A 56,173-nucleotide genomic window follows, 5' to 3' on the forward strand; every position below is an offset into this window, starting at 1 on the left:
GAATAAGGAATTCTTTATGTAGAAGTTGATTGGAACGAAGGGTGGCGACTCCTGCGGGAAAAGCGGGAAAGTCGAGATCCTGGACTGAGCGAAGCGAGGGAAGCAGCTCGACCCCGCCCGCGGAAAGTGTCCGCCCGTAGTGGAAATCAACGGCTTTACTTTATTTTATTGTAAAAGAAAAAAGACTGTAGGCAAACTCAAAATTCATTGAGTTTGTCTACAGTCTGAAAGGGTGTTAATTAACACCCTTTTTTTAATGAATTAAGTCATTTACCCTAAACAGCAAATACAATAATTCATTTAAAATACACTACTCGGTGTGAGTAGCGTTTACTGAACATTATGGAATGAATATTCTAGAAATAGATCAAATAATTCTTTTCTTAGCTATTATATCTATGATTCTTTCTGCTATTATTTCTGGAATACAAATTCCACTTGATGAATACGTGAGGTTTGTTAAAACAACAATACTAATTTTTTTGCTGTCCGAATATCCTGAAAAGTTATTATACCCACACATATGACCTATATTAATTCTAAGTACTACATTACTGATATTTTTTACACTAAAAAACAAACGTAGTTTTCTTTTACTTTTATCATCTAGAACGTTAGTGTTAAAGATATTAAACAAAAAACGACTAACGTTTGATGCATTTGATACTATTCCTCCAGATGTAAAACTTAAAGTAGGTAGAAAAAGTGGGAATCGGTCTATATTTGCCTTTAAACCTTTTTTCAATAAATATTTATCTAAATCATATCCAGTTGCAATGCTATTAGGTATATTTTCTTGTGCAGAATAAAAGGTTTCGTGTAATTCATACTCATCTAAAAAATATTCCTTTAATATACTTGAAAAAGGTTTATTTGTTACTTTTTCTGCAATTAAACCAAGTAAAACATACCCTGTATTACAATACTTTCTGTCAGCATCTGGAGTAAAAAATGGTTTTTTTTCTTTCACCTTTTTTAAAATCTCATCAGTTGTTGATTTTTTACCTAAAAAATAAAGTTTGAACAAGTGAACTTTATTAAGTAAGGGGTCATATAAACCACTAGTATGATTAAGTAAATGTTTAATGGTTACTTCTTTATGATTTGTGAGTTCCTTTAGATATTTTGAAATAGAATCATCTAAAGAGATTTTATTATCCTGTACCAATTTTAAGATTATTGCTTGCATATAAATCTTTGTAATACTACCAAGATAATAGACTGTATTTAATGTCGCTAACTTCTTCTCCTCAAGACTTGCATACCCTGAAACATAATCAAATTTTCCGTAATCCTTTGATAGTATTGAAACTTGTATACTTGGAACGTCTAATTCTAATCTAAGTTGTTGCACTACATCAATAATTTCCTCTGCTAACCCATCTTCCAAAAATGTGGTATCCATAAAGATATCATTAGGGTAGTTTTTACTGTCTTGTAAATAAGCTAATGGTATCTTTTTATTATCAAAAATTTTACTTTTTACATAAATTAAATTTGACATACAGTAATTAATACTATTCTTAATTTTGATATTATTCATCAATTAGGGCTCCTGTTTAATACAATTAGATTTAAAGTTAACAGATTATAATTGTATCAATAAAAGGTTAAAATAAGGCAAAAAAAATTAGCCTCTAGCATTATTTTTTACACTACAACTTGCGCTTTACTAATCTTTTAACCTTATGGTATATATTTCTTCCAGCAACCCTGTTAACATTAAACAATTATCTTTGACGTTGTCTAATTTTATACTAAATTATCACCTTCTAAAATACCGGAATATGTATTCCCTACCACTCTTTACACCACTCTTTATTCTAACGTATTATTAGTTAAGAATATGGAGGTAGAAAATGAGACAGAAAATAATATATTTCGATTATTTAAGAACTTTTGCAATTATAGGTGTAGTAATTATCCATGTTTCCGCGGGTGTTGTGGGCGATTATGCATCATATTCAACGAATGATTGGCTTGTTAGTAGTTTTTATAATTCATTGTTTAGATGGTGTGTCCCTATTTTTGTTATGATAAGTGGAGCATTATTATTAAATGATTTAAAAACCGATACCTTATTTACTTTTTATAAAAAAAGAGCATTGAAAGTAATTATCCCATTAGTATTCTGGGGTATTGTTTATTACATTTACATAAACCGTTTTCAATTAGAAACAATTACTTTCAAAACATTTTATATTTCATTTTTTAAAGGACCTGTATATTATCCTTTATGGTTCCTATACATGATAATTTTTTTATATTTGATTACTCCATTCATCAAAAAAATTGTAAATAAATTAACCAACAGACAAATTAAATGGTTTTTAATTTTATGGTTTTCAATAATTTCAATTTACAATACAATTTTCTTAATTCTTGATAAGGTTAGTTTTTATACAACAGAAATATCTATATATATAGGTCAATTTGCAGCCGGTTTTCTGTACTTAGGATACTACATACTAGGATATTATCTAACTAAATTTGATATAAAATCCTCTAAGGTGTTTAATATCATTGGTCTTATATCCTTAGCGATAACATTTTTCGGGACATACATTATTTCAGCATCCAACAATCTATTTGGATCATACTTTATGAATTACCTTAATTTTAATACGGTTTTAGTATCTATAATGATATTTTTATATTTCAAAAATGCAAACCTAAAGTCCCATACTATCCTAAAGATGATTAGCACCTATAGTTTCGGTATTTACTTAATTCACGTAATAATAATGGAATATATTTTTAGTATTTTTAAAGTAGATTTCCATTATATGCAGCCAATTATTTTCATTCCAATTTTTACGCTACTTGTTTTAGTGCTCAGTCTATTGTTTTCATTACTGGTTAGTAAAATTCCAATTGTAAAGAGAATAATGCCTTGAACACGCTAATACAAGCGTGTTCTTTTAGTATTAATCAATTGTTGGTTTTTCTCCCCATACTGCAAAAACAGAATTAATTTGCTGGTTTGGTAAATCATTTCTCAAATCAATTCCTCCTTCTACACTGTTCACGTATGATTTTCTGTATGGTTTCCCCAATGGTTGATTTTCATAGTATTTTTGCGACTTAACACTTACTTTAGTAGAAGTTAAATCATCAATAGTATACTCAGTTTTCTTTTATATTCCTCCTTTTTAAATTGAATAAAAACCTGACATGATAAAATCGGTATGGTCTGTAATATCATCTATAATTAATTGATAAGTTCCAGCAGTTAAACAGGTATTACTTTCATAATAGATTCCGATTTTATTTAAAGATCCAACAAAGCAATTTAATTTTTTATTAGGATCATTTAAACCTGCCGCAATGATTTTTATTAAAGCTAAAGTTTCGTTTCCTCCTACATAAGGAATTCCTATTATACTAAGTTTATTTGTTGATGTGCCTTTCATTGTTAATGTAATTCTTGCTTGTATAAAAACTTTATTACCTATTCTTGTGTAGGTTCCCTGTTGAATTGAGTACAAAGTATTTAGTGTATCTAATTTAGGAGTCCAAAAACCCTCTTCATATATCTGTGAAGCAACGCTTCCTAACCTATTTTCTATTTGATGTAATGTGGAATCAATTGTATCCATATTATTATTTTGTACATCCACGTTGTAGAATTCATCTTGAGTTGGTTTTTCTAAGTTATAATTAAGTGTATGAGTAGACATTATGGCATCACTTCCTCTCTTAATTGTTTGTGTGTGAAGGCAACTAATTGTGCATGGGTGTAGCGTCCTAAGGTACTGTGTTGGTTGTATCGTAATTGAACAGTTAAAACCATGTTCTGAGGTGTAATGCGTTCAAGCATGAGAACAACGGCATCGAACATCCCTTTCACAGTCAATTCAATTTTTACACTTAATGTTTTGGCTACCACATCACGTTCTAGTTCATACTGTCCTTCTCCAAGTAAGCTATCTAACAATTGTTTTAGGACTCGATTAGTATACGGTGCTTGTTCTTGATATCGCGTTAAAATGCGAAATCTGCGTGTTTCTATGGTGTCTGTCTCTGGTACATTAAGTTTTAACATCTTTTCATATCGATTTGCACCAGTTTCATTTGTTGTTATGACAAATTGATTATTCAATGTATCTTCTATTTGCTGCCACAGTCCATCTAACACAGGTTTTTCGACATTTGCTATGGCTATAATTTCTTTGATTTCGTGTAGGATTGGCGGTAAATAGCTAATAATATCTACTTCTCTAACCACTTATAACACCTCGTTTTGGTATCGATTCAGGGTCTAGAGCAATATTGGATTGCATACCATTTAGCTTTGTATCAGCAATATCAAGTACACCTGTAACACCTAATAATCGAAATTCGATTTGAGAAACACGAACCACCACACCAGCGTTGTCTTCTTCGAAACTGTTTGCTTTGGACCATTCCTCAGCCAATTCTTTAAAATAATCATCAATAACTTTTTGCACCTGATTCTCTATATCATCCCATGTCCATCCAGCTTGATAGGTGATATTGAACTCTACATTAATAGTTGTCTCATTAACACCAATTACAGTAACAACATGGTCTATAGGGGCTGTTCCAAAACCTTCACCTTGATGTTCAAGTGGATCAACGGCTGTTTGTACATCATCAATAAGTGTTTGCGTTGGTTTTTCGTACTGAGAGTTAATAATGACTAACTTAACAGTGCCTATACCATTCCAAGCCCTGTACACTCGTACACCACCTACCCCTGGTAGTGAGCCAACCTTTTCTTTATAATCTGATGCACGATTACCTCCGAAGGCGGTAGATTCGAAGCTATTAAAATAACGATCCCGAAAAGATTCAGTATCTTCTTCATCGTCACCAGGTACTAAAACATCTGTTAATTCAGCAGTTTGTAATCCATTGATATAGTCGATTGGTATTAACTGACCAGAAAATAAATTCCCTATATTCCCTGCTGTTTCACATTGGAGAATGAGAACACCTTGTGAAATACGTTCAATAACCTCATAATCTAAATCATCCAAACTATAACGACTGCCTATAGGTATAACTATATTAAAAACACCTTTTCGTTTGGCATAGGTAGCTTCATGCAGCTTTAATCCCCGTTCAGCGGCACGAAGAATTAAATACTCTCTTGGTGCAGTATCAGCAAATACCATATCGATGAAGTTCTTTACAGTCATTAGCATCTGAATAGTTTCTACACTATTGGCTGCTGTTGCATTAAATAGCATAGAGGTGCCTTCGCGTTTATCTAATGAGTTATCTATTCCAGCCAATTTCTGTGCCATTAAATCTTCATAGGTTGTATCTAAATTAAATGGTTCAGCCATTAGTATTCCACCTCTTTCTCTGCTGTGATTTCACCATAAATAGTGTGCGCTGTATATTGTACATGTACTTTATTTTTCTTAGTTGTAACGACAAATGAGTCTACTTCATTGATACGATTATCTTGCAACAAAGCTTCATGTATCCTTCGCTTCGCTTCACTAGCAACATAAGATACAGGTTGTCCAAATAAGTCCTTAAACTCAGCTCCAAAGTTCCATGAGTAAATAATATGATCATACCTCTCAACAGATAGCATTAAAAAAATCGCTTGTTTCATAGCTTCTATTTCATCAATGAAACCAACACAGCGATCTTTTTCATGTATTAATTTGTAGTTCTTGGATGGTTCAATTACTTCCTCAAAATCACGTGTCAATCCATCACTATCAACTTGTTGCGGAATCATTCAACCACCTCTTTATCTATAATTAAAAATTGTTGTCCTCCATGAACACGGATCATTGTCACTTTGTCAAGGAACATGTAAAATCATTAATTGTAGCTACAGCTAAGTATATTATTGCGATTAAAGCTATAATAGCTATTACTACCTATACAACAGGATTAGCAGCAAGTGCAGCATTCCAAGCCCAAACAGCGGCTGTCTTTATCAATAGAGCTGTTCGAACTAAGATAATATAACTAGCAAGAATAAGTAGGGCACTTCCCACTCCAAAAATAATAGGAGCGACCCATTGCCAATTATCATAAATGAATGCCCCTAATGAAACAATGGCATTGAAAACATATCCTATAACGTTAGCTATTAAATATAAGGCCTGTGTTGCACTCGCAATAAATTCCTTAAAACGCTCACTATTTGCTACTTCATTTATCTTTTGTAATACTGGACCAAATGCTCGTAATGCTTCGTTTTGAAAATAAGTCCACATTTGCGACCAAGTTACTGGCATACTGTCAAACTTTTTATTAATTTCATCTGTTGCAGCAAACATAGCATTTTTTACGATGTCAGCTGTAATCATTCCGTCAGCAGCTAAGTCACGAATAGCCCATAGGGGTTCACCCATGTAGTCCGCAATAGTTGATATTAAGTTTTGTGCTTGTTCAAAGATTGAGTTAAGCTCATCGCCACGTAAAACACCTGAAGCTAAAGCCTGTGATAACTGAATGGTTGCATTACTTGCTTCAACCGCACTTGCTCCAGCAATACCAAATTGCTTTTGTACTAGCTCTTTAAATGCTACAACTTCACCAAAACTTCCAAATGAACCGCGAGCATTAGTACCAATTCTCGAAACCATGTCAGCGGTATCCTTAAATGGAGAAAATGATCTTTGTGCGGCATCGTGTATAAGTTGTTCATCAAGTTCTATATCGCTCAAATCTCCGAGACCGAAATCGACTTTAGCTAATTAATCAGGAATTACAGGCACTTCCTCAACTAGTAGTTGTACACGTGCCTTGGTATTGGTCAATTCATCAGAAATTTCAATTAATTCACCCAAACCACGCAAAGATAAATAAGCGCCTATTAAAGCCATCACTTTACTGAGTAAACCATTCATCGCATCTGTACCATCACGTATACAATTGTTGAGCCCTCCTTGCGCATTATTAGCTGCATGAATTACTTGTTCAATCTGATTCATTGAGTTAGCTGCATTAGCTAAATTTCTTCGCATCAACTCAATAGAAGAACTATCGAACATATCTCCAGAAGCTACATTCATATATGTTCCATCTGGTTGTTTGTGATGATTAGTATGACAGAATGGACATTTTACTTTATTACCAAACATTTTAAATTTCTTACCGCATTTATGACATTCTGATGATTTTGACCTCTCGACTTTTATTAATGCGAATAAAAACATAATTATCACCAAAATAATTATGAGAGCTAACATCTGTACCCCTTCTCATACACAAATATACATAACACAGAGGGATTTCACTATAGCTAATTAGCATAATTAGCTGATTCCTATTGCTTCTTTCCTTTTCTGGAACCTCGTTTTGCTTCACGCTCTTGCTTTTTATCCTCTTCAATCTTCACCTGTACGGATGCTATGATACATGCTTTATCAGCGATAGGTAAAGACATATATTCGGACGGAAGGCGATGCTGTTTTTGTATCCAACAATGCATGATATTAGCGTCACCATCACCGTCCTCAATTAGTTTTTTACTTCTTCAACCAAATCCTACAAATCGGCTTCATAACCATTAGCTTCTTGTGCCGCAACTGATGCATCTGCAATTTCACCGATTGTTAGCATCTTACCAAGTAGTGCATCTGCACCCATAGCTTTATAAGAATCTTGTAACTCTTTGTCGTTTAGGTTTGGAAATACAATAGAATCAACCGTTAATAAACATTGGTATTTAAAATGGTCAAAGTCCGTGTTAAATTGTCCTTTACGTTTACCTTGAGTAATCATTGAACGCTTTGTACATTCTGACTTTAATTCAGCATCACGCTCTGGCGAAACTGGCGCAAACTCCCATTCAATAGGTTTCCCTTGTTCATCTACGAAACTTTTAGAAAAAGCACGCTTAATATTTCCGTTTTGCTTTTTATTGTGTGCAAAAAATGCAGTTAAGTTTGTCATTTATAATCACCTTATCCTTTTTAATTAGAATTAAAAGAGCTCACATATTGTGAACTCTTTTTTATTGCATTTCTGGTAAAGTTGTAAATTCTTCTGGCATTTCGAAACGTTCAAATGTGAAATCAAATGAATCCTCTATCCATTTAAAATAAAAATATGACTGTATCCCAGTGGATGGATATCTGGTTTGAAGCAAGACAAACTGATTTGGCTATATCAACAAAAACTTTAAATGAGCAGATGATTAGACTTTATATTAAACCAATTTTAGGTCACTATAAAATTTCCAACTTGGATTATTTGACTTATAAAAACCAATTTATTGATGCATTGTTAAAAACCAAAAGCGTTAATACTGTTAAAAGTGCTCACGGAGTATTTAATAATGCTATCAATTTAGCTGTTAGAAATGAAATACTATCCAAAAATCGTTTTACATCTATGAAAATTTCAAAAGAAAAAGAAATAAAGAAAGGTGGCGTTAATGAAGAGGAACAATTAAATTTCCTAAATGAAGATGATTTAAAAAAACTGCTTAATTACCTAAAAAAAGCAGACGATATGACCCATACTGCATTAATTTGGACCATAGCTTTAACAGGAATGAGGAAAGGTGAAGTTGCTACACTTCAATGGAATGACATTTATTTGCAAAAATGCACAATAAATATTTATGCAACTAGAGATTATTTAGGTCACCGTGATGCCAAAACTAAAAATAGTGTCCGTATTGTTGAGGTTGATCCAGAATTATGGAAATTACTTGATTCATATCGAAAGAAAATAATTGCAACCTCCAACGATTATGTGTTCGTAAATTTTGATACTTTGATTCCAATAGGGAAAAATTTAGCTGGGAGAATATTAAATAAGGCATATGAAGATAAAATTATTTCTAAAAAAAATATCGCCTCACGGGCTTCGTCATTCATATGCTACAATCATGTGTGCTCAAGGAGTTCCAATTCCTGTCGTAGCTAAAATGATTGGTAATACGCCAAATACGGTGATGGCCTATTATGCACATTCTATGAAGGACAAAGAAAAGGAAGCTGTTCAAATATTATCAAAGGTCCTCCTTTAAGTAAATTTTGGGAACCTCTTCTTAAAAAAGCTTGAAAGCCCTTATCAATAAGTGCTTTTCCAAGACCCTATGCCTTATACTCAGAACAAAGCCCAGAATAAGTGTATAAATATAACCACCCTTGTGCACTTTATCACCTCCTTTACCACTTTACATTTATAGTAATTATTGTCATATACGATTTACTACGCTAATAAGTTTCAGCTATACTTAAATAGAGGTGATGATGTATGAGTAGACCAGAATTATACGTACATTTAGTAGTCGGTCCTGATTGTGATTTTGAATCCATGGCCATTCGAGCGGCACTGGAATCTTTTGGTGCAGGAGTGACACTCGATTTAATTGGCAGACCAAATGATTTAATTGATATTTTATCTGGAAATGATCTTCCTCACAAAATGGATTATTTGCTATTGAACTTTCATGGTGATGAGGGGCGATTTTGTCTGCCTGAGCTAGGAGAAGAGGTATATGAAGAAAATGAACCAAGGAGTATCTATTTTGAACCTCAAGATGTCTTAACCTATTGTCAGCTACAGGGTGTCAAGGTCATTGCGGCAGGCTGTACATTAGGCTGGCAGCAGCTAGCGACAGCCTTTTTAGAGAGTGGCTGTCATTCCTACCTAGCTCCTGATGATTATATTGAGGGTAATGCCAATCTCATGTTTCTAATTCACTTTTTCTATGAGATAATCACAAATCATAGAAGTCAGCAGGAGGCATTTGAACTCGCTCAAGCGACCGATCTAGAAACAGCCTTATACAAGCTCTATTTAGCAGAAAAAAGATCGTAGCACCTACTACTTGGCTACGATCTTTCTTCTTTAGCGTTGATGTTTATCTAGCATAGCTTCAGTAAAAGCTTGTGACTGTCCTTTAGGAATACTGAGTGTTTGCCAATCAGAGCCCTTTACCTGTTTGGCGATATAAATGATTTGACCGACGTGCTGTGCATAGTGTGCCATTTGTCTTTCAATAGCATCAATGATCGCTAGTCGCTCCCCTCTAATCGTGACATGCCCCTGTAAATCGGATTCTGTCAAACTCGCCAAGGCCTCTAAAAACACCTGCCAACCCTTGTCCCAAGCCGAGATAATTGCTTCTTTGGTGTGAAGACTATCCTCAAACTCATCATCCCGATTTCTCGTTGGCTTTTCTCCATCTGTCGTTAAAAAATCTGTCCAGCGGGAAATCATATTCCCACTTACATGCTTTACAATCACTGCAATACTGTTGGATTCTTCATTGTATGCCCAGTGCAATTGTGCCTCTTCCATTTGAGCAAGCGTTTTATCCCCTAGCTCTTTCACACTTTGAAATCTTTTCTGAACAACTTGTAAATAGGTTTGTGCAATTGTCATAGTCGAACCTCCATCCCTCTTTTCTATCATTCTATTATAGCTCAATTGAAATGTCTCATGACTTATTCGCCAAGAATAAAATCTCTTGCAAGGATCGCCATTTTTTCTTGAACCTCCTGAGGGTTTCCATCAAGTTGATACCCGATATGATAGACATAGCCGTTATAGTAAGAATAAAACTCATTGGCTCTAGTAGTCATTTGAAAGATTCGCTTATCCGTCTCATCGTAATTATAATAAGTATATACATAACCTTGTTCTGGTGACATCTCCCGATAAAACAGGGGATTCATAAAATTTAAGCCTATATTCGAAACTTTCATCCCTAAAGTTTCTTCCATACTTTTCGACTTCACATAGCTCGCTAAGGGATTATACTTTACATTTGTCACGGTAAAATTAATAAATTGTAAATCCACCCCAGTGGAGGATTTTTCTTTATAGCTAAATTGAAATTGCGTTTGTTGGCTACCATCCTCCATTTTTGCTGAAATTGCATAGACCTCCTGAATATTTGGTTGAAATGGTAAATTTTCAGGATCAGTGAGATGAACGACATCCTCCAGTGATGTGGCTACTGATTGCATTGCCTCTAAACCTTGAAGTGGTGCATAATATTGGATATCTTTTGCCTGACTTAAATAATTAGCAAGTGGAAGAAAATTACTGAATGCTGTGTCTTTTCCCTCCACTTCTGTTTGAAATAAATCCGTGAATGTAGGTGTTTCTCCTTCATCCTGTGTCGCCAGCTCATCCATCGGTTTTGCGGCTTGCCAGGCAATGAATAATAAAATAGTGCAGGTAAGCATCATCGTAACGACACGATATGTCCACTTCGGCTTGGACATAACAGGCTCTTGCTGAATTTGTTGTCGAACCTTATGAATAATGGCTTCCTTATGTGCTGAAACATCTTGTAGTATCTGCATTGTATGCTTATCCATGGAAAAGCACCTCCCACTCAATATGTTGTAACTCTACTTTTAATAGCTCCTTTCCTTTCTTTAAACGTGATTTCACAGTACCTTCAGGAATCGCAAGTAACTCCGCAATCTCTTTAATCGTCATCTCCTCCAAGTAAAAATAGACAATTGCTTCTCGTGGCTTAAGTGGTAAGCTTAAAATAGCATCATCTAACAGCGCTTGTTCATCTTGACGAATCAGTTTGTCCTGCAATGTTGATTTTTGTTTGGTAAAAAATTTATGCTGAAATGTTATTTTTCTGTATGCCCAGCTTTTTAAATAATCCTTGCATTTATTGATTGTCATGCGAGCTAAATATGCCTTCATCTCTCCTCGTTCCTCATAGTGTTTTTGATGATAGAACTTAATAAACACATCCTGTACAATATCCTCGGCTATTTGTAAATCCTTTGTATAGTAATAAGCAATTCGAAACAATTGCTCCGTATGTATAGCCATTAACCGCTCGAATTTTTCATGATCAGACACGCCATCACCCTCCTTCTACACTATAAACGACTCCCAACCAGAAAAAGATTATTTTTCCAGATAGAAAAATATAAAAAAACCGCCTCAACCATTTGAGACGGTTTACTGTTACTTTATAAATTTTCATCAATATATGTTTCGATATCAGAAGCTATTGTATCTATCGGTACATCTTCAATGTTTTCAGCATAGCCATTATACATTTTGACGAGGATACCATCTTTATCGACTAAGAAAAATTGATTACCATGAATGACTTGGTCACTGTTAGGGTCGTTTTTCACTAAAATCTTTGTATTTTTCACCGCAAATTGTTCGATATATTTCTGTGAATATCCTGTAAGAAGGTTCCATTTAGATTCATCTGGAACATTGTATTTACTAAGATAATCCGCTAACACATCTGGCTGATCAACGTCTGGATCTACTGAAAAGGCAACAATGTTATAGTCCTCTACGCCTTTTTTCTGGAGCTTTTCTTGGACTTGTGCCATGTTTAATGACATGGGCGGGCAGATGGACACACAGTTTGTGAAAATATACATGCCAATCCAAGGCTTACCTTTTAAGCTTTCAAGCGAAACCGTTTCACCACGTTGATTAACATGTTCGAAATCGGGTATTTCTAGACTATAATCTGCTTTAAATTTTGAGTTTCCACATGCGCCTAGCACAGTTGCACAGGCTAACAGCAGCACTAGCCCTATTAATTTACGTTTCATGTCAACACTCTCCCTAACCTACACTATCCCCATCCTAACGTAGGTTGTAAGCGTTGACAAGAACTTCTAAGTGACAGCTTTCGTACATCTTTGTGAAATCCATTTCATTTTAATGAAACGAGCGCAGCATGTATCGCATCAAGCTTTACTTCGACGCGGTGCAATAAATAAAATGACACTAAAATCGGAAAACCGATATCGGATATCATGTTCAACCACTGTTCCATCCTTCTCCTCCTCTCTTCCGTTAAAAATGGTCTTTGCACTTCTCGTAGCAAAGACCATTGTTGAATTATTCTGTTACTACTTCAAATTCTGTTACTTGACGATCTACAATACGAGCTCCCTTGATGGCTGACAGTGCACCACCTTGCCCAGTAAACACATTTTTAGCCATAATCGTTGCCATAGCCTGTTGAATTTCAGTCACCGTGATATTCGGCTTGGGTGCATCAATCGAAAGGGTTGTCGTTTTCCCATCAGTTGTTACAAATTGTAATTCTAGAACTTGTGTCATTCTGTGATCCCTCCTTAAGATAAATCGTGTGTTTCCTGTTTCGCAATGCCAGCTAGTGACTGTGATGAAAGACTAGCAATGGCATAAGCAACAGCTAACAAATCGTCCGCACTATGTGTATTGTTAATATTTCGATACGATTTCGTTGTGAACGTAGGCTTATTATTCTCATCATAGCCATCCACATATTTGAGACGCATTGTAGCATTTACAAAGTTAACGTTAGCCATGTAGCATCACCTCCCTTCTGCATACTATATAAAGGCGAATTGCTAAAAAAGGGACATTAAGGATGAATTTTTTTTCAGAAGCTTTTATAATAGAGTGAGAGAAGGCAAAGAGGTGAACGATTTGTTACAAGGTTGGTTTTTATGGTTTATTTTATTTTGGGTTGTCGTCCTCATTTCATTGATGGCTATTGGTGGATTCTTCATGTTCCGCAAATTTTTAAAGGCACTCCCAAAGCAGGATGGAAAATCAGATTTAGATTGGCAAGAATATTATTTAGATAAAACCGTTCACTTGTGGGGACAAGCTGAAAAAGAATTACTCTACGAACTCGTAAGCCCTGTACCTGAGCTTTTTAGACAAGTGGCTAAGGAAAAAATTGCAGGGAAAATTGGCGAGCTCGCATTAGAAGAAAAAGCAGCAGCCATTAACAATGACCTCATTATTCGCGGCTATATCCAAGCAACACCAAAACGCGATCACAAATTTTTACGCAAAAAATTAGAGCAAATGCAAATTGACATCTCCCCCTATGAACATCTATTCGAATGAATAAACGCTGCACAAAGATTTGTGCAGCGTTTTTTACTTAGCTATGCGATATTGTCCTGACCTGTGTTTTTAAGAAGCTATCCTGCACTTAGCTAATTTTATCCTCTTCATTTGGACCTCTATCCATGCTTTGCTGCTCTATCCGCTACTTTTGAAGTTCTATCCGCCACTTTTATGAGGCTATCCTGCACTTTGCTAGTTTTATCCTCTTCATTTGGACTCCTATCCGCGCTTTGCTGCTCTATCCGCTACTTTTGAAGTTCTATCCGCCACTTTTACGAATCTATCCTGCACTTTGCTAGTTTTATCCTCTTCATTTGGACTCCTATCCGCGTTTTGCTGCTCTATCCGCTACTTTTGAGGATCTATCCGCTACTTTTATGAAGCTATCCTGCACTTTGCTAGTTTTATCCTCTTCATTTGGACTCCTATCCGCGCTTTGCTGCTCTATCCGCTACTTTTGAGATTTTATCCGCTACTTTTATGAAGCTATCCTGCACTTTGCTTGCTTTATCCTCTTCATTTGGACTCCCATCCGCTCTTTCCTGCTTTATCCGCCACTTTTGAGATTTTATCCGCTCCTTTTATGAGGCTATCCTGCACTTTGCTAGCTTTATCCTCTTCATTTGGACCTCGATCCGCGCTTTCCTGCTTTATCCGCCACTTTTGTGATTTTATCCGCTCCTTCTATGAGGCTATCCTGCACTTTGCTTGCTTTATCCTCTTCATTTGGACCTCTACCCGCGCTTAAAAGCATAAAAAAACTACACCAGCTTCAGTACTAGTGTAGTTTTGGAATTGTTTTTTTGACACGTTTAAACTGGATGAGCATTGCGATACGCCAAGGTACTAACATGGCAAAGGCTAATATCCAGAACATACCTGCTAATTCACCGACATCGATGGAGCTACTTAAAATCATTTTCGCCACCACTCGGAATATTAACAATCCGATTAATATAAAAGCGAATGCTTTTGAACGTTTTAAATAAATATCTCGACCCTTTACTTCAAATTTAGAAGTAGCAATTAATATTGTCGAGAACACCATTCCTACAGCTGCCGCCTCTAAGATTTGCATTGGTGGTACACGGAATTGTTCAAATAAAAACATCAGTGCACCAGAGGACATCGCTATTGGTGGAATAATAATTTTCTTCTCATTTGTCGGCATTTTGGAAGCTCTCATTCGTATGACCATCACAAAGCTCCCCATAAGAATGGCCATAATGGTCGACCCTATAACATAATAGTGAGAAGGGATACTGCTTAACATAAAAAAATCCTCCTCTAATGTCTAATTAACAATTTTGTCCAAGTAATTGATCAGCAACAGCCTTTAATCGTTCTGGCTCGAAAGGCTTTGTAATAAAATCCTTTGCCCCACTCTCAATCGCTTCTACGATTAATTTTTGCTGACCTAATGCTGTTACCATAATGATTTTTGCATCTGGAAATTCTGGGATGATTTTTTTTACGGCTGCAATACCTGTCATAACGGGCATCGTTACATCCATTGTGACTAAATCTGGTTGTAACTCTCGATACATCGCCACAGCTTCCTTACCATTTACTGCCTTACCGACTACCTCATAACCCCATTCTGTAAACATATTACTGATTGCAACACGCATAAATAGCGTATCATCTACTACTAAAACTGTAGGCACATGTTCATCTCCCTCCACGTTAAAGTTCGGTATGCCTCTTTAGTTTAACAAATTAAAACCCTGTAAATCCACCGAAAATAGGCTGTAAAACGCGTGTAATATACGTTAAGCCATCAAAGAATAATAAAATCCCAACGGCAATCATGATGTACCCACCGATTTTTACAATTTTCTGGCTGTGTGTACGAATCCAAGTCATTCGTGAAATGAAGAAAGATAGTACGAAGAATGGAATGGCGAATCCTAAATAATACGCAAACATATAGCTAAAGCCCGCACCTGGGTTTGTACTTGCTAACATGATAATCGATGCAAGGATTGGTCCTGTACATGGTGTCCAACCTGCCGCAAAGGCAATACCAATTAAGACAGACCCAAAATAGCCAGATGGTCTATTTTTAAATTGGAACTTTCGATCCTTCATTAAGAAGTCTATCTGCAATAATCCCACAATCATTAAACCGAATACGACGATTAAAATAGCCCCAACCTGTCGTAATAATGTTTGATAATTCAGGAAGAATTCTGCTGCATATGAAGCACTTAGTCCAATAATGATAAAGATAATGGAAAAGCCTAGTAAAAAGAATAGTGTGTGGAAAATGGCACGTTTTTGTAGCATACCTTTTTCGGATTTTAGCTCATCTAATGTCATACCCGTTATGTACGATAAAAATGCTGGATATAGTGGAAGAGTACATGGTGAAATAAAACTTAAGAACCCTGCACCAAAAGCTAAAAATACGTTAATATCAGATCCCATATTTTTTATTCGCTCCTTACAGTTACTGCATCCATCGTACCAAAAAATAAAATAAAAAGCGCCCTTCTAGTTTGTGAACGTTTCATGGCAAAATGATGAGATTTTTGAGAAGTCCCATCAAGCTCCTTCTGCATTATGCGCTCCTGTTGATTTTCTGTCAACAAAATCCGCCAATCTTCCCCCCTTTTCAAAAAGAGTATAGCTAATTTTTCTACCTTTTTCTTGACAGTGTCGATTGCTTGTCATTAATGTTGAAAGAAGCTTCTGTTTTTCATAGACACTATCACGCTCATGTTATAGTAAAAAAACTATTTATTTTATACTCATCGTTTAAATCATCTGGATATACAGTCATCAGATGACCTTATTATAGGTTTATTATTCTTTCCCCAAATTTCGACAGTCCTCTACTCTACACAAAGTGTTCATGTTAAACCATGAGTAAATGACTTATTTTCATGTATAATAATGAAGTAAAAAGAGGTGTAGCCCTTGGAATTAAGAAAGATTAGACCAAAAAAGATCTATGAAGAAGTATCCGAAATATTGCATGAAAAAATACGAGCTGGTGTCCTAAAGCCAGGTGATCGACTTGACTCAGTTGAGCAGCTTGCCGAGCAATTACAAGTGAGTCGTTCCGCTGTACGGGAGGCATTATCTGCCTTAAAAGCAATGGGATTAATTGAAATCAAACAAGGCTCTGGAACGTTTGTCAAAAGTGTGCCAGCCCATCAGCTTGACTTTCCTTTATCCACAGCTATGTTAACGAATAGACAGGATATCGCTCATTTACTAGAAGTGCGCAAAATTATTGAGGTGGGAGCAGCAGGACGTGCAGCGCTCCAACGTACAGATCAGGATATTCTAGCAATGGTACAAATTTTAGAGGATATGAAGCAGGCACATGGTGATGGTGAGCTTGGGGAAAAAGTAGATTATCAATTTCACGCAGCTATTTCCAATGCCTCTCAAAATCCCCTACTCACTACAATTTTAGATCAAATTTCTGGTTTAATGATCGAAACGATGAAAGAGACACGGCGAATTTGGTTGTACTCACAAAAAACAACGAGCGAACAATTATATGATGAACATATGCAGATTTTCCTCGCGATTAAACAGCAAAATGAAGAGCTAGCCAAACATGCAATGGCATCCCATCTAAGCAACGTTGAAAAAGTGCTATTACAATATTTCGAAACAACAGAATCCAATTCATACTAAAAACTACCTAGTACACGCTAGGTAGTTTTTATTTTCTGAAAATTCATAAAAAACGTTTTCACTTTTTCAAATTTGTTGTAAGATTAAATTATCGATAAGTCATCTGATGACCAGTTGTCTAAAAAGGAGCGATGAATATGAAAGTCACACTATTCGCCACTTGCTTAGTGGATATGTTTCAAGGGGATGTGGGAAAAGCAGTTGTGGAAGTATTAGAAAGACTAGGCTGTGATATCGACTTTCCAGAGGATCAAATTTGCTGTGGGCAGCCTGCTTACAATAGCGGCTATGTCGAAGAATCAAAAAATGCGATGAAAAAAATGATCACAGCCTTTGAGCATGCTGAATATGTAGTCTCTCCCTCTGGTTCCTGCGCTTATATGTTGAAGGAATATCAAGAAGTTTTTAAAGGAGACCCCATATGGGAGCCAAAAGCGCAAGCATTAGCAGCTAAAACCTATGAATTCACAGAGTTTATTGTCAACGTATTAATGATAGAAGATGTAGGAGCGTATCTAGAAGGTAAAGCTACTTATCATACGTCATGCCATATGACAAGATTTCTTGGTGTGAAAGAGGCACCCTTCCAATTATTAAAGAACGTCAAGGGCTTGCATTATGTGGATCTCCCTGGTAAGGATCGATGCTGCGGATTTGGTGGTACATTTTCAGTGAAAATGGGCAATATTTCTGGAGAAATGGTCAATGAAAAAGTACTGAATGTGGAAGAAACAGGCGCTGACATTGTGATAGGAGCTGACGCAGGCTGCTTATTGAATATCGGTGGCCGCATTCAACGTCAGGGTAAGCCAATTAAAGTGATGCATATTGCAGAAGTGTTAAATTGCCGATAAAAGGGGGAAATAAACATGGCCATGAAAACAAGTGATGATCGGTTTCAACAACGTGTCACGAAAGAGCTAGATAATCCGTTTATGCGTCGTGCGGTTTCGAGTGCCCAAGAACGTTTTCAAACACGTCGCCTTCAACAAGCAGAGGAATTAGGACATTGGGAAGAATGGCGTTCTCATGGAGAGGAAATTCGCAAGCATGTTTTAGCAAACCTTGATTATTACCTTTATCAATTAAGTGAAAATGTTGCCAAACGAGGTGGGCATGTGTTCTTTGCGCAAACTGCACAGGAAGCAACCGACTATATTCAAAGCATTGCTATAAAGAAAAATGCGGCAAAAATTGTGAAATCCAAATCAATGGTGACAGAAGAAATTAACTTAAATACAGCTTTAGAAGGGCTTGGTTGTGAAGTGATTGAGACAGACCTAGGTGAATATATTTTGCAGGTGGCAGATCACGAGCCCCCTTCGCATATTGTGGCGCCAGCCTTGCATAAAAATAAGGAGCAAATTCGAGATGTTTTTAAGGAAAAACAAGGCTACAGTCAAACAGAAAAGCCAGAGGAACTTGCCCTTTATGTACGTGAAAAATTACGACAGGAATATTTAACAGCCGATATTGGTATTACAGGCTGTAATTTTGCTATTGCTGAAAGTGGATCCATTACACTCGTTACGAATGAGGGCAATGCTGATTTAGTAACAGCGCTGCCAAAAACACAAATCACAGTTATGGGAATGGAAAGAATAGTTCCTACCTTTGAAGAAATGGAGGTCCTTGTTAGTTTATTAACAAGAAGTGCTGTCGGTCAAAAGCTAACGAGCTATATTACAACGTTAACAGGCGTAAAAGACGAAGAGGATACGGATGGACCCGAGGAATTTCATTTAGTTATTGTCGATAATGGACGCTCGGCTATTTTAGGTAGTGAATTCCAGCCTATTTTACAATGCATTCGCTGTGCTGCCTGTGTCAATGCTTGCCCTGTCTATCGTCATGTTGGTGGGCATACGTATGGCTCTATCTACTCTGGACCTGTAGGTGTTGTACTCTCTCCACTTTTAGGAGGCTACGATGATTTTAAAGAACTGCCCTATGCTTCTACATTGTGCGGTGCTTGTACAGATGCATGCCCTGTTAAAATACCATTACATCAGCTCATTCATCGCCATCGACAGGTCATTGTTGAAAATGAGGGCAAGGCACCTATCTCTGAAAAGCTTTTAATGAAGGCATTTGGTCTAGGGGCTGCCTCCCCTACCCTTTATAAAATGGCGACAAGAATGGCTGCACCTGCCATGTCTCCATTTACCAAAAACAAGACTATTTCTAAAGGACCAGGCCCCCTAAAAGCATGGACCGAGGCAAGGGATTTCCCTGCACCAAGTAAAGACAGCTTTAGAGACTGGATGAAGCATCGTACAAAAGGAGGCGGGCAATAATGACTGGTATGATTCAGCATCGAGAAACCTTTTTAGCAAATATTGCGCAGCAGCTCGGGCGTTCGCCTAAGACAGAACTTCCGAGACCAACTTGGCAGTATCAGCCACAGGATCGTGTGCTCAAAGATGCGACAAAGGATGAATTGGTAGAAATATTAATCAAGCAGTGCACCAACATCCATACCAATATTGTCATTTCTAGCACTGCCACACTTCCAGAGGATTTACAGGATGTTGTTGACAATTATGGAGGTCAGTCCGTTATTACATGGAAGGATAAACGGTTCCAAGACTACGGATTATCCGCACTTATGAACGAGCAATGGCCACGAGCCAATATTCAGCTTTATGAATGGGATTCACAGCAACCTGAGGAAAATATCCGTCAAGCTGAAAAAGCAAATATCGGGATAACCATTAGTGAAATGACGTTAGCAGAATCGGGAACTGCCGTGCTTTTTAGTAGCAAAGATAGAGGGAGAAGCATTAGCTTTTTACCTGAAAAGTCGATCATTATCATTCCTAAAAGTACAATTGTGCCTCGCATGACACAGGCAGCTCGTTGGATTAGTGAAAAAATCCGTCAGGGTGAAAAAATTGCTTCCTGTATCAACTTTGTTACGGGACCAAGTAACTCAGCCGATATCGAAATGATTCTTATCGTTGGTGTCCATGGCCCTATTCAAGCAACCTATATTGTCATTGAGGATCAGTAAAAGAACAGGCATGCATTTCACCGCATGCCTGTTCTTTTAAGTTGTGGTGTTCGCGACCCCTTCTGGGAGAGCTGCTTTTTCATAATACTCTGGATGTGCCTCTTTTAAAATAGATGAGCGCAGCATCACAAGTGAAATGATAATAATAATGACACTCGTTACTGGTAAAATAATAGTTGCTGGTAATGTATCATATAACATGCCATAGACTACCATACCAATCGGCATCATAGACATCGCCATCGTTTCCATTAGCCCAAAAACACGCCCACGATACTCTTCCGCAATGATTTTTTGCATATACACACCGATGGGCATATTTATTCCCATTTCAAAAATTGCGAAAATAAAGTAAATGATGAGATAGAAGATCACGATAGCTATATAAGAAAAATCAGTGACTAATGGGATGACTGCTAAGCCGACACTTCCCGCCAATAGTAATAAGCTGATTTTCGAAAAGCGTAAAGGTACCTTTACTTCAGGTCTTGTTGCGAAATAAAGGGATGCTAAGAGCATACCTAAAGCACCAGATGCTTCAATAAAGCCAAAGTGTGTGGATTCTATTTTTAGCAATTCAATAATGATGTACGTTCCTCCAACAGCGATGGCAGAAAAGAATAGATTGATCCATAATGCTACCCACATAATGGTCTTAATGACGTTTCGTTGCTTGATATAATGAAAACCACTTTTCAGCCCTTCCCACATCTTTTCTTTTTTCGTATCTTCCCCTCTTGTACTATAAAGGTTAAAGTCCATTGTTGCCTCTAAACAAAAGGCAATCGCATAGGCCACCATATTCACCATTAAAAACACATCCATATTAAAAAACCCATACATCATACCACCAACGACTGGTCCTCCAATTGCAGCTACGGACATTGACATTTGGTTAAATGACATCGCACGTTGTAATCGCTCTGGATTGACAAGTGTGGCAATAGCAGATGAAAACGTTACACCAGAAAAGGCCGAGCAAATAGTATTAAAAACAGTAGCTATGTATATAGCATAAACAGACATTCCTACTGTTTCTGTATAAAGCAGTAATCCCCCTACTGTCAAAATGGTTCCTGCCTGTGCTATTAATATTGTGCGTTTTTTTGAAAAATTATCTGCGACATAGCCTGCTAAGGGTGCCACAAGTGCGCGTGGTAATACTGAACAAATCATATTGGTAGCGAAACTTATTGCCGACCCAGTCATCGCTAAAATATACAAGCTAATACCGAATGCCATGACATTTGCTCCCAACATGGCAATCATTTTACTCGCCGTGAACGTCCATAAGTGATAGGTCGCCTTTTTCAATTTTTCCGCTTCATTCATCTAAACCCCTCCATTATTTAACTAAATTAAAAAGTTTAATTAGGTTAAACAAAATATACCATAACTCCCTCTTTTCACGCAAGCAAAAGTTTAATATAATTAAACAAAAGGAGGCGAGGCAGTGGACTCTTTAGGCACACGAATTCGCAAATTAAGGAAAGATCAAAAATTAACATTAGAGGCACTTGCCGGTGATCGTCTAACTAAAGGAATGTTAAGCCAAATAGAAAATGATAAGGCCAAGCCTTCCATGGAAAGCCTTGACTATATTGCTGAACGTTTAGGTGTAAAAGCTAGTGCATTACTGGAAGAAGTAACCCCATCCTCCATTCGCCAGCTATTAGAGCAGGTTGAAAGTTTATTTGCAGAAGTAAAACGTGGTGATGCTGATCATCATCAAGAAATTGTCGATTTAATTAAGCCGTCTGTGGAGAGCCTGCCTCAAAGCTATGAAGCTGGCCGTTTATTGTATATTTACGCAGATGCCCAGTATGAAGCTGGATTAACAACATGGGAAGCCCCGCTTCAGCAAGCCCGCACTATTTTTAAGGAGATTAATTTACTCAGTCATTGGTTCAAAACCTTTATCCTAGAGATGGCTATTTTAGCAGCAAAACGTCAATATACATTAGCTTACGATCGTATCCTACAGGCAAAGGAAATTATCGAACAAGAGGACTATCAGCTCGATTCTCGTGATGCCTTATTAATGACTTATTATACAAGTATTTTCCAACTTGCAATTGGTGAGCATGAGGAAGGGAAAAAACTAATTCAAGAGACGATTGCCAATGCTCATAAAAACCAACTGTTCTATCAGATTGATAATATGTACAGAATTGGTGCCTATTGTGCCATGATTGATCGTGATTTTGAACAAACCAATCATATGTTTATGAAACTGGAGCAATATCAGGCATTTGCTGAACGTGTTGAGGTTGATGCTTTTATCTTTGTATTGAAGGCACATTATTATAATAATTACAGCTATAATTATGAGCAGGCTCTGATCGAAATAGAACGTTTTTATCAGCTTAGACACGATGAGTATTTAGACAAGCTAGATCCAAATTTTTATTATGCTGAAAAAGGAAAATCCTTATATTTACTTGGACAATATGAGGAGGCGAAGGCTGCATTCGAACAATATAAACACAGACCGATCTATATTAGTCATCCATATGATATTTTAAGCTTGAATGAATGCTTTTCCTATAAAGCCCTTTGCTATGCCCATTTTGGTGAGCTAACAACAGCCTATGAAATTGCAAAAATGGCCTATACAGATTCACTGGATTTAGTGGATTTGCCCTATAAACGAAAAATTGAGGAAGTCTATCGAACAATTAAGGCACAGATTGATTCCATAACTTAATTAGTAAAGGGATTGCACGAGGCTGTGCAATCCCTTGTTTTTATTGCTGACGATCACTCTTTATTTGTTTATGGATCTTGCGTAACGCTTTTTTCGAACCACGTTCGATATCATGCTGAAGCTTCCGATCCTGATAGTCTACAAATAATGTCTCTAAATCATATCCTTCAGGGTATAACTCTGTTGCAGGTAATTCAAGGGCAAGCCGCTTTACATTCACCTCTAGTATTTGCCCCTGATAGAATACGCTGACATTATTGTACGGATTCATTTCTTCATATACCAATCCCACATCATCATAGTCCAATAATTTCACACGATCCCCTTTGGCAAATGTATACGCTGCTGCCAAGCTTTTTTTCTCTTCTTTAGGCTTTCGAATTTTACTATCCTGAACGAGCGTCAGCTGATATTCTTTATTATTTATATAATCCTTTGCTCTTTGTAAAACAGTTTCGCGGACATTCATTTTTTTAGAAATCCATAAGGCATTGCTTTCTCCAGAGGTGCCGATGAGTAATTGGTACAAAGGCTCTAATGTTTCTGAATGGAAGCGCATTGCCGCATTCATAAAATCAGGATGCATTTCAGAAAATCGTTTAATCTCACCATAATGTGTAGTTGCCACAGTTATACAGCCCATTTGATAAAATTCCTCTAATATCGCAATGGCTAGTGCAGCTCCTTCATTTGGCTCTGTTCCACTGCCAATTTCATCAAACAGTAAGAGTGTATGATTATTAGCAGCTCTCATAATATCTGAAAGATTTTTCATATGAGAAGAAAACGTACTAAGTGCATTCTCTATACTTTGATTATCGCCAATATCAACAAAGATATGATCAAATACAGCCATTTCCGTTCCTTCATCCGCTACAATATGGAAGCCCGACATCGTAGCTAATGTTAAAAGGCCAATGGTTTTCAACACAACTGTTTTCCCACCAGCGTTTGGACCTGTAATAATTAAGCTACGGTAGTCTTTTGCAATGGAAAATTGAAGGGGTACCGCATTTCCTGGTAGTAATGGATGCTTACCATTGATCAGCTGAATATAACCGTAATCATTTATACGCGGCTCCCTACCACCAATTTGTCTACTGAACTTCGCTTTGGCAAAAACCATATCGTACTGACTGATTAACTCCATGTTAATGGTGATTGCATGAAGATGTTCCATCAGTAGCCCTGATAAAGACGCTAAAATCTGATATTCCTCTACGGCTTCCTCAGCCTTTAAGGTAGCTAATTCTACATTTAATTTAGCGATAACACTTGGCTCCATAAAAACGGTTGCCCCTTTTGAGGAAATTTCAACGACCGTTCCCTGTACATGATTTTTATAGGTCGCCTTAATCGGAATCGTATAGCGATCATCCTTTTGACTAATAAAAAATTCCTGAATATACGGTTTATTGGCACTGTTATTTAAAAATTTCGTTAAACGTTCTTTAATTTTTTCCTCTGTCGTTTCCATATGATGTCGGATGCGTTTTAATTCACGACTAGCAGCCGAATCTACACGATTGGCTTTGATCGCAAAATTAATCTCCTCCTCCACGCTTTTAAATTCAGCCATAGAATGAGCGTAAGAGGAAAGAACAGGCGCAAAAAATGTCTTATCTAACATAAATTTTTTGATGTTGCGGCAGCCCCGTAAAAAATCGGAGATACTCACTAGCTCACTGGGATCTAGAAGCATCCCCTTCTCAAGCTTCGTCATGATATGCTCAATATTTGATACCCCTAAAAACGGAACATGCCCCTCTGCATCCAATATTGCACGAGCTTCTGTTGTTTCATTCAACCGATTTTTTACCACTGCTAAGTTTGAGCTGGGCATTAATTTATCTAAAAGCTGTTTTCCTAACCCGCTGACACAGTAGGATTTAACGATGTCCTTTAATTCATGATATTGTAATTTTTCAAGTGTAGTATTATTCATTTCTTTTTGCTCCTCATTGTTATGTTTTATCATACATGAAGATACCTACCCAATAAATAGATAGCAATGATGGTTTAAACAACATAAAAAAGCTGCGAGGAATCCCCACAGCTCTATCTTTAAAAGGCGCGTTTTCCTGGCATCACAAATAAAACTTCAGCTAATTGAAGTTTCATCCTATATGCCACGCTTAATAAAGTATTGTAGGTATCTACATAGGTTGTTGAAATAGGTCCATGACAAAATAAGGGGTGTTCATAACATGTATCCCCTGCTGTCGTCATCGCCACTATTTCATTCAATTTTTACCTAGTTAGAACCTACCGCACTCACAAAAAGCACCTCTCATTAATTGATCATTGTTATCTAATTATTGACATTTTACTATATGCTAACAGGAAAGTAAAGGTACCTACCTTCAAAAGGTTTCTCCTATTTTTGTCAAATCTATCAAAAAAGACTCTATTGTTAGCCTCATCCTGCTCAGTGCACTTATAATGGCTACCATTATTAATTGGCTATTCTTTAGAAGGCAAAAGCATGAACTGAAAAATTCAGCAGCCATCGTAATCGTTCTCCCATTCGCTCTAGCGATTTTAATAGTTATATTTTTTACCATATTAGTGGATGAATTTTATCGATCTTTAAGATACGATTAAACAAAATAGCAGGCAATTCAGTAGCCCAATCCGATAAGGAATAAAAAAGTTTTGTGCATTACAAAGCGAAGTGGTAAAAGTTACATAAAAAAGACCTGTAGAAAAATCTACAAGTCTTTTACGAAACTGATTTATGATGGGCTTTTCTTGTTTCTATAATTTTCGAACCAGAGAATAAAAGTAAAGCTGCCCAAATAATGCTGAATGCAAGGAGCTCAACTTGACTAAATGGCTCTTTGTAAAGCACGATGCCTAAAATCAAGACAATAGTTGGCGATACATATTGGATAAATCCTAGTAAATATAAAGGAATATTTTGTGCTCCCTTCGCAAATAAAATAAGCGGGACGGCTGTTACTAAACCACTAAAGATCATCAAAATATCTGTTTTAACATCGACATGTAAAAACGAGGCTTGATGTGTAGCGAAAAGATAGACATAATAGCCTAATGCAAAGGGTAAAATCAATAACGTTTCAATGGCTAGCCCTCTTGTAGCATCCAGTGTAATTTTCTTTTTTAGCACACCATAAATAGCGAAAGATAGCGCAATCAATAAAGCTACCCAAGGTACTGAGCCGTAATTGATTGTTAAAATAATCACCGCAATAAATGCAATCCCTGTCGCTACCCATTGTGCACGACTCAGCGATTCTTTAAAGAAAATCACCCCAAAAATTACAGACAAAAGCGGATTAATGTAATAGCCTAAGCTCGTTTCAATGAGATGATTATGCGTCACTGCCCAAATATATAAATACCAGTTCATTGAAATGACAAAGGACGCACCTGCAAGCTGCCAGAAATGCTTTTGATGTGACCATAAATATTTTAAATCTGCTATGAGATCCTGTCGCATTCTAAATACGATCACTGCCAGCACCGTAAAGACAAAGGACCAAATGACACGGGATAATAAAATCTCCATACTTGGTACATGCTCAAGTAATTTCCAATATAGAGGGAATGCTCCCCAAAAGGCATAGGCAAAAAAGGCAGCCAAAACTCCTTTTTTCTCATTTGACATGATATTAACGCTCCTACTCTTACTGAAATCGGTTAACGATTTCCTATAATCTTAAACTAGTTAAAGAATAGACTCATTATAGGACTTTGAGTAGCTGCTGTAAATGCCAAATTTCTAGTTCCTTTTAAAAGCTGTTAACCTTTCTGTTCCGACTCTAGCTCAGAAATATACTTGCGTACAGTACTATAGCTAATCTCTGGATTGATTTGGCGCTTGATGCGAATATGGATTTCTTTAATTCCAACCCCTTGCTCACGCATATCTCGAATCATCGACTTCAAGGGCCCTGTCAATGACTCTCTTGACATCGCTGTATATTTACTTAGTTCAATGAGAAGATCTGTATTTTGTTGACGGAGCACCTTCATCTCCTCCACCACACAATTATATTCAGTGACCTTTTTCTGCAAAACCGTGTTTTGCTGCTTTAACTTTTGTAGATCCTCTGTTAGCTGTGCATTTTGTTTTTTTAGCATTTTTCGTTCTCGTTCTATACCATTTTGCTTGTTATCTAAATCTTTATACATAGCATTATATAACTCTTCCATATGCAAAAGTTCTAGATAGCGATTTTGCGGTACAATCATTAAGCTATCTGTCGTGTATAGAGCTAGCGTTCCATCTTTAAAAGGCTCATACGACAATGTAGAGGGATTTATTTTATTTGCCATTTATTTTTCACTCCTCCACGAATAATTACATGTAATCGAATACCTTTGTGCATCTTTCCGCTTCCTTTTCCACTTGATAATCATTCTCATTTGATATTATCATAATCACTATTTTGCTTTTTGTCAAAGATCATTTCCCTTGTGTGGAAGGAGCCTCTATCTGCCTACCCTTTCCATAAAAAAAGCCTCTTGCAACAATAGCTGCAAGAAGCTTTAGCCTTACATTTTTTTCAGTTTCTCATATTCCAATTGCAAACGCTCAATACGTTTACGACCTTCTTCACGGTTTCTTGCTGTTTCTGCTTGAATTTGCTTCGTTTCTTGAATACCAGCCATAATTGTTTGCCATGTTGTTTCAATGGTTTCAATTTTAATGCTTGGGCTACCAGCTTGACGAGCGATATTCACACTGTTCTTACTAATATTTTCAGCATTACGGACAAGCATTTCATTCGTACGGCGATCTAGTTCCACCATAGAATCAGAAATCAACTTTTGACGCTTCAATGTCACTGCGTGAATTAACCCCTGCTTAAAGATCGGAATCGTTGTGACAAAGGCAGAATTAATCTTGGCAATTAGATGATTGTTCCCTTGCTGCATTAAGCGAATTTGTGGAGCTGATTGGAATGATACTTGTTGCGCCATTTCTAAATCGTAGCGACGTTGCTCTAATAATTCTACAGCGCGAAGCATTGTTTCATATTCCATAGCGGCCAATTGATCACCACTTTGAGCCTTTTGTTCAAGTGCTGGTAAAGACGCACGAACCTCTTCTGTTTTCACTTCAATAGCTGCAACAAATTTACTTAATGATTGGAAGTAGTTTAGGTTTTGGTCATACAAATTTTCCAGGTCAATGGTATTACGCTTCATTTCCCCTTCATATTTTTGGATTTCACGGTAAATGACATCCACTTCTTTATTCATGCTGTCATATTTAGATAAGAACCTTTCCAATTGCTCTTTTCCTTTGTTAAAGAGCTTGGAGATGAAACCGCCCTTTTTCTCTTCCGCAAAGTCCTGTGGATCGAATTTATCCATAATTTTATTCAGGTTATTTAATAACACACTCGATTCTTCCAGCTTACTAGCTTTCATCGTTGCGAGCATTTTATCGGAAAAGGTTGAAATACCACTTGCTGTTTCTTTACCAAGCTCTAGCATGGCAATTTGATCTTTGACATCAATTTTTTGTGCAAGTGTATGAACCTCTGGATCTTGCTTTAACATTAGCTGATTTTGAGCGATTTGTGATAGCTCTTGCTCTGATACAAGTACTGGCTTTTGCTCAGTTGCCTGCTGTAAAAGTGGTTTTGGCTGTAATAAAGGATTTTCTGAAGCGAATGGGTCCTTGGATTTTAAAAGATCATTGTTGAATTCAGACATATGTTTTACCCCCTGCAATTTATCTCTACTAATTACTTACGATTACCATGTAAAAAAGTTTCATTTTCTATAGGATGAAAAAATACGAATCTGCTATACAATAGCCATTCTGGTGTAGCTTATATTGCAAACTATATTGGTTAGGGTGAGCACTATTAATAAAAATTTCCACTTCAGTGCAATAGTGAAGAATTTCTTCTATTTCTTTACTATTAGGGTACAGCTGTTGAAGCTTTTGAAAGAGCTGCACTTTTTCTTCGCTTGTTGCTAAACGCTGATTTGATGATCGGTTCAGGACTGCTTCCACCTCTGATTTAGCTAACATCATCTCATCCCCTTTTATAAATTATAGCTTCTTTCTATCCAAAATTCGACTGATTCCGCAAATTCCTTTACATTGTTTGCTAGCAATGGCACCATGACACCAAAAAAGCAGCTACATTATCCATGTAGCTGCCAATATATTATGTTGTTACCTTTAATACCGTCTTAATTTTTTGAATGACGCCGCCAGAGCTATATGTCAATACACTACGTTTATAGAACGATAAACTAAATAGGTATACGACAACAATCGTTACGATTAAAATTCCTAATGAAAGTAATGGTACAATGCCACCGATATCTGTAGCGCCAATACGCATTGGCATGATCATGCCAGAAGTTAGTGGGATATAAGAGAATATTTTAATAATAATTGTATCTGGATTCCCCATGCCTGTCAGCATAACATAGAAGCCAATGATCGTAATAATCATCGCAGGCATTAATACTTGACCTGCCTCTTCTACTTTCGATACTAAAGAGCCAAATAATGCACCGATGATAAGATAAAGGATAACTGTTAACAGTAGGAATACGATAGCATAGATGACATAGCCAATGGACAATTCCTTGATAATGCTAGCAGCTGCATCCCAAACCATCCCACCTTTGATAAACTTCGCATAGATAAGGAACACGATCGCAATAATGCCCATCTGTGTTAAAGCAAGCAATAAAACTCCAGCAATTTTTGCTTTAAAATGTGTCCCAGGTTTGACACTAACTAAAAGCATTTCCATTGCGCGTGAGCCTTTTTCAGAAGCTATTTCAGTCGTAATCATCGATAAGAATGTAGAAATGAAGAAATAGATTAAAATCCCTACCGCATAGGAAACTACTAGCCCTGATTGCTTTTCTTCTTCACTTTTTCCACCGGCTGATTCCTCATTTAAGTTTTTCGTTGAAATTGTTGTTTGAGCTGCCATAATTTGTGCCGCTTGCTCAGATGAAAGTGATAATTGTTGTACGGCAAAGTGCTGTCCTGCATATTGTAATAAGGATGATAATGTAGATTGATCGTTTAATTTCAGTGGTGTGAACGTAGCAATTTCCGCATGTAATTGACTATTTTGATCGTTAATCGTCACAATCGCATCCAGCTTGCCGTCCTTTACTCTTTTTTCAAGGGTCGATACATCTTGCTCATCCTGAATAAAGTTCATATCTCCATTCGAGACAAATATACCACTTAGATCAGCAGAGGTTTCATTAATAATCGCGATTTGCTGTGCTTCATCATCACCTGTGAATAGTTCCTTAATTTCTGACCAGAAGACAGCCACTGACATGACAAGGACATATAAACAAGTCATTAAGATAAAGGATTTTGATTTAATTTTAGCTTTATATAATTGCTTCATTAATAAACTAAACTTCGACAACATGGCCACCTACCTTATCTTTAAAGATTTCATCTAATGATAAATAATCTAAGCTGAATTTTTCAATATACTTCCCATTGGATAGCTGCTCAAAGATACCTTGAGCAAAGCTTTCGTCTACTAATGTAAGCACTGTTTGCTCCTTCTCTACACGCACATCCTTGACACCCTCAAGTGCCAATAATTGTGTTGTTGACCAATCCGTACGAACTGCAAGCTTTGTTTTACCATATTGTTTCTTTAAATCTAGTAAGCTTCCAGAAAATAAAGAAACACCTCGTTTTAATAAACACAAATGATCACAAAGCTCCTCGACATTATCCATTTGGTGACTGGAGAACAAAATCGTCGTGCCTTGCTCTTTCAATAGTAAAATAGCATCCTTTAGTAAATCTTTGTTGACGGGATCTAGCCCACTGAACGGCTCATCTAAAATTAAAAACGCAGGTTTATGGATAAAACTTGCAATTAGCTGTACCTTTTGCTGATTCCCTTTTGACAATGTTTCTGCCTTATCTTTACGTTTTTCTCCCAATTCAAAACGTTGAATCCAAAAATCTATTTCCTTTTTCAGCTCTGCTCGCTTCATACCTCGTAGCTCACCAAAAAAGTAAAGCTGCTCCTCTACCTTCATTGTTGGGAAGATACCACGCTCCTCTGGTAAATAACCAAGGACATCTCGGTTAATGGCATTAACTGGCTTACCATCCCAAGTAATTGTCCCCGCCGTCGTCTCCTGTAAATCTAAAATCATTCGGAATGTCGTCGTTTTCCCTGCACCATTTTGACCAATTAGACCGAAAATTTCACCCTTTTCAATGGTAAAATTCAAATCATCCACAGCTGTAAAATCCTTATACTTCTTTGTAACATGCTGTAACTGTAACGTCATGTTGTCATCCTCCTTATCCTTCAAATATATGTAAGTCTTGTTTCAAGCCCTTTTTACGATTTCCATTTTTCACTATAGGAATGAATAGCAGTAAGGCTACAATCAAATTTATGCACCCCACGCTTGTGTTCATAGGTCCTGCAGCGAATTCCTGTAAACCTAGCGATAGATTGTAAATACCAATGATTAAATTTAACAGTAACACAAATATAAATATGCGATTCATGGATTTAATATAGTTTATTTTCGAGGAAGCATCTGAAAATATCTCAAAAGGCCCCTCCGATTTTGGTTTTCGATAATAGGCCCACCCACCAAACTTAGACACACACTCGATATTCATTTCATCTAAAAATTCAAAATAATCCTTCGACTTTCTATTAACAAATTCATTTCGATAAATATATTGACCTGGTGTCCCTTTTTCAAAAACAAAGTAGCCTACCACTGTCTTTTTAAGATTCCACCCCCGATCTGCCATGTCATTGACCCATCGTTCTTCCTTTTCGTAATCAATAAAAAAACGATACATTCTTTTTTTCATTTTGCATCACCCCTACTATAAAATCATGCTTCCTTTTTCATTATTTTCTGATTTCCCGGAAAATAATAGACGCTTCGTTAATCTGAAAATACATTTAATTCTCTCTTTAATCGATTGCGCATACGCATAAGCTTATAGAATGGGAGGGCAAATAATGCTACAACCACAAAATTCAGCGTATTTAACGTGAAACCAACCCAGTCTGTTGTTTGCTCCGAAAAATCGCCAATTAAACCGATCAGTCCAATGAACAAATTAAGTAGAATAAGAGAAAGTAAGAGCATCATCTTTTTTGACAGGTTACCAATTTTCGTTTTTTTATCTGTATACAGCTCAAATGGACCTTCCCGTGCTGCTTTTCTAAAAAATACAAAATTACCAGAACGGTCTACTTGCTCAATACCAGAGGTTTTAAGAAATTCGAGATATTCCTCTTCATAGTGCGTACCGAATCGCTCTAATTCCTCATGGCGATAAACATAGTTATTTGGTTCTCCACGCTCAAACGTAAAGCGAATCCATGTAAATTTTTTCAAGTACCAGCCCTGACTAGCCATGTCATTGACCCACTTCTCTATTGCATAGGGATTAATCATCAATCGATATTTATGCATATTATTCAACTCCTCTCGTTATACGGATACCATTGTCAAAAAGTTCCCTTAATCTTAAAATTTCATATTCCACCATTGTTTTTCCAGTTTCGGTAATAACATACTCTTTCTTTCTGCCATCCCCACCAAGTGCCTCTATCCATCCTCTTTCCAACAATGTTTTAATCGCACCATATATGGTTCCTGCCCCTAAGCGCACTCTTCCATTGCTCATTTCTTCGACCAATTGCATAATGCCATAGCCATGCCTCGCCTCATATAATGCTAATAAAATATAATAAACGCCCTCTGTTAATGGCGGATGCTGCTGTGTCATACAAATCCTCCTTTATATCGTCCATCAATATATCGTCAGTCGATATACTAAAATATATCAGCAGTCGATATAATTGTCAACGCTCATTCATAGTGTTGCAGTTCCTCGTACACTATGCTAGGATGTAAGTAATTACTTGCATGGAAGGAAGTATGTTTTTGACAACGAAAGGAACTGCACAACGAATTATCGAAGCTGCTCTACAATTGATTAGTGAAAAAGGCTATACAGCTGCAACTACCAAAACCATTGCAGAATTAGCAGGTGTCAATGAGGTCACTCTTTTCCGTCACTTTGGCAACAAACGTGGTTTATTAAAAGCCATTATTGAGCAATTTTCTTATTATCCGCTTCTACAGCAGGAGATCAATCAAAATGTAACGTGGGAATTAGAAAAGGATTTATTAAATTTCTCATTGAAGCATTTTCATTTTTTAATGTCGATAAAAGATTTTGTCATGATCGGCTTTAAGGAATCTATTCAATTTCCTGAAATTAGTGAGGAAATCGCCAATATCCCTCTCCTCATCAAAAAGGAGCTCATTCACTATTTTCAAGAGATGCATCGTCAGGGGAAAATAAGAGAAGTTGATTTTGAAGCAGCAGCATTATCGCTTATCGCTTTGAATTTTGGTCATTTTATGTCACGTGCTCAACTTGGAACAATCGTGTCTGACTTACCAACGGAAGAACTTTTACAAACTAGTGTTGCTATTTTTTCTAGGGGACTCGTTTCCTAGAAAAAATTTTTCCAATCAATGCAAGTAAGTACTTACTTAATTTTAGGAGGAATAAAAAATGACAGGTTTACAAGCATTTTTACGAGTTCGCGAAACCTATATTGGCATTGTTGCAACCATTGCCTTTCAATTAATCTTCTTTACAATCTGGATGACTGCCTATGATGGTGTCAATGAAAGAGCTGAACAGTTAAGCATTGGCATTGTTGTGGAAGATTCTGTAATGGGGCAACAGGTAGCACATAACATCAAAGGCTCCATCCCCTTTGCAATGGAGGACTATTCTTCGATGAAGAAAGCTGAGAGCGCATTAAACGAACGAAAAATTAATATGATTATGCAGATTCCAGCCGATTTTACAAATCAAATCCAAGCAGGGAAAGAGGCTGAAATTATTTATGCGATTAATCAAGCCAATGCAAGTGTAGCGAAAAATATGATGGAGGGTGTTGCAAAGCAATTAACAGAAGAAATCAATCAAGCCCTTTATCCAATGCAGCAAAATCAAGCGGTTGCAGTCTTTGCTCAACAATTTGCTCAGCTTCCATTCGAGCAAGACACTGCCCAACAAATTACCACTTCTGTCAAAACGACTGTAATGAATGTCAAAGACCATCCCGTCGATGGTACAATTGTAAAAACCAATGATGTAAAGGGATTTGCTGCAAACTTCGTCCCATTTATGGTCATCATTTCCTCCTTTGTGGGAGCGATGGTCATGATTATGCAACACCAAGAAGCAGCACAGCTCGTTCAAGCAAGCCTATCAAAATGGCAATTGTTTCTCGCACGACAGCTACTCAATGTGGGCGTAGCCTTTACATTGCCATTCATAACAATTGGTTTGATGCACCTTTTTAATATCGATAGTCAAGAAAGCCTGTTGTCGATTTATCTCTTCCAATCTGTAATGTATCTTGCTTTCCTTAGCTTGGCCCAAGTATTTGTGATTGCCTTTGGGAATATGGGGATGATATTTAATATTTGTGCTCTCTCACTCCAATTAGTAACATCTGGTGTACTTGTTCCAAAAACCATGCTATCTGAAGGATACAAGCAGGTCGCTGCCATGCTACCTGCCACTTATGGAGCAGATGGCTACTACACGATCATCTTTGGTGGTAGTACCGATAATCTCCTGCAAAACAGTAGCTCCTTAGGCATCATCATCTTCGTGACACTAGCCATTGCTACGCTGATCGTCACATTTAAGCCAACAAATGATTTAATAGAAAAGAAAAGGTCTACAAGTTGATGTAGACCTTCTCTTTGAGGGGTTATCCGCTACTTCTTCTCTTCTATCCTTCAAATTGAGCGTTCTATCCGCTACTTCTTCTCTTCTATCCTTCAAATTCGGGCATTCTATCCGCTACTTCTCTCTATCCTTCAATTCTAACGTTCTATCCACTGCTTCTTACTCTATCCCCCACTTCTCACATTCTTTAAAATAGCTGCTAGCTGTTGATTTAACATGGTCACGCTATCGCTGAAATCGCCGCGATACCATTGAATGATGAGACCGATGATGGCGTTTGCTTGATAGGCGCTATAATAGTCGATCGATATATGATCCTCCATTTGATGTATGTGCTGTGTGGTAATATCTCGTTTTAGCAGAGAATAAATGCCATCAAAAAGCATGTAATAATAGGTCAGCGGGACATTTTTAGAAAAGACGATACGGTAAAACATTTTAAAGCGTTCGATATGATGAAAAATACGGATGGTATTGGGATCTAATTGATTTGTGTTCAATGTCGTGACCGCACGATAGGGTTCTTCATAGGATTGATATAAATCCTCCATTATCTCCTGAAAGTATTCTTCAAAGAGCCCCTCTTTTTGCTCGTAGTGTAAATAGAAGGTTCCTCTATTGACCTTTGCTTCTCTACAAATTTCAGCAATGGAGATTTGCTCTAATGGCTTTTGGCTAAGCAAGGTCAATAAAGCATCGTGGAGAGCTTGCTTGGTTTTAATAATCCGTAAATCTGTTGTACGCAATTTTTTCAGCTCCTTAATAAACAGTTTGTCCAAATGTGTTGATTACTCAACACATCCCGTTTTTTTGCATATTGAAATCGCTTTCATTTTTATTATATGATTTTAATGAACAGATGTTCAATAAGTAAAGAAATTACTATGAGGAGGTCTTTGAGATGAGATTAGAAGGTAAAGTAGCCATTGTGACAGGTGCAGCTTCAGGTATGGGGAAAGCCATTGCAGAAGGATATGCAAAAGAAGGCGCTAAGGTTGCCGTTTCAGACTTAAATTTAGAGGGTGCCCAAGCGGTTGTGGAAGGTATTCAAGCGGCTGGAGGAACAGCATTTGCCATTCAAACCAATGTCGCATCTACAGAAGACTTACAACGCTTATTTGATGAAACAAAAACGAACTATGGTCAATTAGATATATTAGTCAACAATGCAGGTATTATGGATGGTATGGAGCCAGTTGGAGAAATTTCTGATGAACGATGGGAAAAAGTATTTGCAGTGAACACAACAGCTGTTATGCGCTCTATGCGTATGGCTACCGAAATTTTCCTTGCACAAGGTCACGGTGTCTTTGTCAATAATATTTCTGCAGGTGGCTTATATGGTGCACGGGCTGGGGCTGCTTATACAGCTTCAAAACATGCGGTAGTTGGTTTAACAAAAAATACAGCTTTTATGTATGCTGATAAAAATATTCGCTGTAATGGTATTGCGCCAGGAGCAGTGATGACCAATATCGCCTCTTCTATGACAAATATGAGCCAAACAGGAGCTGCACGACAAGCACTAGGACTATCCATCAATCCGCGGGCTGGTCAGCCAGAAGAAATCGCTCAATTAGCGATCTTCCTAGGCTCGGATGAGGCTAGCTTTGTGAATGGACAAGTTATTGCAGTTGATGGTGGCTGGACAGCTTACTAATTCATAAAGAAACACGCACAGAGACATTTTCTGTGCGTGTTTCTTTCATTATATAACTTTTCGAGACGGAATCATGCTTCCAATTACTGCCCCTATTAACGCTGGCAGTATCCATCCTAAGCCAATATCATAAAAAGGTAGCATCGCAGAATAGTATTTCTCTACTGCATCCAATACACCTAACTTCGCATCTGGCACACTTTCTACCAGGGCTTTATAGCCATCAATCAGGCTAATGAAAAATGTAAAAATCATCGCAATGGCATACACTGTTTGCTTATTCTTAAAGAAGGATGAGCTTAGAGCAAGCAAGATTAAGACGATTGCTAATGGATATAAGAACATTAAAACTGGAATAGCATATTTGATAATATTGTTTAAACCAAAATTTGCAATCGTAAAGGATACAGCACACAACAGGAACACAAACCATTTGTAACTGATTTTTGGAAATACCTCATGGAAAAATTCACTACAAGATGTAATTAAGCCGATACTTGTTTTTAAGCAAGCGAGCACAATGATGACCGCCAATAAAATAGCTCCAAATGAGCCGAAATAATGATCGGCCACTGCCGCAAAGATTAAACCACCATTATCAAAAGTCCCGACAGCATTAATACTAGAAGCGCCCATATAGGTTATGAGACCATAAATCAGCGTCATTAAAGCCATTGCAAAAATACCTGATGTCCATGTAGCCTTGGCAATTTCCTTACGATCTGTAATCCCCGCACTTTTAATTGCATTAATGACAACAATCCCGAAGGCTAGTGAGGCAAGGGCGTCCATCGTATTATAGCCCTCTTTAAAGCCTGTCATAAAGGCAGCATCCATATATTCACCGATTGGCTGCTGGAAATGGCCCATTGGCTTTGTAATGCTTGTAATAATTAAAATAAATAAAACAACTAAAAATGCAGGTGTTAAATATTTACCGATATAATCCATTATTTTTGCTGGGTTTAAAGAAAAATAGTAGACAATGGCAAAAAATATAAAGCTAAATACAGCTAGTAGCAGTGTTGCATGTTGTGCTTGAATATATGGCTCAAACCCTACTACAAAAGGTACAGTTGCTGTACGTGGGATGGCAAAGAATGGGCCGATTGTTAAGTACAGTGCTAATGAAAAAATAATACCAAATATAGGATGAACACGATTGGCTAGATCACGTAAACCATTACTACCTGATAAGCCAATTGCCAAAATTCCGAGGAATGGTAAGCCGATAGCAGTCACTAAAAATCCGATTAATCCAAACCAAAAATTAGTCCCAGCAAATTGACCCATTTGAATAGGAAAAATTAGGTTCCCTGCTCCAAAATACAGTCCAAATAACATGGTTCCAATGACTGCGTAAGTTGAAAAAGGTATTTTTTGTTGCATAATTGATGTGCTCCTTAGAAGTTTTAGACTATAGCAAATTATTTTAATCGAATGATTTTTCACTACAATTTCATCATGTTATCAAGCATTTATTATAATTACAATAGTTTTTTCGTTTATCCAGTGAGATTCAACAAAAAAAGAGCTGTCTACTGACAGCCCCTTCTTAGTTTGCAACTGACCATTCAATATGATCTAAAAATTTATAAACATCTTCATACACTTTATCGCGTTCTTTATCCAATGTAATAATGTGGCCAGAGTTTTCATACCAAATGATTTCTTTGTCGTCTGTTTCCACAGTATTTAAAATAAAAGGTGCGCTTTCTTGATATAGGTCATCATCTAATGAGCCTTGTAACACAAGAGTTGGTGCTTTGATCGTTGATAATTCTTCACGCGTTTCTGTTGTTAAACGTGTTACGCCGTCCAATGAATCCTTCGGTGAAATACGTAATTCATGTAATTCTGAAATAATTTGATCTTTTGATTTATTTTCAAAGTGTTTATATAAACGAGCATAATGGTACAAACGTGTAAATAAGCCTTTTGAATTATCACGTGTAATCGGTGCACACATCGCTACACATGCTTTCACTGGGAATGTCTCTGCCACTTTTAATGAAAAGACGCCTCCAAGTGAAATCCCAACAACAGCGATTTCTTCATAGCCTTTCTCTTGTAGGAAGTTATAACCTTCTACTACATCGTTCCACCAATCTTCTGGTTTTGTTTCTAATAATGCTTCTGGTTCTACACCATGCCCACTATAAATTGGTGCATGCACAGTATAACCTCGTTGAGATAAAAATTCTCCTAGCTTTTTCACATCTTTTGTGCTACCTGTGAATCCATGCAGTAATAGTACGGCTTTTTTGCCTCCCTCGATTGTTAGAGGTTGTGGCTTTGTTAACTTCATTTTATGATATCCCCTTCACGGAAATTAATAATTGTGTATTTTATGTGTCTATCTTACCACCCTTTATTCATAATGTACAATTTATAGTTTTTATCAAATCAATGTGTATTATGCATGAATGATGTCAACTTAATGGCTGTACTATCACACTTTCTGCTACTTAACTTTTCCATTCTGCTAAATAATTGCAACGTCCTTTTAAAAATTTTTTGCTACCTATACTTCCCGTCTGTTTCCCGTTATAATGCAGATAACTCAAAATTCACAAGAAAAGAGGTGAAAAAAATGGAGTGGCAACAATTAGAATATTTTGTAACCGTTGCAAAGTTAGAGCATATGACACGGGCTGCCGAAGCATTAGCGATTTCACAGCCAGCACTTAGTCGTTCAATTTCAAAGCTGGAGGAAGAATTAGGTGTACCGCTTTTCGACAGACAAGGGCGCTCGATTATGCTAAACCGATATGGAGAGCTATTTTTATATCGTGTCCAGCGCATGCGTAAGGAATATGAAAAGGCTGTTTTAGAATTACAGGAACTTAATAATCCAGAACTCGGAGATGTATCACTCGGTTTTTTACATACACTTGGAACGAGTATTGTACCCGACTTGATTCGTGCCTTCCGTCAAAAACATCCCCATATACGTTTTCATTTCACACAAAACTACTCCCATTCACAGTTAAAACAATTACTGGCAGGTGAGTTAGACCTGTGCCTACTAGCTGCGATCGATACAGAGCCGCCAGTTTGTTGGAAGGAATTATGGCGAGATGAGCTCTTTATAATGGTCCCAATTGACCATCCATTAGCCCATCGTAAAAGCATCAAAATGAAAGAATTGGAGCATGAAAGTTTTGTCTTAATGAAAAAGGGCTATGCATTACGTCGCTCAGCTGATCGCTTATTAAATGCTGCGGGCATTAAGCCTAAAATTTCTTATGAAGGTGATGAAGTATCGACAATCGCTGGATTTGTTGGTGCGGGGCTTGGCGTTTCCTTACTACCCGATGATGAGGATTTAAACCCAAAAAAAATCGTTAAAATCCATGTTGAGGATATGGTATGTGAACGAATTATCGGCATGGCTTGGATAGAAAATCGTTATTTATCGCCATCTGCACGTCAGTTTAAACAATTTGTTTTCGATTTTTATGACAATAAATAAAAAGAGCGAGTAACAACATCATCTAGATGTCCTTGTTACTCGCTTTATTTTCTAAAAGGCACTGTTTCACCATACTAGGGAGGTAATAATTTGAATTTATTACTTAATACATTAGGTTTCTTTGTATTTTTATTTACCTTGATCGTATTATTCATTTTTGTAATCAAATTAATAAATTTCTTTTTTAAACAGAAAAACTTCCCTAAAAAAACATTAACAGCACTATTGACAGGTTTAGTCCTGTTTTTGGGAATATTTATATATATTCAATATTTTTTTACGTTTAGTACTTTAGATAAAGAAAATACGCAAAAGGTGGCCGAATCTGTGTTATCTCCTACAGGGGAATATATAGCGCACGCTTATTATGAACCATATGGTGGTGCAGGTCCAAGTGGTGGTGTTCATGTATGGATAGAAATTTTAAATAATAAAGCTCACATAAACAAAATCGTCTATTATGCAGAGGCTAAAAGTCAATTCTCGATGAAATGGCTAGACGAGGAAAAATTATCCATTGTTAATAAAGAGCCTAATTATACCAATTCAAATAGAAGTCTAGTATTAAATATTGATAAAGAAATTTATCATGAAAATGGCTTGGCATGTCAAAGTTTGTTGATGAAAGATGAATATGAAAAGTGTTATCAAAATTAAAACGGTTAAGTTACTGTGCTGAATCATTATGTTGAAACGACTGACTTTGAGCACTACTCATACAAGCAGCTTCAAGCATTTGGAACAATAAAAAATCAGGCTTTGCTCGCCTGATTTTTTACTGTTCATTCACTTAAATGAATTAAAGTAATTTAACCTGATAGGAAAAAATATCCGTTGTATCGCCTTTCATGGCAAATACGCCCTGTTCGACGAGGGTCAGTAAGCGATACTCTACAAAATCATTTCCTACATAATGGACAAATGTTTCAAATATCTGTGCCAAAATATGCGTAGGCATTAGCCACTCTTCATTTTGCTGTAAATGCAAATTTTTTGCACTGGCGATAATGTATGCATCCATTGCATCTTCCTTTACATGCAATAGTTCACTTTTCCATAACCGTAATGTACTTGGCTGTTCTTTGATGTTCTCCCATTCCTTAGCGAGTTGCTGACATTCTTGCACAGAGAATCGTTTCGCACTAGGGCGAAGTTTCATGAGCATTTCCGAGGAAAGCTCGCCTGTATGGCGAATGTCTAGATTGGGGTGGATACTCTTTAGATTCTCCGTTGCATCAATACCATACACCATACTGCATTTATGAATTAACTCACTCATCACATAGCGCAGTCCTATTTGTTCATGTGTGTTGTGACTATACCAAATCCACACATCCACATCACAAGGTAAATTAGCGATCTTTTTCCTCCAGTTTTCATACATCTCATCATACAATTGCTGGTCATCATCATCTAAAATATGCGTGGTTAACCAAGTTTTACGTTCTTCAAAGTTTTGAAGAGGTCCAATCGAGAGATCATCATGGACACTTAGAACTGATTCATTTCGCTGCAAACGATGTTGACGGATTGCAAGTTTCATAGAACCCTGTGTTGCTAAGCTAAAGGTAATATGTAAAATAGCCATGTCCATTCCTCCCTACTGTTTGCTGATGGCAATCTGTATCCCGATAAATGTGAAGAGAATACCTTGAACCATATTTAGTCGTTTAGCAATCGCAGGTTTACCAATAATGACTTGTCTAACTTTCCCTGCAAATATACTAAACAATGAAAATAATACAAGTGCTTGTATTAAAAATACAATACCCAAAATAAGCATTTGAAACGCCACATGTCCTTGCGATGGATTAACAAACTGTGGTAACAGCGCTAGGAAAAATAACGATACTTTAGGATTTAAAATATTCATTAATATTCCCTTTTTATATAATTTAATATAAGCTTGCGTATTTTGCTGTTGCAACGTAAAAGGGTCTCCTTTAGCACGAAATGATTGCCAAGCTAGATATAATAAATACGCTGCTCCTGCAAATTTGACGATGGAAAAAATAATGGTCGATTGATAAATTATCGCAGAAATACCCAGTACTGCTGCACTAATATGAACAAGTAGTCCTGTACACAATCCAAGTGATGTGGCAATACCCGCTTTTTTATCTTGTGTAATACTTTGGGCAAGCACAAATAAATTATCGGGCCCTGGCATAATGGTTAAAATCATCGCAGCCCCTAAAAACGCAAATAACGTTGAAATGTCCAAAACTTTCCCTTCCTTCAACTTCTTTTAAAAAACTATTTACATTATACTACATGACGTTGTTCTCACTAGATGTAAGTTTATGACTTTATCCAAAACTTTTTTTCAATTTTGGTTTCACAATTTATGCTCGCTCAAGCGATACTTTTCTTCCCTAATCCATTATAATAGTAGAAACTCATGATAAAATAGATAACTTCCATAAGAGGTGATTGATAATGGCAGTAAGTGATATTGTCAAGCAATATGAGGATGAGCATGGACAGGTCTACTATAAAATGAAATCCCATGACATTGAGGTAAAGGCCACACAAAACGCAGGCTTAGCACCTGTCATCACGTATTGGATGGCTGACAAAGAGATTACGGATTCCATTCGAAATTTACGCTTCAGTCCACGTGCCCCATCTAGCTATATACAAGATTACGAAGAATTTCAAGCAATGCTTTATGCGAAAGAGCAACGAGCCATTAACCAGCTGTATGAACAAATGAGTATTAAACCCAAAAATATGTCTTCAGGGAAACAAGTCATTTGGAGTTTCTTTGTCATTGTGCTGGCTATGCTTCCCCTTTTCATAGCTATTTGGTGGTTTAAATAAATGAATAAGCAGCCTCTTTATCATTTTAACGCATTCCTTTCTTAATTTATCAAAACTTTCAAGTAATTTATCCGTTCAGCTTGACAGACTTATAGAAGTAGTGCATCCTTTAGTCAATAGATAAGAAAACGAACGAAGACCAGTAGTTAGCCACTGCTTGAAAAGAGAGCGATGCCCATCGGCTGGAAGGCATTGTACAAGAAAGACTAATGAAACCTACTTCGTGAAACGTCCTAGCCAAACTAGGCGCAGTCTCGAGCGTTATGAGAAAAGTGGAATGTCGCATGATATTCAATGTAGGTGGTACCACGGAAGGCAAGTCTTTTCGTCCTAATTTTTAGGATGAAAAGGCTTTTTTTATCTTGATTCAGCAATGATGGAGGTAGTGAGATGGAGAGAAAAAGAATTGTTGTTAAGATTGGTAGTAGCTCTTTAACGAATGTGAAGGGTGAAATCGATAAAGTTCGCTTAATGGACCATGTGCAGGCAATCGCCGAGTTGAAGAAATTGGGTCATGAAGTGTTGCTTGTCTCGTCAGGTGCTGTAGCGGCGGGTTTTAAACAACTAGGCTACCCTGCTCGCCCTGTGACAGTGAAAGGAAAGCAGGCAGCTGCTGCTGTAGGACAGAGCCTACTTATTCAAACGTACAGTGCCTTATTTAGTATTTACGATATCATGCCTGCACAGATATTATTGACACGAACAGATTTTTCTAAAAAAGAATGCTATAAAAATGCCTATGCGACTTTCGAGGAATTGTTAGAACGATCCATGCTACCGATTATTAATGAAAACGATACAGTGTCAATTAGTGAATTAACCTTTGGAGATAACGACATGCTTTCAGCACTCGTCAGTGGACTTGTCCACGCAGATCAGCTCATCATTTTAACAGATATCAATGGCCTTTATAATGCCAATCCCAATAAAAACCCTCAGGCAGAGCGCATTGATCGATTAGCGGCTATTACAGATGATTTGCTAAGCTTTGCGGATGGTACAGGATCAAAGGTTGGCACAGGTGGCATGGCCTCTAAGCTTCTGGCTGCCCGAACAGCGCTACGTGCAGGAGTGAAGGTATTTATCGGAACAGGTCATGGTGCACAGAAGCTCGTCGATATTTTAGCAGGGCATGGTGATGGCACTTATGTGGAGCATGACGAGCTTGCTGTATTAACAAATCATAAACAGTGGATTGCACTCACGGAAATTTCTGGTAAAATTTTTATAGATAGTGGTGCTGAACAGGCTTTAATGAATAATGGTAAAAGTCTATTACCTGCTGGCGTCTATCGTGTAGAAGGTGATTTCGTAAATGGTGATGTTGTAGAAGTCTATAGTGAAAAGGACTTACTAGGACGTGGCGAAGTGCTGTACTCTTCTCAAGAGCTTATCTCTGCCATGGGAAAACGGACTGATACATTGCTGAAAAGCCCTATTGAGGTAATTCACAGAGATAAATGGCTGAAAATTCAAACGAATTAAGGAGGAATGACAAATGACAAGTGAAATTCAAGAAAAAGGACAACGCGCAAAAGCCGCAAGCTACATGTTAAATATTAAAACGACCTGCGAGAAAAATGAGGCACTGAAAAAAATTGCAGAACAGCTATTAATCGATCAACATGACATTATGGCTGAAAATGCAAAGGATTTGGCACAGGGTGAGCAGCAAGGTATACCTGCATCTACGTTAGATCGCATCATGCTCAATGAAGAACGGATTGCGGCAATGGCCGATGCCATTCATTTACTCGTCTCCTTAAACGATCCAGTAGGTACAATTGTTGAACGTATTGAAAAAGACAATGGGCTACGCATCGAAAAACGAATTGTCCCACTTGGTGTTATTGGTATGATCTATGAAGCTCGACCAAATGTCACAATCGATGCAGCAACACTCTCTCTAAAAACAGGCAATGCCGTTATTTTGCGCGGAAGCTCTTCCGCCAAGTTTTCTAATATGGCTCTTGTCGCAAGTATTCATCGCGCGCTTGCTAAAACATCCATCCCTATCGATGCTGTTCAATTAATTGAGGATACAAGCCGCGAAACAGCCAAAGAACTATTCCATTTAAAAGAGTACTTAGATGTGCTCATTCCACGCGGTGGCAAAGCCCTGATTGATTTAGTTGTCAATGAAGCGACTGTTCCTGTACTGGAAACAGGTGCAGGCAACTGCCACATTTACGTGGATGAAATGGCGGATTACATAAAAGCAGAAAAAATCTGTCTGAATGCTAAAACACAGCGTCCTTCTGTTTGTAATGCAGCAGAAAGCTTACTCATTCATCCTACTTGGTTTAAAGAACATGGCGTCCAGCTTTTAACGTCTCTTCATCATGCAGGTGTAACCATCATCGCGGATGAGCAAGTATGTCAGCAGTTTGAAGCTGCCCTTCCAGCTACGGCGGATGATTATGCGACAGAGTACCTTGATTTAAAAATAAGCGTTAAATTAGTGGAAAATGTCTATGAAGCGATTGAGCATATTCAATACTTTGGCACAAATCATTCTGAGGCCATCATTACAGAAGATCAATTAACCGCCGAGACGTTCTTAAACAATGTCGATGCAGCAGCAGTGTATCATAATGCCTCCACCCGCTTCACAGACGGCTTTGAATTTGGTTATGGTGCAGAAATTGGTATTAGTACACAAAAGCTACATGCCCGTGGACCAATGGGCTTGCCTGCATTAACATCAACAAAATATGTTATTCATGGCAACGGCCAAATTCGTGAATAGTTCTTATAGTTTAATAAAATAATAGAAGGAAGGTTTCGTATGAACATCTCAGCAATCATTAAACTAACAGTCTCCATGGCACTGTTTGGTTCCATCGGCTTTTTTACCGTTCACACTGGTGTTCCCGCTACAGAGCTTGTCTTTGTTAGATGCATTTGCGCAACCCTCTTTCTAGGTGGTATGTGGCTCATTACGGGTGGACATAAAACAGAGGTATGGGATAAGAAAGAAATTTTTCAAACGCTTATTTGCGGTGTCTTTATTGTGTTAAATTGGGTATTTTTATTTAAAGCCTTTGAGGAAATGTCCATTTCGATTGCCATTTCCATCTATAATTTAGCCCCTATATTTGTGTTAATTTTAGGCGCTATCTTTTTAAAGGAAAAGATGACCATTCAGGCACTTGTTGCAACAATCACTTGCTTTATCGGTAGTATTTTTATCATCGGTCTCAATAATTTTGTATCGTTCTCAGAATTTATGCAATCTGGCTTTATCTGGGCATTACTGTCAGCGGTATTTTATGCCCTTACGATGCTAACAAGTAAAACCATCACGAAGCTTAGCTCGTATGCGTTAACCTATATTCAAACAACAGTTGGAATCGTGATACTACTGCCTTTTATCGACTTCTCGCTGTTCGATGGATTAACGTCAACCAATTGGTTTTATATACTCGGCACAGGCTTTATTCATACAGGATTTGTGTACTATTTATTTTTTGATAGTATTCGTAGCCTGTCTACGATTCTTGTCTCCGTATTGGTTTTTGTCGACCCTGTTGTCGCCATTTTACTGGATATGCTATTGCTTGATTTTATGCCAAGCTTTACGCAAACGATGGGGATCCTTCTCATTTTCGTTGGTATTTTTTATACGATTTATGTTCCAAAGAAAAAGCGTCTACCACAGGAGGTCTCATAATGGGCAAGCTCTTCACAATTGGAGAATTATTAATTGACTTTACACCGACACAGCAGCATGGCTCCCTAGCCAACATTGAGCATTTTACTAAACATGCAGGAGGGGCACCTGCCAATGTAGCCGCAGTCTGTGCAAAGCTAGGACAGCAGGCGGCCCTTCTCACACAAGTAGGTCAGGATGCCTTTGGTGACTTCCTAATCAAAACGTTGCAGCAAGCAGGTGTAGATACCCAGTTTATTCGTCAAACAACGGATGGCGAAACAAGTCTTGCCTTTGTTTCATTAAATGAACATGGCGATCGAGATTTTCAGTTTTATCGCCGACATGCTGCAGATCTCTTATACAAACAGGAATACCTCCCCTCGCAGCTATTAACAGCGCACGATATCGTTCACTTTTGCTCTGTTAATCTTGTAGAGAGTCCTATGAAACAAGCACATCTTGCCCTTATTGAACAGGCACATCAAGCAGGGAGCCTTATATCCTTTGATCCGAATGTGCGCCTTCCTTTATGGCAGGATAAGACGGCGTGTTGTGAAACCATTTTAGCCTTTTTACCAAAAGCCCATATTGTCAAGCTTTCAGAGGAAGAACTGTTGTTTTTAACTACTCTAGAAGACGAACAGGAAGCTGTTCAAACGTTATTCAAGGGATATGTAGAAGTTATCATCATTACACATGGTGCTGCTGGGGCTACCCTATATACGAAAAAGCATCATGTGAAGGCTCCTGCTGACAAGGTAAAAACCGTTGATACAACTGGGGCTGGTGATGCTTTAATTGGCGCGATTTTAAGTCAATTTCTTCATCATCAACTAACAGTAGCTCAAATGGTAGCTCATTGTGAACAGTATGCGATCTCTCTGCTTTCTTTTGCAAACGGATATGCAGGCATTTCAACCACAAAGCATGGGGCGATTCCATCCTATCCTGTACTTTCATTAGATATGAATTTAGGATAAATCGAAACTTTTTGTCCTTATTGTTCGTATGTACTAGTGACAGGTCATTAAAGGAGGGCTTATATGCAATCGATGACAAAAAAACGCACAGCTGCATTTTTAATCGATACAGCTGTTTCAACAGCTGTCACGTTGGGGGTTGAATACTTCCTACGAAAAAAAGTAAAAAACGAGGCTGTTCATGCACTTGTTACGCCAACTGTGGTATTGTGGGCGCTAGAATATGCACAACTCCGTAAAAATGGACAAACGATTGGCTACAAAGCAATGGGATTAACACTCGAAAATGAAGATGGTCGTCCATTATCAGAAGGTCAAATTATTAAACGCATGGCTTATCGAGACACTATCAGTACCTTCGATTATCTAAAAGATCGCCACGCCTTCGAGCAGCAGCAGGGTCAACGTCTTCCTCATGATAGCTTTGCAGGTACGGTTGTAAAGGAAAAATAAATGAAAGCTGCCTTATCGTTTGGGCAGCTTCCTTTAATTGGAGCATTTTGCTAAAGTGTGAATCTTCCTTATCGCCTGAACCATTACAGAAAGTAGCATGGAAATATACTTCAATATAAGCCTCTTTAGAGAAGTACGCTAATCTTTGGAAATAAACTGCTGTATATCATTCGATAAAATCGCGTTTTCTGACGGAAACCAAAAATAAGTAGTACCATCAAATTGTATGCCATATTGAAAAGCAATGGCATCGTCTGTATAAAGGAGTACATCATAACGGTTCGTATCTCCATTCGGCTCAAAGGATGGGGCTAGCTTACTGTTGGTTAAAATCGCCTTTATAGCTTCCATGTCAGACTGGTCTGTATAGCTAGCCGTTTTCCGATCGCCTTCTTCCATAGATGAGTAAAATTCTATTTTCTTCACTTCTTCTAATGGAACCTGATCAAAATTCTGTCGCAGCGGAGCTTCATCTCTTATCATATAAATTCGATAGCCATTAATGACCGACTGATCCTCTACCGCAATAGCATCTTCAAGACCCTTTATCGCATAAAGCTTTGTCCCTTTCTCACGGAAGGCTGCATCGCCATCCTTAAAGCGATAGGAGGTTCTTTTTACATGATCAGCCACTTTAAAATCAACTTCCCCTATTTCCTTTTCAATGAATGAACGATCGGCTAACGCGACTTCATAAACAGCTTCATATTGCTTACCATCCCATTTGATTAAATCAACCCATTCGATTATGACTTGACTACCGCAAGCTGTCAGTAACAAACTCATGATACAAAGGCATATCCATTTCTTCAACAACATCCCCCCTTTAAGCAGTAGACCCAAGCAACGATTAAAAAGTTACAAAGTATGACGCTAAGTCTGGCATGTTCTATAATCGTGTGAATTTCATCTGCTACCAGTATTTCTTCATTAAAATATGAGGGATGCCACAATCCATAAATTCTTCGCCTTCACGCTGATAGCCTAATTTTTCATAAAAGCCTTCTGCATAGGACTGAGCATTTAATTTTGCTTTTGTTAGCCCTTTATCTCGTGCAATTTGCTCTAGGCCCACAATAACTTCCTTACCAAGGCCAAATTTGCGGTATTCTTCTAATATACAAATACGCTCCAATTTGCCATAGCCCTCTACAACTCGTAGTCTACCTGTTCCAACGGGTTGCTCATTGTAATACACCAAAATATGAGCGCATGGAGCATCTAGTGCATCAAATTCATCATATTCTTCTTCCTCAGGGACTTGCTGCTCTTCAATAAAAACGCTTCGTCTAAAATCAAACGCTGTTTGTAATTCTGCTTCAGTTGTTATTTTTTTTATAGTCATTACTTATTCCTCCTAGGTTCTCCTGCCTTATCATCTTCTCGAGGTGCAATTTCACTTTGAAGATGATAGTATTAGTATAGAATGATTTTTATTGCAATTACAACAAAAATCTCAGGAGGATCGCACATGAAAGAAATCTTACGTGAAATAGGTGCCATTGCACGGGCATTAGACTCAATAAGCAATATTGAATTCAAGGAATTAGATTTAACAAAGGGGCAATATTTATATGTCATCCGTATTTGTGAAAATCCAGGTATTATTCAAGAGAAAGTCGCAGAGCTATTGAAGGTAGACCGTACAACGGCTTCACGAGCTATTCAAAAATTGGAGACCAAAGGCTTTATTGAAAAACGAATTGAACAAGGTAATAAGAAAAATAAATTACTTTTTCCTACAGCTAAAAGCATGGACATCTATCCATTTTTAAAACGGGAGGGCGAATATTCCAATGCCCGTGCGCTTGAAGGGTTTTCCAATGAGGAGATGAACAGCATTCACAGACTTCTAACACGTGTGTTGCATAACATCGAGATTGACTGGGAAGAGGTGAAGAAAGGGCATAAACGACAGTATTAAAGGCGATTCCTCGTGTTTTTTGCACATTTGGAATCGCCTCGGGCTAGACATTGGCTGCAAATACTCGTTTTAATACAGCAACCATAAACTCAAAGTCCTCATCTGTACAGCACAGCGGTGGACTTAACGTAATGATATTATTGAAGCCTTCAACTGTATCACCATTTCTTCCAATAATTAAGCCATTTGCTTGACAATCAGCTATGATTTTCGCGATTAGCTCAGGCTTGGCAGGTGTTTGAGATTGTTTATCTTCGACCAGCTCAATGCCGATGAGTAACCCAAGCCCACGAATATCGCCAACGAAAGGCAGCTCTAATAGGTCTTGCAAATCATGTAGGAATTGAATACCCAAATCTCTTGCTCGCTGCACAAGTCCTTCCTCTTCCATGATTTTTATATTTTCTATGGCCACTGCACAAGCTGCTGGATTGCCCCCAAACGTATTGATATGGCGAAAATGACTATAGCCGTCCGTCTCTTTAAATTTTTCATAAATGTCTTTCCGTATAGCTGTAATGGATAGTGGTAGGTAGGCACTCGTTAATCCTTTCGCCATGGTAATGACATCTGGTCGAATATCAAAATGCTGATGACCAAATAGCTTACCTGTCCGTCCGAAGCCACATATGACTTCATCCATGATGAGTAATACCCCATGCTTTCTACAAATGCGCTCGACTTCTTTGACATATGTAGGATGTGGAATAAGCACTCCACCACCCGTGATGAGTGGCTCCATAATGACAGCCGCAATGGTTTCTTTTTGCTCCCAAATAATCTTTTCTTCCATTTCTCGGGCAAGTGCTAGGCTGTATGCCTCAATTGATTGCCCTTTTGGACGACGATAGTGATCAGGTGGAGCAACATGTAAGAAGCCTGGTGTCAGCGGCTCGTACTTAAATTTACGTAAAGCCTGACCTGTAGCTGCTAATGCCCCAAGTGAACTGCCATGATAGCCCCGATAACGAGCAATGATTTTGTAGCGGTTCCCTTCCCCATTTTGTTGATGGTATTGACGTATTAACTTAAACGCTACTTCATTCGCATCTGAGCCACTATTGGAATAAAACATCATATAGTCATCATCAAGTAAGCTGTTAATTTTTTCAGCGAGCCTGATGGCAGGTTCATGGCTTTGTGTTAAAGGAGCATAGCAAAGCTTTTTTAGCTGCTCATACGCAACTCTGGCAAGACGCTCACGCCCATACCCTACATTCACTGCCCATAAGCCTGACATACCATCTAAAAAGCGATTGCCTAAACTATCAGTAATCCATGCCCCTTCTCCCTGTTCAATAATGGGAGGTGCTTTGTCATTATAGATAGACATGTGATGCCAAATGTGTTCATGATCTTTTTGCTGTAAAGTATGTGTAATCTGATCGTTTCGCTCCATATCATGACCTCCAATCGTGTATCATCGGTGTCTTTTTGTCTATCACCATTTTCCCTATTAAGCTAGATAATATTGAAATTTTCTGATTTCTCTAACATAATGAAATAGACATTGTACATTCGAAGGGCAGGTGCTAATTGATGTCGAAACATCCTCTACTCGTACGTGATGTCCTCAAGCGCAAGCATTTTGAATCGGCGAAGCTTATTGCAGGGCAGCATGGTCTTGATCGCCAAGTATTGTGGACACATATATTAGAAATTAAAGATTTTGAAACATTAATCAATGGTGGTGAATTAATATTAACCACGGGTGTCGGTTTACAGCTAGAACGAGAAACACAAATCGCCTACTTACAAAACCTTATTCGTAATGAGGCAGCTGGTCTTTGTATAGAAATTGGCGATTATTTTGACCATGTTCCCGTAGAATTGATTGCCATGGCAAATGCCCATCATTTCCCTATCATCATCTTTGAAGAAATTGTACGATTTATCGATATTACGCAAGATTTGCACACGTACATAATTAATCAACACCAGCAGGCACTTACACAGCTAGATACACTATCCAAAACCTTTATGGAATTATCATTAATGCCAAATGGTATTTTGAAAATATTACAAGTGCTCCATCAAGATACAAATGCTCCCTTTCTATTTGTTTCAGAAGATACAAAAAGCTTTTATTATCCTATGGAGGCTAAAAAATACTTACGTGTCATGGAGGAGCATTGTCAGCAGTTAGAACTACAAGAGCCCTTGCACCTTCTATCCTTGGGAAAAGACCATTTTGTCATTATTCCTGTTAATGGGCTTGGACAAGTGTGGGGCTATTTATGTATGCATTCTGAACTGCCAAAGCAGAGTGATTACACCTTGTTAAATCTTGAACGAGCAACTATGTCGATTGCCCATATTTTAATGCGTAACCGCATGCTTCAGGAGCGACAACAAAGCCGTGAAGATGAATTCATACTAGCCTTAATTCAAGGTCAGCCAGTAGATATTCAATACTATCAAAGCTATTTACCAATCGAAAGTCGTAATTTATTTTACCGAGTCGTTGTGTTCAATCTCCATGATGAAGCCAATACTGTGCCTGAAGAAGAATGGCAGGAAATCCAGCTCCAAAATGCCATGTATGTTCGTTCGATCCTGAAAAAGCTTGGATTTTTCCCTACTGTTTCAGTAAGACAGCACGAGATAATTATTTTAGCCTTTTTCATTGCTGCAGATTATATGAAAGACAATCGCGACGCTTTTGATCAAGCGATTTCACAAATTATTGCAAGAAAAGCAGCACAATTTTTTGAGCAACTTACCCTTAGCTGTGGTATTAGCAATGTCTATCAATCGATCGAAAGTGTTCATCTGGGCTATAAGGAAGCCAAATCAGCCATCCAAATGCAGCATCATCAATTAACGAGCTCCATCTATTATAAAGATTTAGGTGTTTATCGATTGTTATTACAGCAAGATCAAACAGCCCTCCTACAATTTGTAAAAGATTATTTACAGGAAATTTTAGTATTAGATCAAAAAAGTAGCCATGATTTATTTCAAACCTTGGCTGTTTATCTGACCTGTAATGGGGCTAAAAATGATACAGCAGAACAGCTGTTTATTGTCCGTCAAACACTTTACAAACGAATAGAACGATTAGAAAGTATACTAGGTGCTGATTTTTTACAAGCTCCTCATCGCCTCAATATTGAGATGGCTGTTAAGGCATATGAACTGTTGCAAAAGACAGCACCTGATCTATTACGATTTTGAACGCGGGTCCATAAAATCTCGTAAAGCATTACTGAGCATATATAAGCCTAGAACAAGAATCGTAATGGCTCCCCCAGGGGCATACGTATACCAAGGGGCACCGATTAAATAGGCTTGTGAATCTTTTAACATTCTACCCCAGCTAGGGTTTGGTGGCTGTACGCCAAGCCCTAAATAGCTCAGTGCTGCCTCGGCTAACATTGCTGTCGCAAAAGTCACGGTTGCTGCAACAATAATTTGCGACGAAATGTTTGGCAAAATATGACGGAACATGATGCTATAAGGCTTAACACCAATTAACTTCGCTGCTAGCACATATTCCGAGTCACGTTGTTGCACAAAGCCACTGCGGGCAATCCTCGCAATAGCAGGTATCGCGATAATTCCAAGCGCTATCGCTGTATTCGTTATTCCTGGGCCGAATACCGCTACAAGCATTAATGCTAAGATGATTCCTGGAAAGGCCATTAAAGCGTCCATCGTGCGCATAAATATTTCATCGACCCAGCCACCAACATAGCCTGCAATTCCGCCTATGAGAATACCAAATATCGTTCCAATCGCAACCGTTAATAGACCCACGGCAAAGGCTGTTTGTGTCCCCTTCATAATGCGACTAAAAATATCTCGCCCAAATTCATCTGTTCCAAACATATAGGCACCACCTGGACCACGCAATTTTTCAGGTATATTCATCGCGTTGACATCATGGGGTGTATAAAAAAAGCTAACAATCATGACGAGCAGAAAGCCAACAATGACGAGGAGACCAATGACTATATTGATTTTTTTAGTATAGCGCTGTAATTGTTTCATAGTAGTCACCTCTTAACGTAATCGAATTCTCGGGTCCAACACAGAATATAAAACATCGACGATAAAATTAATCATGACAACAGCTACTGTAATATACATAACGATCCCTTGTACGAGTGGAAAATCACGATTACTGATAGCCGTAATCAATAACTGACCGATCCCTGGCAATGAAAACACCTGCTCCACAATAATCGTCCCTGCTACAACTTCTGCCATAATCAACCCAAAAACCGTCAATATCGGAATCATGGAATTTTTCAATACATGCTTATACATTACATTTTGTTCAGACATCCCTTTACTGCGAATCGTGCGGACATAATCGAGCTGGACCTGCTCCAAAATGGCTGTACGAACATAACGAAAATTCACCGCAATTTGTGGAATCGCAATGGTTAAAGCTGGAAGTATTAGCGTACTAAGCGCCCCTGCTACACTTTGTGTCCAAGGTATATAGCCACTAATTTTAAAGAAGCTGAACTGTAAGCCAATGTAAAGAATAAGCATCATCCCTAGCCAAAAGGATGGCACTGCCATACCGATTTGGGTTACTGTCGATAATGACACATCACTTAATTTATTTTGTCTTCTTGCTGCAAACATCCCTAAAGGTAAAGAGATGATTAAGACAATGATAAGGGTGAGTCCTGCTAATGACATGGTGACAGGAAGTCGATCAAATAATAGTTCTTTTACTGGCATGGAAAATCGAATGGAATTCCCTAATTGCCCTGTCAATAAGCCCTTCATCCAATCCACATATTGTTCATAAAGAGGACGATCCAAGCCAAGCTCAGATCGTAAATTTTCAATTTGAGTGGGATCCGCCTCTGTCCCTAGCATTGTGCGAACTGGATCACCAGGTAAAATTTGAAAAACACCAAATGTAATAATGGATACTAGAAGGATGGTTGTTATTAACAGGATGATTCGACGTAGGATATACATCATAAGCACTCATCCCTTTCTAGTTTGAAAACTTGACCTCTGACATATCGTGGAACCAGAATGGATAGCTCTTGAGCCCCGTCACCTGTTTGTCAGATCCCCAAACAATTTGATAATCCGCAATGTATACTGCTGTCGCCTGCTCAGCTAATATTTCCTGTGCACGATGATAGTACTCTATTTGCTTGGCTTGGTCGGTTTCCTTTAAAACATCAGCCATAATTTTGTCGTATTCTTCATTTTTAAATAAGAAGAAGTTTTCACTATCATTTGTAGAAATGTAATCATTCAACACTTCAAAAGCAGATGCACGACCCGTTAAATCAATCGTTGTCATTGCATAGTCACGACCAAAGTAAACGCGATCTAGCCAAATTCCCCATTCCACTACTTCAATTTCTACATCAATTCCGATCTCTTGTAGATTAGCTACGACAATTTGTGCAATATTTGAGTAAATATCATTGTGTGAAGAGACGGTAATTTTAGTTTTAAAGCCATCAGGATAGCCCGCTTCCGCTAATAGCGCCTTCGCTTTTTCCACATCTCGCTCATACATGCTTTCTAAACCCTTCTTTTGGAAATCACCCATCGCTGGACTCATATTAGAGCCAAGTGGCACAGCATAGCCTGCAAACACGGAGTCAATAATATCGGCTTTACTAATGGCGTAATTGATTGCTTGACGAACCTTCACATTATCAAATGGTGCCTTTGTTTCGTTAAATGTAACAATAAGAGAAGAGTTATTATTTTGGTGTGATAAACTATAGCTTCCCTCTACCTCGCTCACACGGTGCCAAGGAACACTCGTTAAATCTACTTCGTTTGCCATCAAGCTCATAATGGCTGCCTGATCATCTGATTGGAAGGCAAAGGTTACTTTATTCAAATAAGGCAATCCTTCTTGCCAGTACTGTTCATTTTTCTTAAGTTCTAAATTTGTACCTGGTGCATATTTCACAAAGGCAAATGGACCTGTACCAATTGGATTTTCATTATGCTTCCCATCATTGCTCTTTGGAATAATAGCTGATTGTCTCCCTGTTAAGGAATACAAGAAATTTGAATTTGGCTCTTTTAGCTTGATCACAAATGTACTTGCATCAGGCGCCTCTGTAGATGCTACGTTATCAAAGCTATTGGACATTTTTTCCCCACCATTTTTCCCCATTAAACGGTCAAAGGAATATTGAATATCCTCCATCGTTAAATCATCACCATTATGAAACTTCACACCTTGGCGAATTTTAAACGTATAGGTTAAGCCATCCTCAGAGATTTCATAGCTTTCAGCAAGTCCCTCTTTTAA

Annotated in this window: 65 protein-coding genes (1 of these 65 cut by a window edge); 23 read left to right on the plus strand and 42 right to left on the minus strand. The window is 37.8% G+C overall.

Translation table 11 applies throughout. The features are described 5' to 3' along the window. Positions 1 to 367 precede the first annotated feature (367 nt). Positions 368 to 1,543, minus strand: a complete 1,176-nt coding sequence (locus RCJ95_RS21415; protein ID WP_446722755.1) for a serine hydrolase domain-containing protein — start codon at positions 1,541 to 1,543, stop codon at positions 368 to 370. Between the two features lie 316 nt (positions 1,544 to 1,859). Between RCJ95_RS21415 and RCJ95_RS21420 the strand changes: the two genes are divergently transcribed. Next, positions 1,860 to 2,897 carry an acyltransferase gene (locus RCJ95_RS21420; RefSeq protein WP_446722756.1) on the plus strand — a complete coding sequence of 346 codons (1,038 nt, stop codon included), beginning with the start codon at positions 1,860 to 1,862 and terminating at the stop codon, positions 2,895 to 2,897. 255 nt (positions 2,898 to 3,152) lie between these two features. Here RCJ95_RS21420 and RCJ95_RS21425 read toward each other — a convergent pair whose 3' ends face one another. The 8 genes from RCJ95_RS21425 to RCJ95_RS21460 all read right to left on the minus strand — a co-directional run bounded on the left by RCJ95_RS21425 (position 3,153) and on the right by RCJ95_RS21460 (position 7,893). Next, a complete protein-coding gene (locus tag RCJ95_RS21425; RefSeq protein WP_446722757.1) occupies positions 3,153 to 3,680 on the minus strand; it encodes a hypothetical protein in 528 nt (175 codons plus the stop codon). Next, positions 3,680 to 4,228: a putative phage tail protein gene (locus RCJ95_RS21430; RefSeq protein WP_446722758.1), complete on the minus strand. Its 549-nt coding sequence runs from the start codon at positions 4,226 to 4,228 to the stop codon at positions 3,680 to 3,682. Before RCJ95_RS21430 ends, RCJ95_RS21425 begins: the two co-directional genes overlap by 1 nt. Continuing rightward, a complete protein-coding gene (locus RCJ95_RS21435) occupies positions 4,221 to 5,315 on the minus strand; it encodes a baseplate J/gp47 family protein (protein WP_446722759.1) in 1,095 nt (364 codons plus the stop codon). The genes RCJ95_RS21430 and RCJ95_RS21435 overlap by 8 nt, the downstream gene beginning before the upstream one ends. After that, positions 5,315 to 5,722 (minus strand): DUF2634 domain-containing protein, encoded by a 408-nt coding sequence (locus tag RCJ95_RS21440; RefSeq protein ID WP_446722760.1) that lies wholly within the window; start codon positions 5,720 to 5,722, stop codon positions 5,315 to 5,317. Before RCJ95_RS21440 ends, RCJ95_RS21435 begins: the two co-directional genes overlap by 1 nt. Before the next feature lie 145 nt (positions 5,723 to 5,867). Next, positions 5,868 to 6,662, minus strand: a complete 795-nt coding sequence (locus tag RCJ95_RS21445; RefSeq protein WP_446722761.1) for a tape measure protein — start codon at positions 6,660 to 6,662, stop codon at positions 5,868 to 5,870. Positions 6,663 to 6,692: 30 nt separating this feature from the next. Next, a complete protein-coding gene (locus tag RCJ95_RS21450) occupies positions 6,693 to 7,010 on the minus strand; it encodes a hypothetical protein (RefSeq protein WP_446722762.1) in 318 nt (105 codons plus the stop codon). A gap of 254 nt (positions 7,011 to 7,264) precedes the next feature. Then, positions 7,265 to 7,429 (minus strand): hypothetical protein, encoded by a 165-nt coding sequence (locus RCJ95_RS21455; protein ID WP_446722763.1) that lies wholly within the window; start codon positions 7,427 to 7,429, stop codon positions 7,265 to 7,267. A gap of 56 nt (positions 7,430 to 7,485) precedes the next feature. Then, positions 7,486 to 7,893 (minus strand): phage tail assembly chaperone, encoded by a 408-nt coding sequence (locus tag RCJ95_RS21460; protein WP_446722764.1) that lies wholly within the window; start codon positions 7,891 to 7,893, stop codon positions 7,486 to 7,488. Between the two features lie 156 nt (positions 7,894 to 8,049). Here RCJ95_RS21460 and RCJ95_RS21465 point away from each other — a divergent pair, with 156 nt between their 5' ends. The 3 genes from RCJ95_RS21465 (at position 8,050) to RCJ95_RS21475 (ending at position 9,774) form a co-directional block, all read left to right on the plus strand. Continuing rightward, complete coding sequence (locus tag RCJ95_RS21465; RefSeq protein ID WP_446722765.1) at positions 8,050 to 8,874, plus strand: tyrosine-type recombinase/integrase; 825 nt, start codon at positions 8,050 to 8,052, stop codon at positions 8,872 to 8,874. Then, the gene (locus tag RCJ95_RS21470) at positions 8,837 to 8,977 is read left to right on the plus strand and encodes a hypothetical protein (protein ID WP_446722766.1); all 141 of its coding nucleotides are present in this window, start codon (positions 8,837 to 8,839) and stop codon (positions 8,975 to 8,977) included. Before RCJ95_RS21465 ends, RCJ95_RS21470 begins: the two co-directional genes overlap by 38 nt. Positions 8,978 to 9,207: 230 nt before the next feature. Then, a complete protein-coding gene (locus RCJ95_RS21475) occupies positions 9,208 to 9,774 on the plus strand; it encodes a hypothetical protein (protein ID WP_054550850.1) in 567 nt (188 codons plus the stop codon). Between the two features lie 30 nt (positions 9,775 to 9,804). Here the strand turns inward: RCJ95_RS21475 and RCJ95_RS21480 are convergent, their stop codons facing one another. The 7 genes from RCJ95_RS21480 to RCJ95_RS21510 all read right to left on the minus strand — a co-directional run bounded on the left by RCJ95_RS21480 (position 9,805) and on the right by RCJ95_RS21510 (position 13,262). Beyond that, on the minus strand, positions 9,805 to 10,341 hold the full coding sequence (locus RCJ95_RS21480) for a DUF1572 family protein (protein ID WP_221680799.1): 537 nt from the start codon (positions 10,339 to 10,341) through the stop codon (positions 9,805 to 9,807). Between the two features lie 62 nt (positions 10,342 to 10,403). Further along, positions 10,404 to 11,285 carry a hypothetical protein gene (locus RCJ95_RS21485; protein WP_221680798.1) on the minus strand — a complete coding sequence of 294 codons (882 nt, stop codon included), beginning with the start codon at positions 11,283 to 11,285 and terminating at the stop codon, positions 10,404 to 10,406. Continuing rightward, complete coding sequence (locus RCJ95_RS21490) at positions 11,278 to 11,793, minus strand: sigma-70 family RNA polymerase sigma factor (protein WP_221680797.1); 516 nt, start codon at positions 11,791 to 11,793, stop codon at positions 11,278 to 11,280. Before RCJ95_RS21490 ends, RCJ95_RS21485 begins: the two co-directional genes overlap by 8 nt. A 113-nt stretch (positions 11,794 to 11,906) precedes the next feature. Then, entirely contained in the window at positions 11,907 to 12,515 is a 609-nt protein-coding gene (locus tag RCJ95_RS21495) for an SCO family protein (RefSeq protein WP_221680796.1), read from the minus strand. Between the two features lie 104 nt (positions 12,516 to 12,619). Beyond that, complete coding sequence (locus tag RCJ95_RS21500; RefSeq protein ID WP_004229459.1) at positions 12,620 to 12,742, minus strand: YvrJ family protein; 123 nt, start codon at positions 12,740 to 12,742, stop codon at positions 12,620 to 12,622. A gap of 65 nt (positions 12,743 to 12,807) precedes the next feature. Then, the gene (locus tag RCJ95_RS21505) at positions 12,808 to 13,032 is read right to left on the minus strand and encodes a DUF2922 domain-containing protein (RefSeq protein WP_257521835.1); all 225 of its coding nucleotides are present in this window, start codon (positions 13,030 to 13,032) and stop codon (positions 12,808 to 12,810) included. Positions 13,033 to 13,046: 14 nt separating this feature from the next. After that, complete coding sequence (locus tag RCJ95_RS21510; RefSeq protein ID WP_446722767.1) at positions 13,047 to 13,262, minus strand: DUF1659 domain-containing protein; 216 nt, start codon at positions 13,260 to 13,262, stop codon at positions 13,047 to 13,049. A gap of 121 nt (positions 13,263 to 13,383) precedes the next feature. Between RCJ95_RS21510 and RCJ95_RS21515 the strand changes: the two genes are divergently transcribed. After that, positions 13,384 to 13,812 carry a DUF2621 domain-containing protein gene (locus RCJ95_RS21515; protein ID WP_004229468.1) on the plus strand — a complete coding sequence of 143 codons (429 nt, stop codon included), beginning with the start codon at positions 13,384 to 13,386 and terminating at the stop codon, positions 13,810 to 13,812. Between the two features lie 781 nt (positions 13,813 to 14,593). On the opposite strand, the gene RCJ95_RS21520 is transcribed toward RCJ95_RS21515, so the two are convergent. Genes RCJ95_RS21520 through RCJ95_RS21535 form a run of 4 tightly spaced genes read right to left on the minus strand, consistent with a single transcriptional unit; the run spans position 14,594 to position 16,379 of the window. Continuing rightward, positions 14,594 to 15,088 carry a CcdC family protein gene (locus tag RCJ95_RS21520; protein ID WP_004229470.1) on the minus strand — a complete coding sequence of 165 codons (495 nt, stop codon included), beginning with the start codon at positions 15,086 to 15,088 and terminating at the stop codon, positions 14,594 to 14,596. Positions 15,089 to 15,113: 25 nt separating this feature from the next. Continuing rightward, positions 15,114 to 15,500 carry a response regulator gene (locus tag RCJ95_RS21525; RefSeq protein ID WP_004229473.1) on the minus strand — a complete coding sequence of 129 codons (387 nt, stop codon included), beginning with the start codon at positions 15,498 to 15,500 and terminating at the stop codon, positions 15,114 to 15,116. A 34-nt stretch (positions 15,501 to 15,534) separates the two neighbouring features. Further along, positions 15,535 to 16,245 (minus strand): cytochrome c biogenesis CcdA family protein, encoded by a 711-nt coding sequence (locus tag RCJ95_RS21530; RefSeq protein WP_016995208.1) that lies wholly within the window; start codon positions 16,243 to 16,245, stop codon positions 15,535 to 15,537. A 5-nt stretch (positions 16,246 to 16,250) separates the two neighbouring features. Then, positions 16,251 to 16,379 (minus strand): hypothetical protein, encoded by a 129-nt coding sequence (locus RCJ95_RS21535; RefSeq protein WP_257521834.1) that lies wholly within the window; start codon positions 16,377 to 16,379, stop codon positions 16,251 to 16,253. 358 nt (positions 16,380 to 16,737) lie between these two features. Here RCJ95_RS21535 and RCJ95_RS21540 point away from each other — a divergent pair, with 358 nt between their 5' ends. The 4 genes from RCJ95_RS21540 to RCJ95_RS21555 all read left to right on the plus strand — a co-directional run bounded on the left by RCJ95_RS21540 (position 16,738) and on the right by RCJ95_RS21555 (position 20,482). Then, positions 16,738 to 17,469, plus strand: coding sequence for a FadR/GntR family transcriptional regulator (locus tag RCJ95_RS21540; protein ID WP_446722768.1), 732 nt, complete (start codon positions 16,738 to 16,740; stop codon positions 17,467 to 17,469). 137 nt (positions 17,470 to 17,606) lie between these two features. Further along, entirely contained in the window at positions 17,607 to 18,323 is a 717-nt protein-coding gene (locus RCJ95_RS21545; protein WP_313150031.1) for a (Fe-S)-binding protein, read from the plus strand. 15 nt (positions 18,324 to 18,338) lie between these two features. Beyond that, entirely contained in the window at positions 18,339 to 19,766 is a 1,428-nt protein-coding gene (locus RCJ95_RS21550; RefSeq protein WP_446722769.1) for a LutB/LldF family L-lactate oxidation iron-sulfur protein, read from the plus strand. Continuing rightward, positions 19,766 to 20,482 (plus strand): LutC/YkgG family protein, encoded by a 717-nt coding sequence (locus RCJ95_RS21555; RefSeq protein WP_221680790.1) that lies wholly within the window; start codon positions 19,766 to 19,768, stop codon positions 20,480 to 20,482. Before RCJ95_RS21550 ends, RCJ95_RS21555 begins: the two co-directional genes overlap by 1 nt. A 36-nt stretch (positions 20,483 to 20,518) precedes the next feature. Here the strand turns inward: RCJ95_RS21555 and RCJ95_RS21560 are convergent, their stop codons facing one another. Beyond that, positions 20,519 to 21,814 (minus strand): MFS transporter, encoded by a 1,296-nt coding sequence (locus RCJ95_RS21560; protein WP_446722770.1) that lies wholly within the window; start codon positions 21,812 to 21,814, stop codon positions 20,519 to 20,521. Positions 21,815 to 21,935: 121 nt separating this feature from the next. Between RCJ95_RS21560 and RCJ95_RS21565 the strand changes: the two genes are divergently transcribed. Then, complete coding sequence (locus RCJ95_RS21565; protein ID WP_221680788.1) at positions 21,936 to 23,189, plus strand: helix-turn-helix domain-containing protein; 1,254 nt, start codon at positions 21,936 to 21,938, stop codon at positions 23,187 to 23,189. A gap of 40 nt (positions 23,190 to 23,229) precedes the next feature. Here RCJ95_RS21565 and RCJ95_RS21570 read toward each other — a convergent pair whose 3' ends face one another. The 10 genes from RCJ95_RS21570 to RCJ95_RS21615 all read right to left on the minus strand — a co-directional run bounded on the left by RCJ95_RS21570 (position 23,230) and on the right by RCJ95_RS21615 (position 32,952). Further along, positions 23,230 to 25,134 (minus strand): endonuclease MutS2, encoded by a 1,905-nt coding sequence (locus RCJ95_RS21570; RefSeq protein WP_313150027.1) that lies wholly within the window; start codon positions 25,132 to 25,134, stop codon positions 23,230 to 23,232. 777 nt (positions 25,135 to 25,911) lie between these two features. Beyond that, entirely contained in the window at positions 25,912 to 26,820 is a 909-nt protein-coding gene (gene rarD, locus RCJ95_RS21575) for an EamA family transporter RarD (protein ID WP_274772617.1), read from the minus strand. 134 nt (positions 26,821 to 26,954) lie between these two features. Then, positions 26,955 to 27,491, minus strand: a complete 537-nt coding sequence (locus tag RCJ95_RS21580; protein WP_221680785.1) for a hypothetical protein — start codon at positions 27,489 to 27,491, stop codon at positions 26,955 to 26,957. Between the two features lie 219 nt (positions 27,492 to 27,710). Further along, on the minus strand, positions 27,711 to 28,880 hold the full coding sequence (locus tag RCJ95_RS21585) for a toxic anion resistance protein (RefSeq protein ID WP_221680784.1): 1,170 nt from the start codon (positions 28,878 to 28,880) through the stop codon (positions 27,711 to 27,713). A 67-nt stretch (positions 28,881 to 28,947) separates the two neighbouring features. Next, complete coding sequence (locus tag RCJ95_RS21590; RefSeq protein ID WP_274772611.1) at positions 28,948 to 29,205, minus strand: hypothetical protein; 258 nt, start codon at positions 29,203 to 29,205, stop codon at positions 28,948 to 28,950. A 139-nt stretch (positions 29,206 to 29,344) separates the two neighbouring features. Further along, on the minus strand, positions 29,345 to 30,589 hold the full coding sequence (locus tag RCJ95_RS21595) for an ABC transporter permease (protein WP_257521826.1): 1,245 nt from the start codon (positions 30,587 to 30,589) through the stop codon (positions 29,345 to 29,347). Beyond that, positions 30,573 to 31,478 (minus strand): ABC transporter ATP-binding protein, encoded by a 906-nt coding sequence (locus RCJ95_RS21600; protein ID WP_446722771.1) that lies wholly within the window; start codon positions 31,476 to 31,478, stop codon positions 30,573 to 30,575. The genes RCJ95_RS21595 and RCJ95_RS21600 overlap by 17 nt, the downstream gene beginning before the upstream one ends. Before the next feature lie 13 nt (positions 31,479 to 31,491). Further along, entirely contained in the window at positions 31,492 to 32,022 is a 531-nt protein-coding gene (locus RCJ95_RS21605; RefSeq protein WP_257521824.1) for a DUF2812 domain-containing protein, read from the minus strand. A gap of 77 nt (positions 32,023 to 32,099) precedes the next feature. Continuing rightward, entirely contained in the window at positions 32,100 to 32,636 is a 537-nt protein-coding gene (locus RCJ95_RS21610) for a DUF2812 domain-containing protein (protein WP_369578558.1), read from the minus strand. A gap of 1 nt (position 32,637) precedes the next feature. Next, positions 32,638 to 32,952 (minus strand): PadR family transcriptional regulator, encoded by a 315-nt coding sequence (locus RCJ95_RS21615; RefSeq protein ID WP_221680778.1) that lies wholly within the window; start codon positions 32,950 to 32,952, stop codon positions 32,638 to 32,640. A 152-nt stretch (positions 32,953 to 33,104) separates the two neighbouring features. On the opposite strand from RCJ95_RS21615, the gene RCJ95_RS21620 reads away from it, so the two are divergent. Both RCJ95_RS21620 and RCJ95_RS21625 read left to right on the plus strand, forming a co-directional pair. Continuing rightward, on the plus strand, positions 33,105 to 33,692 hold the full coding sequence (locus RCJ95_RS21620) for a TetR/AcrR family transcriptional regulator (RefSeq protein ID WP_009374223.1): 588 nt from the start codon (positions 33,105 to 33,107) through the stop codon (positions 33,690 to 33,692). Between the two features lie 58 nt (positions 33,693 to 33,750). Continuing rightward, complete coding sequence (locus tag RCJ95_RS21625; RefSeq protein WP_221680776.1) at positions 33,751 to 34,947, plus strand: YhgE/Pip domain-containing protein; 1,197 nt, start codon at positions 33,751 to 33,753, stop codon at positions 34,945 to 34,947. A gap of 164 nt (positions 34,948 to 35,111) precedes the next feature. On the opposite strand, the gene RCJ95_RS21630 is transcribed toward RCJ95_RS21625, so the two are convergent. Further along, the gene (locus tag RCJ95_RS21630; protein WP_221680775.1) at positions 35,112 to 35,693 is read right to left on the minus strand and encodes a TetR/AcrR family transcriptional regulator; all 582 of its coding nucleotides are present in this window, start codon (positions 35,691 to 35,693) and stop codon (positions 35,112 to 35,114) included. Positions 35,694 to 35,848: 155 nt separating this feature from the next. On the opposite strand from RCJ95_RS21630, the gene RCJ95_RS21635 reads away from it, so the two are divergent. Then, positions 35,849 to 36,607, plus strand: a complete 759-nt coding sequence (locus tag RCJ95_RS21635) for an SDR family oxidoreductase (protein WP_048390161.1) — start codon at positions 35,849 to 35,851, stop codon at positions 36,605 to 36,607. A gap of 48 nt (positions 36,608 to 36,655) precedes the next feature. Here RCJ95_RS21635 and brnQ read toward each other — a convergent pair whose 3' ends face one another. Together brnQ and RCJ95_RS21645 are read right to left on the minus strand one after the other, a co-directional pair. Further along, positions 36,656 to 37,996, minus strand: a complete 1,341-nt coding sequence (gene brnQ / locus RCJ95_RS21640) for a branched-chain amino acid transport system II carrier protein (RefSeq protein ID WP_221680774.1) — start codon at positions 37,994 to 37,996, stop codon at positions 36,656 to 36,658. Positions 37,997 to 38,162: 166 nt separating this feature from the next. Further along, on the minus strand, positions 38,163 to 38,915 hold the full coding sequence (locus RCJ95_RS21645) for an alpha/beta hydrolase (protein WP_221680773.1): 753 nt from the start codon (positions 38,913 to 38,915) through the stop codon (positions 38,163 to 38,165). 285 nt (positions 38,916 to 39,200) lie between these two features. Between RCJ95_RS21645 and RCJ95_RS21650 the strand changes: the two genes are divergently transcribed. Both RCJ95_RS21650 and RCJ95_RS21655 read left to right on the plus strand, forming a co-directional pair. Then, entirely contained in the window at positions 39,201 to 40,082 is an 882-nt protein-coding gene (locus RCJ95_RS21650; protein ID WP_048390154.1) for a LysR family transcriptional regulator, read from the plus strand. A 90-nt stretch (positions 40,083 to 40,172) separates the two neighbouring features. Beyond that, complete coding sequence (locus RCJ95_RS21655; RefSeq protein WP_369354531.1) at positions 40,173 to 40,739, plus strand: DUF5412 family protein; 567 nt, start codon at positions 40,173 to 40,175, stop codon at positions 40,737 to 40,739. A gap of 142 nt (positions 40,740 to 40,881) precedes the next feature. On the opposite strand, the gene RCJ95_RS21660 is transcribed toward RCJ95_RS21655, so the two are convergent. Together RCJ95_RS21660 and RCJ95_RS21665 are read right to left on the minus strand one after the other, a co-directional pair. After that, positions 40,882 to 41,670 carry a DUF1835 domain-containing protein gene (locus RCJ95_RS21660; protein WP_446722772.1) on the minus strand — a complete coding sequence of 263 codons (789 nt, stop codon included), beginning with the start codon at positions 41,668 to 41,670 and terminating at the stop codon, positions 40,882 to 40,884. Positions 41,671 to 41,682: 12 nt separating this feature from the next. Further along, complete coding sequence (locus tag RCJ95_RS21665; RefSeq protein WP_446722773.1) at positions 41,683 to 42,306, minus strand: LysE family translocator; 624 nt, start codon at positions 42,304 to 42,306, stop codon at positions 41,683 to 41,685. A 215-nt stretch (positions 42,307 to 42,521) separates the two neighbouring features. Between RCJ95_RS21665 and RCJ95_RS21670 the strand changes: the two genes are divergently transcribed. The 6 genes from RCJ95_RS21670 (at position 42,522) to RCJ95_RS21695 (ending at position 47,993) form a co-directional block, all read left to right on the plus strand. Then, positions 42,522 to 42,905, plus strand: coding sequence for a sodium:proton antiporter (locus RCJ95_RS21670; protein WP_274772595.1), 384 nt, complete (start codon positions 42,522 to 42,524; stop codon positions 42,903 to 42,905). 390 nt (positions 42,906 to 43,295) lie between these two features. Continuing rightward, on the plus strand, positions 43,296 to 44,390 hold the full coding sequence (proB, locus tag RCJ95_RS21675) for a glutamate 5-kinase (RefSeq protein WP_048390146.1): 1,095 nt from the start codon (positions 43,296 to 43,298) through the stop codon (positions 44,388 to 44,390). A 13-nt stretch (positions 44,391 to 44,403) separates the two neighbouring features. Next, positions 44,404 to 45,654, plus strand: coding sequence for a glutamate-5-semialdehyde dehydrogenase (locus RCJ95_RS21680; protein ID WP_312130035.1), 1,251 nt, complete (start codon positions 44,404 to 44,406; stop codon positions 45,652 to 45,654). 39 nt (positions 45,655 to 45,693) lie between these two features. Next, a complete protein-coding gene (locus RCJ95_RS21685; protein WP_446722774.1) occupies positions 45,694 to 46,578 on the plus strand; it encodes a DMT family transporter in 885 nt (294 codons plus the stop codon). Next, complete coding sequence (locus tag RCJ95_RS21690) at positions 46,578 to 47,540, plus strand: carbohydrate kinase family protein (RefSeq protein WP_446722775.1); 963 nt, start codon at positions 46,578 to 46,580, stop codon at positions 47,538 to 47,540. Before RCJ95_RS21685 ends, RCJ95_RS21690 begins: the two co-directional genes overlap by 1 nt. A gap of 63 nt (positions 47,541 to 47,603) precedes the next feature. Continuing rightward, complete coding sequence (locus tag RCJ95_RS21695) at positions 47,604 to 47,993, plus strand: RDD family protein (RefSeq protein ID WP_257521816.1); 390 nt, start codon at positions 47,604 to 47,606, stop codon at positions 47,991 to 47,993. 138 nt (positions 47,994 to 48,131) lie between these two features. Here RCJ95_RS21695 and RCJ95_RS21700 read toward each other — a convergent pair whose 3' ends face one another. Together RCJ95_RS21700 and RCJ95_RS21705 are read right to left on the minus strand one after the other, a co-directional pair. Then, on the minus strand, positions 48,132 to 48,806 hold the full coding sequence (locus tag RCJ95_RS21700; RefSeq protein WP_446722776.1) for a hypothetical protein: 675 nt from the start codon (positions 48,804 to 48,806) through the stop codon (positions 48,132 to 48,134). A gap of 100 nt (positions 48,807 to 48,906) precedes the next feature. Then, entirely contained in the window at positions 48,907 to 49,338 is a 432-nt protein-coding gene (locus tag RCJ95_RS21705) for a GNAT family N-acetyltransferase (protein ID WP_446722777.1), read from the minus strand. A 126-nt stretch (positions 49,339 to 49,464) separates the two neighbouring features. Here RCJ95_RS21705 and RCJ95_RS21710 point away from each other — a divergent pair, with 126 nt between their 5' ends. Continuing rightward, positions 49,465 to 49,917 (plus strand): MarR family winged helix-turn-helix transcriptional regulator, encoded by a 453-nt coding sequence (locus RCJ95_RS21710; protein ID WP_274772584.1) that lies wholly within the window; start codon positions 49,465 to 49,467, stop codon positions 49,915 to 49,917. A gap of 43 nt (positions 49,918 to 49,960) precedes the next feature. Here RCJ95_RS21710 and RCJ95_RS21715 read toward each other — a convergent pair whose 3' ends face one another. Continuing rightward, positions 49,961 to 51,316 (minus strand): aspartate aminotransferase family protein, encoded by a 1,356-nt coding sequence (locus tag RCJ95_RS21715; protein ID WP_221680763.1) that lies wholly within the window; start codon positions 51,314 to 51,316, stop codon positions 49,961 to 49,963. Between the two features lie 140 nt (positions 51,317 to 51,456). On the opposite strand from RCJ95_RS21715, the gene RCJ95_RS21720 reads away from it, so the two are divergent. Continuing rightward, positions 51,457 to 53,094 carry a PucR family transcriptional regulator gene (locus tag RCJ95_RS21720; RefSeq protein WP_257521811.1) on the plus strand — a complete coding sequence of 546 codons (1,638 nt, stop codon included), beginning with the start codon at positions 51,457 to 51,459 and terminating at the stop codon, positions 53,092 to 53,094. On the opposite strand, the gene RCJ95_RS21725 is transcribed toward RCJ95_RS21720, so the two are convergent. The 3 genes in view from RCJ95_RS21725 to RCJ95_RS21735 are tightly spaced (at most 16 nt apart) and all read right to left on the minus strand, a layout consistent with a single transcriptional unit that may run on beyond the window. Then, positions 53,083 to 53,910 (minus strand): ABC transporter permease, encoded by an 828-nt coding sequence (locus RCJ95_RS21725; RefSeq protein WP_446722778.1) that lies wholly within the window; start codon positions 53,908 to 53,910, stop codon positions 53,083 to 53,085. The two genes, RCJ95_RS21720 and RCJ95_RS21725, sit on opposite strands and share 12 nt — an antisense overlap. Before the next feature lie 12 nt (positions 53,911 to 53,922). Further along, positions 53,923 to 54,864, minus strand: a complete 942-nt coding sequence (locus RCJ95_RS21730; RefSeq protein WP_009374228.1) for an ABC transporter permease — start codon at positions 54,862 to 54,864, stop codon at positions 53,923 to 53,925. A gap of 16 nt (positions 54,865 to 54,880) precedes the next feature. After that, positions 54,881 to 56,173 carry the 3' portion of an ABC transporter substrate-binding protein gene (locus RCJ95_RS21735; RefSeq protein ID WP_221680759.1) on the minus strand. Its footprint extends 264 nt past the window's final position, so 1,293 of the gene's 1,557 nt are visible here — the last part of the coding sequence; its start codon lies beyond the right edge, outside the window; the stop codon is at positions 54,881 to 54,883.

The organism is Lysinibacillus sp. BSL11, assembly GCF_052928325.1.

What these genes read in the sequence shown, in the direction of transcription:
- RCJ95_RS21415 (WP_446722755.1), bottom strand. Translation starts at nt 1,543, where the DNA reads ATGAATAATATCAAAATTAAGAATAGTATTAATTACTGTATGTCAAAT.
- RCJ95_RS21420 (WP_446722756.1), top strand. Translation starts at nt 1,860, where the DNA reads ATGAGACAGAAAATAATATATTTCGATTATTTAAGAACTTTTGCAATT.
- RCJ95_RS21425 (WP_446722757.1), bottom strand. Translation starts at nt 3,680, where the DNA reads ATGTCTACTCATACACTTAATTATAACTTAGAAAAACCAACTCAAGAT.
- RCJ95_RS21435 (WP_446722759.1), bottom strand. Translation starts at nt 5,315, where the DNA reads ATGGCTGAACCATTTAATTTAGATACAACCTATGAAGATTTAATGGCA.
- RCJ95_RS21440 (WP_446722760.1), bottom strand. Translation starts at nt 5,722, where the DNA reads ATGATTCCGCAACAAGTTGATAGTGATGGATTGACACGTGATTTTGAG.
- RCJ95_RS21450 (WP_446722762.1), bottom strand. Translation starts at nt 7,010, where the DNA reads ATGAATGTAGCTTCTGGAGATATGTTCGATAGTTCTTCTATTGAGTTG.
- RCJ95_RS21455 (WP_446722763.1), bottom strand. Translation starts at nt 7,429, where the DNA reads ATGCATTGTTGGATACAAAAACAGCATCGCCTTCCGTCCGAATATATG.
- RCJ95_RS21460 (WP_446722764.1), bottom strand. Translation starts at nt 7,893, where the DNA reads ATGACAAACTTAACTGCATTTTTTGCACACAATAAAAAGCAAAACGGA.
- RCJ95_RS21465 (WP_446722765.1), top strand. Translation starts at nt 8,050, where the DNA reads ATGACTGTATCCCAGTGGATGGATATCTGGTTTGAAGCAAGACAAACT.
- RCJ95_RS21470 (WP_446722766.1), top strand. Translation starts at nt 8,837, where the DNA reads ATGTGTGCTCAAGGAGTTCCAATTCCTGTCGTAGCTAAAATGATTGGT.
- RCJ95_RS21475 (WP_054550850.1), top strand. Translation starts at nt 9,208, where the DNA reads ATGAGTAGACCAGAATTATACGTACATTTAGTAGTCGGTCCTGATTGT.
- RCJ95_RS21480 (WP_221680799.1), bottom strand. Translation starts at nt 10,341, where the DNA reads ATGACAATTGCACAAACCTATTTACAAGTTGTTCAGAAAAGATTTCAA.
- RCJ95_RS21485 (WP_221680798.1), bottom strand. Translation starts at nt 11,285, where the DNA reads ATGGATAAGCATACAATGCAGATACTACAAGATGTTTCAGCACATAAG.
- RCJ95_RS21495 (WP_221680796.1), bottom strand. Translation starts at nt 12,515, where the DNA reads ATGAAACGTAAATTAATAGGGCTAGTGCTGCTGTTAGCCTGTGCAACT.
- RCJ95_RS21500 (WP_004229459.1), bottom strand. Translation starts at nt 12,742, where the DNA reads ATGGAACAGTGGTTGAACATGATATCCGATATCGGTTTTCCGATTTTA.
- RCJ95_RS21505 (WP_257521835.1), bottom strand. Translation starts at nt 13,032, where the DNA reads ATGACACAAGTTCTAGAATTACAATTTGTAACAACTGATGGGAAAACG.
- RCJ95_RS21510 (WP_446722767.1), bottom strand. Translation starts at nt 13,262, where the DNA reads ATGGCTAACGTTAACTTTGTAAATGCTACAATGCGTCTCAAATATGTG.
- RCJ95_RS21520 (WP_004229470.1), bottom strand. Translation starts at nt 15,088, where the DNA reads ATGTTAAGCAGTATCCCTTCTCACTATTATGTTATAGGGTCGACCATT.
- RCJ95_RS21530 (WP_016995208.1), bottom strand. Translation starts at nt 16,245, where the DNA reads ATGGGATCTGATATTAACGTATTTTTAGCTTTTGGTGCAGGGTTCTTA.
- RCJ95_RS21535 (WP_257521834.1), bottom strand. Translation starts at nt 16,379, where the DNA reads ATGCAGAAGGAGCTTGATGGGACTTCTCAAAAATCTCATCATTTTGCC.
- RCJ95_RS21545 (WP_313150031.1), top strand. Translation starts at nt 17,607, where the DNA reads ATGAAAGTCACACTATTCGCCACTTGCTTAGTGGATATGTTTCAAGGG.
- RCJ95_RS21550 (WP_446722769.1), top strand. Translation starts at nt 18,339, where the DNA reads ATGGCCATGAAAACAAGTGATGATCGGTTTCAACAACGTGTCACGAAA.
- RCJ95_RS21555 (WP_221680790.1), top strand. Translation starts at nt 19,766, where the DNA reads ATGACTGGTATGATTCAGCATCGAGAAACCTTTTTAGCAAATATTGCG.
- RCJ95_RS21560 (WP_446722770.1), bottom strand. Translation starts at nt 21,814, where the DNA reads ATGAATGAAGCGGAAAAATTGAAAAAGGCGACCTATCACTTATGGACG.
- RCJ95_RS21570 (WP_313150027.1), bottom strand. Translation starts at nt 25,134, where the DNA reads ATGAATAATACTACACTTGAAAAATTACAATATCATGAATTAAAGGAC.
- rarD (WP_274772617.1), bottom strand. Translation starts at nt 26,820, where the DNA reads ATGTCAAATGAGAAAAAAGGAGTTTTGGCTGCCTTTTTTGCCTATGCC.
- RCJ95_RS21580 (WP_221680785.1), bottom strand. Translation starts at nt 27,491, where the DNA reads ATGGCAAATAAAATAAATCCCTCTACATTGTCGTATGAGCCTTTTAAA.
- RCJ95_RS21585 (WP_221680784.1), bottom strand. Translation starts at nt 28,880, where the DNA reads ATGTCTGAATTCAACAATGATCTTTTAAAATCCAAGGACCCATTCGCT.
- RCJ95_RS21590 (WP_274772611.1), bottom strand. Translation starts at nt 29,205, where the DNA reads ATGTTAGCTAAATCAGAGGTGGAAGCAGTCCTGAACCGATCATCAAAT.
- RCJ95_RS21595 (WP_257521826.1), bottom strand. Translation starts at nt 30,589, where the DNA reads ATGTTGTCGAAGTTTAGTTTATTAATGAAGCAATTATATAAAGCTAAA.
- RCJ95_RS21600 (WP_446722771.1), bottom strand. Translation starts at nt 31,478, where the DNA reads ATGACGTTACAGTTACAGCATGTTACAAAGAAGTATAAGGATTTTACA.
- RCJ95_RS21605 (WP_257521824.1), bottom strand. Translation starts at nt 32,022, where the DNA reads ATGAAAAAAAGAATGTATCGTTTTTTTATTGATTACGAAAAGGAAGAA.
- RCJ95_RS21610 (WP_369578558.1), bottom strand. Translation starts at nt 32,636, where the DNA reads ATGCATAAATATCGATTGATGATTAATCCCTATGCAATAGAGAAGTGG.
- RCJ95_RS21615 (WP_221680778.1), bottom strand. Translation starts at nt 32,952, where the DNA reads ATGACACAGCAGCATCCGCCATTAACAGAGGGCGTTTATTATATTTTA.
- RCJ95_RS21620 (WP_009374223.1), top strand. Translation starts at nt 33,105, where the DNA reads ATGTTTTTGACAACGAAAGGAACTGCACAACGAATTATCGAAGCTGCT.
- RCJ95_RS21625 (WP_221680776.1), top strand. Translation starts at nt 33,751, where the DNA reads ATGACAGGTTTACAAGCATTTTTACGAGTTCGCGAAACCTATATTGGC.
- RCJ95_RS21635 (WP_048390161.1), top strand. Translation starts at nt 35,849, where the DNA reads ATGAGATTAGAAGGTAAAGTAGCCATTGTGACAGGTGCAGCTTCAGGT.
- brnQ (WP_221680774.1), bottom strand. Translation starts at nt 37,996, where the DNA reads ATGCAACAAAAAATACCTTTTTCAACTTACGCAGTCATTGGAACCATG.
- RCJ95_RS21645 (WP_221680773.1), bottom strand. Translation starts at nt 38,915, where the DNA reads ATGAAGTTAACAAAGCCACAACCTCTAACAATCGAGGGAGGCAAAAAA.
- RCJ95_RS21650 (WP_048390154.1), top strand. Translation starts at nt 39,201, where the DNA reads ATGGAGTGGCAACAATTAGAATATTTTGTAACCGTTGCAAAGTTAGAG.
- RCJ95_RS21660 (WP_446722772.1), bottom strand. Translation starts at nt 41,670, where the DNA reads ATGGCTATTTTACATATTACCTTTAGCTTAGCAACACAGGGTTCTATG.
- RCJ95_RS21670 (WP_274772595.1), top strand. Translation starts at nt 42,522, where the DNA reads ATGGCAGTAAGTGATATTGTCAAGCAATATGAGGATGAGCATGGACAG.
- proB (WP_048390146.1), top strand. Translation starts at nt 43,296, where the DNA reads ATGGAGAGAAAAAGAATTGTTGTTAAGATTGGTAGTAGCTCTTTAACG.
- RCJ95_RS21680 (WP_312130035.1), top strand. Translation starts at nt 44,404, where the DNA reads ATGACAAGTGAAATTCAAGAAAAAGGACAACGCGCAAAAGCCGCAAGC.
- RCJ95_RS21685 (WP_446722774.1), top strand. Translation starts at nt 45,694, where the DNA reads ATGAACATCTCAGCAATCATTAAACTAACAGTCTCCATGGCACTGTTT.
- RCJ95_RS21690 (WP_446722775.1), top strand. Translation starts at nt 46,578, where the DNA reads ATGGGCAAGCTCTTCACAATTGGAGAATTATTAATTGACTTTACACCG.
- RCJ95_RS21695 (WP_257521816.1), top strand. Translation starts at nt 47,604, where the DNA reads ATGCAATCGATGACAAAAAAACGCACAGCTGCATTTTTAATCGATACA.
- RCJ95_RS21705 (WP_446722777.1), bottom strand. Translation starts at nt 49,338, where the DNA reads ATGACTATAAAAAAAATAACAACTGAAGCAGAATTACAAACAGCGTTT.
- RCJ95_RS21710 (WP_274772584.1), top strand. Translation starts at nt 49,465, where the DNA reads ATGAAAGAAATCTTACGTGAAATAGGTGCCATTGCACGGGCATTAGAC.
- RCJ95_RS21715 (WP_221680763.1), bottom strand. Translation starts at nt 51,316, where the DNA reads ATGGAGCGAAACGATCAGATTACACATACTTTACAGCAAAAAGATCAT.
- RCJ95_RS21720 (WP_257521811.1), top strand. Translation starts at nt 51,457, where the DNA reads ATGTCGAAACATCCTCTACTCGTACGTGATGTCCTCAAGCGCAAGCAT.
- RCJ95_RS21725 (WP_446722778.1), bottom strand. Translation starts at nt 53,910, where the DNA reads ATGAAACAATTACAGCGCTATACTAAAAAAATCAATATAGTCATTGGT.
- RCJ95_RS21730 (WP_009374228.1), bottom strand. Translation starts at nt 54,864, where the DNA reads ATGATGTATATCCTACGTCGAATCATCCTGTTAATAACAACCATCCTT.